Origin of the sequence: Achromobacter sp. UBA5777 (genome assembly GCF_002418565.1) — a bacterium.
GTDB classification, from domain to species: Bacteria; Pseudomonadota; Gammaproteobacteria; order Burkholderiales; family Burkholderiaceae_B; genus Achromobacter; species Achromobacter animicus.
On sequence record NZ_DIEJ01000155.1, the window covers coordinates 1 to 47,325 of the forward strand.

At 66.6% G+C, this 47,325-nt stretch carries 44 protein-coding genes and 2 pseudogenes; 29 read left to right on the plus strand and 17 right to left on the minus strand.

Going from position 1 to position 47,325, the window contains the following annotated elements:
• The first annotated feature begins 57 nt into the window (after positions 1–57).
• The gene (locus B3446_RS11925; protein WP_409515384.1) at positions 58–861 is read left to right on the plus strand and encodes a uracil-DNA glycosylase; all 804 of its coding nucleotides are present in this window, start codon (positions 58–60) and stop codon (positions 859–861) included.
• Positions 862–943: 82 nt separating this feature from the next.
• Here B3446_RS11925 and lplT read toward each other — a convergent pair whose 3' ends face one another.
• Complete coding sequence (gene lplT, locus B3446_RS11930; protein ID WP_191576782.1) at positions 944–2,257, minus strand: lysophospholipid transporter LplT; 1,314 nt, start codon at positions 2,255–2,257, stop codon at positions 944–946.
• Positions 2,258–2,521: 264 nt separating this feature from the next.
• On the opposite strand from lplT, the gene smc reads away from it, so the two are divergent.
• From smc to ligA, 3 genes are read left to right on the plus strand one after another with little or no spacing between them, the layout of a single operon-like run.
• Complete coding sequence (gene smc, locus B3446_RS11935; protein WP_291381230.1) at positions 2,522–6,055, plus strand: chromosome segregation protein SMC; 3,534 nt, start codon at positions 2,522–2,524, stop codon at positions 6,053–6,055.
• A gap of 46 nt (positions 6,056–6,101) precedes the next feature.
• On the plus strand, positions 6,102–7,175 hold the full coding sequence (locus tag B3446_RS11940) for a cell division protein ZipA C-terminal FtsZ-binding domain-containing protein (RefSeq protein ID WP_191576780.1): 1,074 nt from the start codon (positions 6,102–6,104) through the stop codon (positions 7,173–7,175).
• Positions 7,175–9,274, plus strand: coding sequence for an NAD-dependent DNA ligase LigA (gene ligA / locus B3446_RS11945; protein WP_191576779.1), 2,100 nt, complete (start codon positions 7,175–7,177; stop codon positions 9,272–9,274). Before B3446_RS11940 ends, ligA begins: the two co-directional genes overlap by 1 nt.
• A 211-nt stretch (positions 9,275–9,485) precedes the next feature.
• Here ligA and B3446_RS11950 read toward each other — a convergent pair whose 3' ends face one another.
• The 4 genes from B3446_RS11950 to msrB are packed head-to-tail and all read right to left on the minus strand — an operon-like array spanning position 9,486 to position 11,538.
• Positions 9,486–10,262, minus strand: a complete 777-nt coding sequence (locus tag B3446_RS11950) for a peptidylprolyl isomerase (protein WP_056568229.1) — start codon at positions 10,260–10,262, stop codon at positions 9,486–9,488.
• A gap of 17 nt (positions 10,263–10,279) precedes the next feature.
• Entirely contained in the window at positions 10,280–10,549 is a 270-nt protein-coding gene (locus tag B3446_RS11955) for a BolA family protein (RefSeq protein WP_175122994.1), read from the minus strand.
• 6 nt (positions 10,550–10,555) lie between these two features.
• A complete protein-coding gene (locus B3446_RS11960; protein ID WP_175122993.1) occupies positions 10,556–11,140 on the minus strand; it encodes a septation protein A in 585 nt (194 codons plus the stop codon).
• Positions 11,140–11,538, minus strand: a complete 399-nt coding sequence (gene msrB, locus B3446_RS11965; protein ID WP_056568221.1) for a peptide-methionine (R)-S-oxide reductase MsrB — start codon at positions 11,536–11,538, stop codon at positions 11,140–11,142. Before msrB ends, B3446_RS11960 begins: the two co-directional genes overlap by 1 nt.
• Before the next feature lie 52 nt (positions 11,539–11,590).
• Between msrB and B3446_RS11970 the strand changes: the two genes are divergently transcribed.
• The 7 genes from B3446_RS11970 (at position 11,591) to B3446_RS12000 (ending at position 18,706) form a co-directional block, all read left to right on the plus strand.
• The gene (locus B3446_RS11970) at positions 11,591–12,268 is read left to right on the plus strand and encodes an energy-coupling factor ABC transporter ATP-binding protein (protein ID WP_291381236.1); all 678 of its coding nucleotides are present in this window, start codon (positions 11,591–11,593) and stop codon (positions 12,266–12,268) included.
• A complete protein-coding gene (locus B3446_RS11975; protein WP_175122991.1) occupies positions 12,265–12,861 on the plus strand; it encodes an energy-coupling factor transporter transmembrane component T family protein in 597 nt (198 codons plus the stop codon). The genes B3446_RS11970 and B3446_RS11975 overlap by 4 nt, the downstream gene beginning before the upstream one ends.
• Before the next feature lie 37 nt (positions 12,862–12,898).
• On the plus strand, positions 12,899–13,456 hold the full coding sequence (locus B3446_RS11980) for a biotin transporter BioY (protein WP_291381239.1): 558 nt from the start codon (positions 12,899–12,901) through the stop codon (positions 13,454–13,456).
• A 271-nt stretch (positions 13,457–13,727) separates the two neighbouring features.
• Positions 13,728–14,891, plus strand: a complete 1,164-nt coding sequence (locus tag B3446_RS11985) for an ABC transporter substrate-binding protein (protein ID WP_175122989.1) — start codon at positions 13,728–13,730, stop codon at positions 14,889–14,891.
• A gap of 177 nt (positions 14,892–15,068) precedes the next feature.
• Positions 15,069–16,106 (plus strand): branched-chain amino acid ABC transporter permease, encoded by a 1,038-nt coding sequence (locus B3446_RS11990; protein ID WP_191576775.1) that lies wholly within the window; start codon positions 15,069–15,071, stop codon positions 16,104–16,106.
• Positions 16,107–16,109: 3 nt separating this feature from the next.
• Positions 16,110–17,945, plus strand: a complete 1,836-nt coding sequence (locus B3446_RS11995; RefSeq protein ID WP_175122988.1) for an ABC transporter permease subunit — start codon at positions 16,110–16,112, stop codon at positions 17,943–17,945.
• Positions 17,945–18,706 carry an ABC transporter ATP-binding protein gene (locus tag B3446_RS12000; protein ID WP_191576773.1) on the plus strand — a complete coding sequence of 254 codons (762 nt, stop codon included), beginning with the start codon at positions 17,945–17,947 and terminating at the stop codon, positions 18,704–18,706. The genes B3446_RS11995 and B3446_RS12000 overlap by 1 nt, the downstream gene beginning before the upstream one ends.
• Positions 18,707–18,831: 125 nt before the next feature.
• On the opposite strand, the gene B3446_RS12005 is transcribed toward B3446_RS12000, so the two are convergent.
• The 3 genes from B3446_RS12005 to B3446_RS12015 all read right to left on the minus strand — a co-directional run bounded on the left by B3446_RS12005 (position 18,832) and on the right by B3446_RS12015 (position 21,991).
• The gene (locus B3446_RS12005) at positions 18,832–19,548 is read right to left on the minus strand and encodes an IclR family transcriptional regulator (protein ID WP_291381243.1); all 717 of its coding nucleotides are present in this window, start codon (positions 19,546–19,548) and stop codon (positions 18,832–18,834) included.
• Between the two features lie 19 nt (positions 19,549–19,567).
• Positions 19,568–20,464, minus strand: a complete 897-nt coding sequence (locus B3446_RS12010) for an NAD(P)-dependent oxidoreductase (protein ID WP_291381245.1) — start codon at positions 20,462–20,464, stop codon at positions 19,568–19,570.
• A 72-nt stretch (positions 20,465–20,536) separates the two neighbouring features.
• Positions 20,537–21,991 carry an aldehyde dehydrogenase gene (locus B3446_RS12015; RefSeq protein WP_291381247.1) on the minus strand — a complete coding sequence of 485 codons (1,455 nt, stop codon included), beginning with the start codon at positions 21,989–21,991 and terminating at the stop codon, positions 20,537–20,539.
• Between the two features lie 173 nt (positions 21,992–22,164).
• On the opposite strand from B3446_RS12015, the gene B3446_RS12020 reads away from it, so the two are divergent.
• From B3446_RS12020 to B3446_RS12105, 18 genes are all read left to right on the plus strand, one after another.
• The gene (locus tag B3446_RS12020) at positions 22,165–23,133 is read left to right on the plus strand and encodes a Bug family tripartite tricarboxylate transporter substrate binding protein (protein ID WP_291381249.1); all 969 of its coding nucleotides are present in this window, start codon (positions 22,165–22,167) and stop codon (positions 23,131–23,133) included.
• A gap of 75 nt (positions 23,134–23,208) precedes the next feature.
• Positions 23,209–24,189: a Bug family tripartite tricarboxylate transporter substrate binding protein gene (locus B3446_RS12025; protein WP_291381251.1), complete on the plus strand. Its 981-nt coding sequence runs from the start codon at positions 23,209–23,211 to the stop codon at positions 24,187–24,189.
• Positions 24,190–24,294: 105 nt separating this feature from the next.
• Positions 24,295–25,782: an acyl-CoA carboxylase subunit beta gene (locus B3446_RS12030; RefSeq protein ID WP_409558279.1), complete on the plus strand. Its 1,488-nt coding sequence runs from the start codon at positions 24,295–24,297 to the stop codon at positions 25,780–25,782.
• 20 nt (positions 25,783–25,802) lie between these two features.
• Positions 25,803–27,161: an acetyl-CoA carboxylase biotin carboxylase subunit gene (locus B3446_RS12035; protein ID WP_291381255.1), complete on the plus strand. Its 1,359-nt coding sequence runs from the start codon at positions 25,803–25,805 to the stop codon at positions 27,159–27,161.
• 56 nt (positions 27,162–27,217) lie between these two features.
• Complete coding sequence (locus B3446_RS12040; RefSeq protein ID WP_105237757.1) at positions 27,218–27,430, plus strand: acetyl-CoA carboxylase biotin carboxyl carrier protein subunit; 213 nt, start codon at positions 27,218–27,220, stop codon at positions 27,428–27,430.
• A gap of 7 nt (positions 27,431–27,437) precedes the next feature.
• Positions 27,438–29,525, plus strand: a complete 2,088-nt coding sequence (locus B3446_RS12045; RefSeq protein ID WP_291381258.1) for a 3-hydroxyacyl-CoA dehydrogenase NAD-binding domain-containing protein — start codon at positions 27,438–27,440, stop codon at positions 29,523–29,525.
• 51 nt (positions 29,526–29,576) lie between these two features.
• The gene (locus tag B3446_RS12050) at positions 29,577–29,975 is read left to right on the plus strand and encodes a Zn-ribbon domain-containing OB-fold protein (protein ID WP_291381260.1); all 399 of its coding nucleotides are present in this window, start codon (positions 29,577–29,579) and stop codon (positions 29,973–29,975) included.
• Complete coding sequence (locus B3446_RS12055; protein ID WP_291381291.1) at positions 29,975–31,147, plus strand: thiolase; 1,173 nt, start codon at positions 29,975–29,977, stop codon at positions 31,145–31,147. Before B3446_RS12050 ends, B3446_RS12055 begins: the two co-directional genes overlap by 1 nt.
• Before the next feature lie 19 nt (positions 31,148–31,166).
• Positions 31,167–31,859 carry a 3-oxoacid CoA-transferase subunit A gene (locus B3446_RS12060; RefSeq protein ID WP_291381261.1) on the plus strand — a complete coding sequence of 231 codons (693 nt, stop codon included), beginning with the start codon at positions 31,167–31,169 and terminating at the stop codon, positions 31,857–31,859.
• Positions 31,849–32,520, plus strand: a complete 672-nt coding sequence (locus B3446_RS12065; RefSeq protein WP_291381263.1) for a 3-oxoacid CoA-transferase subunit B — start codon at positions 31,849–31,851, stop codon at positions 32,518–32,520. The genes B3446_RS12060 and B3446_RS12065 overlap by 11 nt, the downstream gene beginning before the upstream one ends.
• 183 nt (positions 32,521–32,703) lie before the next feature.
• Complete coding sequence (locus tag B3446_RS12070; RefSeq protein ID WP_291381265.1) at positions 32,704–33,099, plus strand: hypothetical protein; 396 nt, start codon at positions 32,704–32,706, stop codon at positions 33,097–33,099.
• Positions 33,096–33,944: an alpha/beta fold hydrolase gene (locus tag B3446_RS12075; RefSeq protein ID WP_291381267.1), complete on the plus strand. Its 849-nt coding sequence runs from the start codon at positions 33,096–33,098 to the stop codon at positions 33,942–33,944. Before B3446_RS12070 ends, B3446_RS12075 begins: the two co-directional genes overlap by 4 nt.
• A gap of 49 nt (positions 33,945–33,993) precedes the next feature.
• On the plus strand, positions 33,994–35,157 hold the full coding sequence (locus B3446_RS12080) for an ABC transporter substrate-binding protein (protein ID WP_291381269.1): 1,164 nt from the start codon (positions 33,994–33,996) through the stop codon (positions 35,155–35,157).
• A gap of 18 nt (positions 35,158–35,175) precedes the next feature.
• A complete protein-coding gene (locus B3446_RS12085; protein WP_291381271.1) occupies positions 35,176–36,045 on the plus strand; it encodes a branched-chain amino acid ABC transporter permease in 870 nt (289 codons plus the stop codon).
• A 3-nt stretch (positions 36,046–36,048) separates the two neighbouring features.
• A complete protein-coding gene (locus tag B3446_RS12090; protein ID WP_291381273.1) occupies positions 36,049–37,023 on the plus strand; it encodes a branched-chain amino acid ABC transporter permease in 975 nt (324 codons plus the stop codon).
• Positions 37,020–37,802 (plus strand): ABC transporter ATP-binding protein, encoded by a 783-nt coding sequence (locus B3446_RS12095; protein WP_291381275.1) that lies wholly within the window; start codon positions 37,020–37,022, stop codon positions 37,800–37,802. The genes B3446_RS12090 and B3446_RS12095 overlap by 4 nt, the downstream gene beginning before the upstream one ends.
• Positions 37,789–38,502, plus strand: coding sequence for an ABC transporter ATP-binding protein (locus B3446_RS12100; RefSeq protein WP_291381277.1), 714 nt, complete (start codon positions 37,789–37,791; stop codon positions 38,500–38,502). Before B3446_RS12095 ends, B3446_RS12100 begins: the two co-directional genes overlap by 14 nt.
• Before the next feature lies 1 nt (position 38,503).
• A complete protein-coding gene (locus B3446_RS12105) occupies positions 38,504–39,340 on the plus strand; it encodes an N-acyl homoserine lactonase family protein (RefSeq protein WP_291381279.1) in 837 nt (278 codons plus the stop codon).
• Between the two features lie 11 nt (positions 39,341–39,351).
• Here B3446_RS12105 and B3446_RS12110 read toward each other — a convergent pair whose 3' ends face one another.
• From B3446_RS12110 to B3446_RS12150, 9 genes and pseudogenes are all read right to left on the minus strand, one after another.
• On the minus strand, positions 39,352–40,197 hold the full coding sequence (locus tag B3446_RS12110; RefSeq protein WP_291381281.1) for a branched-chain amino acid aminotransferase: 846 nt from the start codon (positions 40,195–40,197) through the stop codon (positions 39,352–39,354).
• 88 nt (positions 40,198–40,285) lie between these two features.
• Positions 40,286–41,308 (minus strand): ABC transporter substrate-binding protein, encoded by a 1,023-nt coding sequence (locus tag B3446_RS12115; protein WP_291381283.1) that lies wholly within the window; start codon positions 41,306–41,308, stop codon positions 40,286–40,288.
• Between the two features lie 112 nt (positions 41,309–41,420).
• Positions 41,421–42,404 (minus strand): branched-chain amino acid ABC transporter permease, encoded by a 984-nt coding sequence (locus B3446_RS12120; protein WP_191576770.1) that lies wholly within the window; start codon positions 42,402–42,404, stop codon positions 41,421–41,423.
• Entirely contained in the window at positions 42,401–43,288 is an 888-nt protein-coding gene (locus B3446_RS12125; RefSeq protein WP_175122983.1) for a branched-chain amino acid ABC transporter permease, read from the minus strand. Before B3446_RS12125 ends, B3446_RS12120 begins: the two co-directional genes overlap by 4 nt.
• 99 nt (positions 43,289–43,387) lie before the next feature.
• Positions 43,388–44,602, minus strand: coding sequence for an ABC transporter substrate-binding protein (locus B3446_RS12130; protein ID WP_056568137.1), 1,215 nt, complete (start codon positions 44,600–44,602; stop codon positions 43,388–43,390).
• A 64-nt stretch (positions 44,603–44,666) separates the two neighbouring features.
• Positions 44,667–45,377 carry an ABC transporter ATP-binding protein gene (locus B3446_RS12135; protein WP_062840538.1) on the minus strand — a complete coding sequence of 237 codons (711 nt, stop codon included), beginning with the start codon at positions 45,375–45,377 and terminating at the stop codon, positions 44,667–44,669.
• On the minus strand, positions 45,374–46,147 hold the full coding sequence (locus B3446_RS12140; protein ID WP_175122982.1) for an ABC transporter ATP-binding protein: 774 nt from the start codon (positions 46,145–46,147) through the stop codon (positions 45,374–45,376). The genes B3446_RS12135 and B3446_RS12140 overlap by 4 nt, the downstream gene beginning before the upstream one ends.
• A 352-nt stretch (positions 46,148–46,499) precedes the next feature.
• Positions 46,500–47,086 (minus strand): annotated as a pseudogene (locus tag B3446_RS12145) (endonuclease III domain-containing protein).
• A pseudogene (locus B3446_RS12150) lies at positions 47,083–47,325 on the minus strand (electron transport complex subunit RsxB); the annotation flags it as partial. The pseudogenes B3446_RS12150 and B3446_RS12145, both read right to left, overlap by 4 nt.

The window sequence follows — 47,325 nt, forward strand, 5'->3', positions numbered from 1 at the left end:
GGCCAGACGCCGGCCGCCGTGTCCATTGGCGGCCCGAGCGCCGCGCCGCATGCCCCCATCGTGGCGCCGTCTCCCGTCGAAGCGCGGCGCGAGGCCCCGACGGTTGCTCCCGCGGTAGACACCGCTTCCGACGCCCCGCCCGCAGTGGCGCGCACCGCCCCGGCAGAGCCGGCATCTGGCCGCGCATCGGCTATTCCGGCTTCGATCCTGAACCGCACCGGTCCCCCGCCGCGCCCCGCGCCGAAGGTCGAGGTCCAGGAAGAGGCGCCGCCGCCCATTCCGGTTGCCGAGGCCGTCAAGGATGCCAATCTGGAGCAGTTGGCGGCGCAGGTCGTGGCGTGCGCCGCATGCGGCCTGTGCAAGGGACGCCGTCACGCGGTGGTCGGGCAGGGCGCCCAGCCCACCCGCTGGCTTGTCGTGGGCGAAGCGCCGGGCGAACAGGAAGACCGCCAAGGCCAGCCTTTCGTGGGCCGGTCCGGCCAGTTGCTGGACGCGATGCTGGCGGCGGTGGGCATGAGCCGCGAGCGCGACGTTTTCATCACCAACGTCATCAAGTGCCGTCCGCCGGGCAACCGCAATCCCAAGCCCGAGGAAATCGCGGCCTGCAGCCCGTACCTGATGCGGCAGATCGCGTTGCTGAAACCCGAGCGCATCCTGGTGCTGGGCCGGTTTGCGGCGCAGACCCTGCTGGGCACGGACGCCACCATCGGCAACCTGCGCGGCCGCGTCCATCATCTGAAGACGGATGAAGGGGCTCAGATTCCGGTCATCGTCAGCTACCACCCCGCCTACCTGCTGCGAAGCCCGTCCGAAAAGGCGCGCGCCTGGCAGGACCTGAAGCTGGCCGCCCGCGAGCTGTAGCGGGCAGCGGCAGCGGGCAAATAGAAAAACCGGGCAATTGCCCGGTTTTCTGTTGCTGCATCAAGCACTTGGCGCGATTGGCCTAGTGCGTCGAGTCCAACGCGCGGCCGTGGCCTTCCTGGCCGATCTGGTCATGCAGGTCGGGGTTGGCCTGCATGTTGCGCTTGCTCCAGCGCATGAACACCACCATCAGCACGGCCACCACGGTGCCGAAGATGACGATGATCACGTTGATCGGCAGTTCCAGCCACAGCAGCAGCGTGTACATGGCCACCATGAGCAGGATGTTGAGCTGTTCGTTGAAGTTCTGCACGGCGATCGAATGGCCGGCCGACAGCAGCACGTGGCCGCGATGCTGGAGCAGGGCATTCATGGGCACCACGAAGAAACCGGCCAGGCCGCCCGTCAGCAGCAAGAGCAGATAGACGCTCCAGGGCTGGTAGACCAGCGGCATCAGCAGCACGACGAGACCCATCATGGCGCCGACCGGCAGCACGGCGAGCGCGCGGCGCAGCGGAATGCGCCCGGCCAGGATCGACCCGACCACCGTGCCCAGCGCGGCCACGCCCATCAGCATCGACGCCTTGTCGAGCTGGTAGCCCAGATGGCTGCGGCCCCATTCGATGACGATGAGCTGCAGCGTGGCGCCGGCGCCCCAGAAGAGCGTGGTGACAGCGAGGGAAATCTGGCCCAGCTTGTCCTTCCACAGCACGCAGACGTAGCCCCAGAACGTGCGGACAAGGCGAACGGGGTTCTTCTGCTGCGGCGGATAGCGCACGTGCGTGCGGGGAATCATCAGGTTGCACAGCGCGGCCAGCAGGTACACGAAGGCGATGACCAGGATGGCCGCTTCGGCCGGCGTGTGAACCAGGCTGCCGATGAAGGAATGGCTGAGCAGGGCGGTGGACACCGACGAGGAGATCAGGAGGCCGCCCAGGACCGTGCCCAGGATGATGGAGAAGACCGTCAGGCCCTCGATCCAGCTGTTGCCCTTGACCAGCATGGTCGGCGGCAGCATTTCCGTCACGATGCCGTACTTGGCCGGGGAGTAGGCGGCGGCGCCGATGCCCACCACGCCGTAGGCGGCGCAGACCAGCCACGTCTGGTATTCAGGGGCGACGCCAATGCTGGCGTACGAGAACATCAGCAGACAGCCCGCGACCTTCAGGGCATTGGTGGAGAACATCACGCGGCCCTTGGGGTAGGAGTCCGCGATGGCGCCGACGAATGCGGCCAGCACGACATAGGCCAAGGCAAACGACCACTTCATCATGGGCGCCAGCCAGTCAGGGCCGTGCAACTCCTGAATCAAGGCGATCGCTGCGATGAACAACGCGTTGTCCGCCAATGACGAGAAGGCCTGCGCCGCCATGACCAGATAGAAACCACGTTTCAAGAATGTCCCCGTTCTTCGGCCAGAGCCTGGCCAGTCCGCGTGAAAATTATGTGTCGTGCCAAAAAGTGTCAGGGAGTATAGCCGGAGCGTTGCGGCCAGCCATTGCGCGTTTGCCCGCGGGTTGTCCGGCCCCAACGTCTGGGTAAAGACCGCCTGCGGTATCATACGACCCATATGAGAGCCGGCCCTTCTTGGGCCGGTTTGCAATCTGTGCGGCAGGTCCGTTAACGCCTTTCGTTCAACCCACCCCGTCGTCATCGTACTGTGCGCCTTACTCAGCTCAAACTCGCCGGCTTCAAGTCCTTCGTCGATCCCACCGTCATCCCCGTGCCCAGCCAGCTGGTCGGCGTGGTGGGGCCCAATGGCTGCGGCAAGTCGAACATCATCGACGCCGTGCGCTGGGTGCTGGGCGAGGCCAAGGCGTCTGAACTGCGTGGCGAGTCCATGCAGGACGTCATTTTCAACGGATCGGGCAACCGCAAGCCGGCCGCCCGGGCCTCGGTCGAAATGGTGTTCGACAACAGCGAGGGGCGGGCCGCCGGCCAGTGGAGCACCTACGCCGAAATCGCGGTGCGCCGGGTCCTGACCCGGGATGGCACCAGCAGCTATTTCGTCAACAACCAGCAGGTCCGCCGCCGCGACATCCACGACATCTTCCTGGGCACCGGCCTGGGCGCTCGTGGCTACGCCATCATCGGGCAGGGCATGATCAACCGCCTGATCGAAGCCCGCCCCGAAGAACTGCGCGTCTTCCTGGAAGAGGCGGCTGGCGTGTCGCGCTACAAGGAACGCCGCCGCGAGACCGAAAACCGCCTGTCCGACACGCGCGAGAACCTGACCCGCGTTGAAGACATCCTGCGCGAACTGAACAGCCAGCTTGAAAAGCTGGAAGCCCAGGCCGAAGTGGCCACGCGCTACCGCGAGCTTCAGGCTGACGGCGAAAAGAAGCAGCATTCGCTGTGGTTCCTGAAGGAAACCGGGGCGCGCGAAGAGCGCGCCAAGAAGACGCAGGAGATGGCGCAGGCCCAGAACGAACTGGAAGCCGCCATTGCCGGACTGCGCGCCGGCGAGGCCGCGCTGGAATCCCGGCGCCAGGCCCATTACGCCGCCAGCGATGCCGTCCACACCGCCCAGGGCGCCCTGTACGAGGCCAATGCCCAGGTCAGCCGCCTGGAAGCCGAGATCCGGCACGTGGTCGATTCCCGCAACCGGCTTCAGGCGCGCCGCGACCAGCTCCAGCAGCAGATCGCGGAATGGACCAGCCAGCGCGAGCACTGCACCGAACAGATCGCCCAGGCCGAAGACGACCTGGCCGCCGCCGCCGCCCGCACTGAAGAGGCGCGCGCCACTGCGGAAGACGCGCAGGCCGGCCTGCCCTCGGTCGAACAGGACGTGCGCGAAGCCGCCGCCGGCCGTGACGAGATGCGCGCGGCGCTCGCCCGCGTCGAGCAGAACCTGGCGCTGGTCGCGCAGACGCAGCGCGACGCCGACCGCCAGATGCAGACCCTGGACCAGCGCCGCGAGCGCCTCCAGCAGGAACTGCGCGAACTGCACAGCCCCGATCCCGAGCGCCTCGAACAGTTGGCCGGCGACCGCGCCGCGGGCGAAGACCAGCTCGAAGCCGCCCAGGAAGAACTGGCCACCCTGGAAGGCCGTGTGCCCGAAGCCGACGCCGAGCGCAGCCGCGCCCAGGGCGCCGCCCAGACCGAAGCCCAGAACCTGGCCCGCCTGGAAGCCCGCTTGTCCGCACTGGTGAAGCTGCAGGACGACGTGCAGAAGCAGGGCGCGCTGGAACCGTGGCTGGCCAAGCACGAACTGGCCGGGCTGTCGCGCCTGTGGCAAAAGCTGCACGTCGAGCCGGGCTGGGAAACCGCCCTGGAATCGGCGCTGCGCGAACGCATGGCGTCGATGGAAGTGCGCAACCTGGATTGGGCGCGCGCCTTTGCCGACGACGCACCGCCCGCGCGGCTGGCGTTCTACCAATTGCCCGTCGCGGCGCCCGCGCCGACGGCGCCTGCCGGGTTCACGCCGCTGGCCAGCCTGCTGCGCATCACCGATCCCGATCTGCGCACGCTGCTCAACGAATGGCTGGCCGGCGTCTATACGGCTAATGACCTGACCCAGGCCCTGGCCTTGCGCGCGACCCTGCCGGCTGGCGCCGCCTGCGTGGTCAAGGCAGGTCACCTGATCGACGCGCACAGCGTGCGTTTCTACGCGCCCGATTCCGAACAGGCCGGCCTGCTGGCCCGCCAGCAGGAAATCGAAAACCTGCAGCGCGAAATCAAGGCCCAGCAACTGATCGCCGACCAGGCGCGCGCCGCGGTCGCCCGCGCGGAAGCGGCGTGGCAGCAGGTGTCACAGGCCATCTCTCCGGCACGCACCCGCGTGGCCGAAGTCACGCGCCGCGTGCACGACATCCAGCTGGAACACTCGCGGCTGCAGCAGCAGGCGGAGCAGTCCGGCGAGCGCGCCTCGCGTCTGCGCCAGGACCTGGAAGAAATCAAGGCGCACGAGGAAGACCTGCGAGCCACCCGCGAAGAGGCCGAGGCCCGCTTCGAGGCGTTGGACGAAGAGCTGGCCGAGCATCAATCCAAGTTTGCCGACGCTGAAATGGATGGCGAGACGCTGGCGGCGCAAGCCGAGGCGGCCCGCACCCGCCTGCGCGAACTCGAACGCGCCGCCCAGGAAGCGGAATTCGCTGAACGCGGCATCCAGGTGCGCATCACCGACCTGCAACGCAACCAGCAACTGGCCGCCGACCAGAGCCAGCGCGGCGCGGTGGAACTTGAACAACTGATGGGCGACCTGACCGAGCTGGACGCATCCGCGTCGCAGGCCGGCCTGCAAGACGCCCTGGAAGCGCGCGCCGAACGCGAGGAAGCGCTGTCGCGCGCCCGCCAGGAACTCGAAAATCTGGCCGCGCTGCTGCGCGGCGCCGACGAAGACCGCCAGCAACAGGAGCAGACCCTGGAGCCGCGCCGCGCGCGCATCATGGAACTGCAACTGCAGGAGCAGGCCGCGCGCCTGGCCGAAGAGCAGTTCACCGAACAGCTCAATGCACGCGAAGTCGACCGCGAGGAACTCGCCCAGTTCCTGGCCAACCAGCCCGACGAATGGCGCCGCGCAAGCTGGCTGCAACAGGAAGTCGGCCGCATCTCGCGCCAGATCGAAGCGCTGGGTTCGGTCAACCTGGCGGCGCTCGACGAACTGAACACCTCGCGCGAACGCAAGGGCTTCCTCGATTCCCAGCACGCCGACCTGATGACCGCCATCGAGACGCTCGAAGACGCCATCCGCAAGATCGACCGCGAGACGCGCGAACTGCTCCAAGAGACGTTCAACATCGTCAACGGTCACTTCGGCGAGCTCTTCCCCAAGCTTTTTGGTGGGGGCGAAGCCAAGCTCAGCATGACGGGCGAGGAAATCCTCGATGCCGGCGTGCAGGTGATGGCCCAGCCGCCGGGCAAGCGCAACAGCACGATCCATCTGCTGTCGGGCGGCGAAAAGGCGCTGACCGCGACTGCGCTGGTGTTCGCGCTGTTCAAGCTGAACCCTGCGCCGTTCTGCCTGCTGGACGAGGTGGACGCGCCGCTGGACGACGCCAACACCGAACGTTACGCGAACCTGGTCGCCAACATGAGCGAGCAGACGCAGTTCCTCTTCATCTCGCACAACAAGATCGCGATGCAGATGGCAAAGCAATTGATCGGCGTAACCATGCAAGAGCAAGGGGTTTCGCGTATCGTTGCGGTAGACATAGATTCGGCCGTCCAGATGATGGCCTCCGAAGCGGCATAAACCCAATATTTAGAAAGGCGCCGCCTTCCAGGCGCGGGATTTACACATGAGTGATTTGCAGATCGGGCTGATTGCCCTGGGCGTCTTGCTGATACTGCTGGTTTTGGGATTCAACTGGTGGCAGGACCGTCGCGTCCGTCGCAAGATGCAAAGCCATTTCCCCACCTCCGAACAGGATCCGCTGCTGGGCGCGGGTGTGGGGGGCGCAAGCGCCGCCCCGGCCGGTGCTTCCCGGCGCGAACCCGGCATGGGCGGCGAACCTGCGCGCGTCCAGCCCGGCCAGCCCGCGCCGGTGGATCCCGGCAGCGATGCCGACGACGCCGAAGAACCCGATCCCGCCTGCGAAGTCGTCATCGAAGTCAACTTCGCGGAGCCCGTGCGCGGCGCGGATCTGTTGCCTTACATGCAAAGCCTGCGCAACGTGGGCCGCAAGCCCATGCGTGTGTTCGCCGAAACCGACCAGCGCCGTCACCGCGCGCGCGTCCATGCCGGCGAGTCCTATGCGTCCATGCAGCTTGCCGTGCTGCTTGCCAACCGCAGCGGCCCGCTGACCGCCATCGAATGGTCGCAGGCCTGGGCCCGCGCCCAGGACATGGCCGAACGCTTCGACGCCACCATTGAAGGTCCCGACCAGCAGGCCGTGCTGGAGCAGGGCGCCCGCCTGGACGACACCTGCGCGGCACTGGACACCCAGGTCGGCCTGACCCTGCTGCTGGGCTCGGCCCAGCCGGCGGCCGAAGTCATGGCCGTGGCGCGCGACGTCGGATTTGTCGCCGACGGCAACCGACTGGCCTGGCCCAACGAAAACGGCGTGGCGCGCTTCACGCTGGCCCGTGCGGACGGGGCTGCTTTCGACGCGGGCATGGGCGGCATCGAGCGCTTGTACCTGCTGCTGGACGTGCCTTGCAGCCCGGCCGACACCCGCGCGTTTGGCCGCATGGTCGACGTGGGCCGCGACCTGGCCTCGCGCCTGCGCGCTGAACTTGTCGACGATCAGGGCAAGCCCCTGGCCGACGGCTCCGAGACCGTCATCGACGAGCGCCTGCAGGTCCTGTTCGGCCAGCTTGAACAAGCGGGCCTGCCCGCCGGCAGCGAGCGCGCCCAGCGCGTGTTTGCCTGATGGCCCGCGGGTCCGGCGAAAATCCGGCGCAAGCCGCCGCGCGGCTGCGCGCCGAGATCGAGCAGCACAACGTTCGCTATTACGTCTACGACGAGCCCTCGGTCTCGGATGCCGAGTACGACGGGCTGATGCGGGATTTGCAGGCCCTGGAGGCCGAGCACCCGGAACTGGTGACACCGGAATCCCCCACGCAACGCGTGGGCGCGGCGCCGGTGTCAGCGTTTGGCAGCGTGCGCCACGTGGTGCCGATGCTGTCGCTGAACAACGCGTTTTCCGAAGAGGAAGTCGCCGCCTTCGACCGCCGTGTTACCGACACGCTGCGCGGGGCCGGCCTGCTGGGTCCGGCGCAGCAGCCGGACTACTTCTGTGAACTCAAACTCGACGGCCTGGCGATCAGCCTGCGCTACGAGGACGGCCGCCTGGTGCAGGCCGCCACGCGGGGCGACGGCCAGACGGGCGAGGACGTCACCTCAAACATCCGCACGATCAAGGCGATTCCGCTGCAGCTGAAGGGCGCGGCCCCGAAGGTGCTGGAAGTGCGCGGCGAGGTGCTGATGAATCGCGCCGACTTCGAAAAACTGAATGCGGCGCAGGCCAAGCGCGACGAAAAGATTTTCGTGAATCCCCGCAACGCCGCGGCGGGCAGCCTGCGCCAGCTTGATCCGCGCATTACCGCCAAGCGGCCGCTGCGTTTCTTTGCCTACGGTTGGGGCGAAGTCCAGGGCCTGCCCGGCTCGCAAAGCGGGCTGTTCGACGAAGCCTCGGCTGGCGCGGATCAGGCCTCTCAATTGCCCGAAAAATCCCACGGCGCCATGCTGGAATGGCTGGCCTCGCTAGGGCTGCCGGTCAATGTGGTGCACAACCACCGGGCAAGCGGCGCCAACGGCCTGATGGACTTCTACGCCAAGGTCGGCGCCTTGCGCGCGGACCTGCCCTACGACATCGACGGCGTGGTCTACAAGGTGGACTCGCTGCCGGCGCAGAAGGTGCTGGGCTTCGTGGCGCGCGCGCCGCGCTTTGCATTGGCGCACAAGTTTGCCGCCGAAGAGGCCACCACGACGCTGGTGGACATCGAAGTGCAGGTGGGCCGCACGGGCGCCATCACCCCGGTTGCGCGGCTCAAGCCCGTGTTCGTGGGCGGCGTCACCGTCACCAACGCCACGCTGCACAACGAAGACGAGATCCGCCGCAAGGACGTGCGCATCGGCGACACGGTCATCGTGCGGCGTGCGGGCGACGTGATTCCCGAGGTGCTTGGCCCGGTCCCGGAAAAGCGGCCCGAGGACGCGCGCGAATTCGTCATGCCGACAGAATGCCCGGTCTGCGGATCGGCCATCGAACGCCTGGAAGGCGAAACCATCGCGCGCTGCACCGGGGGCCTTTTCTGCGGCGCCCAGCGCAAGCAGACGCTGTGGCACGCTGCCAGCCGCAAGGCGCTGGATATCGAAGGCCTGGGCGAAAAGCTCGTGGACCAGTTGGTGGACAGCGGCCGCGTCAAGACGCTGGCCGACCTGTACAGCCTGCGTCCGCTTGAACTCGTGGGCCTGGACCGCATGGGCCAGAAGTCCGCCGACAATCTGGTGGCCGCCATTGAAAAGGCGCGCTCGCCGAATCTGTCCCGCCTGCTGTTCGCGCTAGGCATCCGGCACGTGGGCGAGACCACGGCGCGCGACGTCGCGCGGCATTTCGGCAGCATCGACGCCATCATGGATGCGGATGAAGACGCTTTGTCGTCGGTGCCCGACGTGGGACCTGTCGTGGCCGCATCGATCCGCCATTTCTTTGCCGAACAGCACAACCGCGACGTGATCGGGCAGCTCAAGGCGCAGGGCGTGAACCCGGTGGCCGAAGCCGCTCCGCAAGCCGACACGCTGGCCGGCAAGACCTTCGTGCTGACGGGCACGTTGCCAAACTGGACGCGCGAAGAGGCCTCGATGCACATCCAGGCGGCCGGCGGCAAGGTCAGCGGCTCGGTGTCCAAGAAGACCGCCTATCTGGTGGCAGGCGAGGATTCGGGCAGCAAGCTGACCAAGGCCCAGGAGCTGGGTGTGCCGGTGCTGGATGAAGACGGGCTGAAGGCGCTGTTGGGCGTTTCCTAGCCAGGACGCCGCCGCGGTTGGACGAAGGGCTGCACGCCATCGGCGCGCAGCCCTTTTTGTTGCTGGCTTCGGGCCGAAGTCGGACTATCGGGGAAGATCGTCTTCAGCCTGCGGCGCCGTCTCAAGGGGGGGGCTGGCATCTGAGCGCGTTGCCGAGCGCTCAAAAAAAACTGCCCGCGATTGGCGGGCAGTTTTCTGAGCGATGCGGGCCTTATTGGATCTTGGCCTTTTCGCGCAGTTGCTTCTGGTAGTCGGCCAGGGTTTGCTGGCGCAGCATTTCTTCCAGTTGCGGACGGACCTGATCCATCGGCGGGAATTCGACCGGACGGGTGTCGTCGACCATGATGATGTGCCAGCCGAATTGGGTCTGGACCGGCTTGTCGACCAGTTGGCCCTTCTTCAGTTGCGTCACGGCTTGCGCGAACGGTTGCACGTAGTTGGTCGGGGGAGCCCAACCCAGATCGCCACCCTTTTCGGCGCTGCCGGGGTCCTTGGAGTTCTTCTTGGCCAGGTCGTCGAACTTGCCCTTGTTGCTCTTCAGTTGGGCCAGCAGGTCGTTTGCCTTTTTCTCGTCTTCGACGAGGATGTGGCGGACCTTGTACTCCATCTTGCCGGCCTGTTCCTTCTTGATCTTTTCGTATTCGGCGGTGACCTGGGCGTCCGTGACCGGGTGCTTGGCCAAGTAGTCGGCCATCAGCGCACGAACCAGGATGCCTTGGCGGGCCAGTTCGATTTCGGTCTGGACGTCAGCCTGCTTGGCGATGCCGCTGGACTCGGCGGCCTGCACGAAGATCTGACGGTTGATCATTTCCTGCTTGACCTGTTCGCGCAGTTGCGGCGAATCGGTGGCGCCCTGGCCGACCAGGAGCTTGACGAATTGATCCAGACTCTTTTGCGGGATGGCCTTACCGTTGACGGTAGCCACGTTTTGCGCAAAAGCAGGCACGGCGATGACGCAGGCCGCAGCCAGCATGACGATGCGTTTCATGAATATCCTTTGACTTTCTATTTGGGAGCCTGGGCGTCAAGCGCAAGCGCATGAATCGGATAGGGGATCAAATCTTGCAAATGATGATACACCAGCCGGTGTCGCGCAACGGCGGAGAGCCCCGCAAAGCAAGGCGCTACGATGATTACGCGATAGTGGCCGGCGCCGTTTTTACTGCCTTCGTGGCCGGCATGCAAATGGGAGTCGTCCAGGATGTCCAGACTGACGGGTTCCAGGGCGGCAAGGCGTTCCCGGATCAGGGCGATGCGGTCGGTGTTTTCTGACATGAAAGTTCAGGGCTTGCCGGGCGGCGTGGCGCCCGGATTGGCCGGCGTGTTTTCTTCGGTCTGGATGTGTTTGCCCAGCCACAGCGACTGGCCAATGACGAAGACGATCATCAGTCCCATCAGGCCAAAGGCCTTGAAACTGACCCACTGCGACTCGGTGAAGTGGCCCGAGAACGCGACATACAGATTGAGCGCGCCGGCGATCAGGAAGAAGGCGGCCCAGATCAGGTTGAGCTTGTCCCACGCGGCATCCGGCAGCTGGATCTGCTTTTCCATCAGGCGGCGGATCAGGTTGCGCTTGAACAACAGGCGGGCAAAGACCAGCGCGCCGCCGAACATCCAGTACAGCACCGTGGGCTTCCATTTGATGAAGACGTCGCTGTGCAGCCAGATGGTCGCGCCGCCGAATACCAGGATGACCGTCAGGTTGATCCAGTGCATGGCTTCGGTGGGGCGGCCGGTGGCCTTGAGCCAGACGATCTGCGCGACGGCAGCCGCCATGGCGACGCCCGTGGCCGTGAAGATGTCCGTGTACCTGTAGGCGATGAAGAACAGGAGCAGCGGAAAGAGGTCGAACAGGAACTTCTTCATCAGTCTTCTAGGGGCTCAAACGTCATCGACAGGGAATTGATGCAGTAGCGCAGGCCGGTAGGCTCGGGGCCGTCGGGAAAGACGTGGCCCAGGTGCGCGTCGCAGACGTTGCACAGCACTTCGGTGCGCACCATGCCGTGCGTGGTGTCGCGTTCTTCGCGGACGAGTTCGGGGTCCAGCGCCTGGAAGTAGCTGGGCCAGCCGCAGCCGGCGTCGAATTTGGTGTCGGATGCGAACAGCGCCGTGCCACAGCCGACGCAACGGTAGATGCCAGGGGTGAACGTATCCCAGTAGCGCCCGGTGAATGCGCGTTCGGTACCTTTTTGACGGGTGACCACGTATTCTTCGGGGGAAAGCTGGGCGCGCCATTCGGCGTCGGTTTTGCGTACTTTTTCCATATGAGCTCTTGGAGTCGCGATGCCCGAAATGGTTCGGGCATAATCCCGCCCCATGTTAATCGAGTTTGACCAGGCGGTAGTGTCGACGCCCCAGGCGGAAGTGTTGCGCGGGGTGAGCGTCACCCTGGCCGAACGGCGCATCGGCATCGTGGGCCCCAATGGCGCCGGCAAGAGCACGCTGGCGCGCCTGGTCAACGGCCTGGTCATGCCGTCTTCCGGCAGCGTGCGCGTGGACGGGCTGGATACGCGCCAGGATCTGAAAGCCGTGCGCGCGCGCGTCGGCTTTGTCTTCCAGAACCCCGAAAACCAGATCGTCTTTCCCATCGTGCGCGAAGACCTGGCCTTTGGCCTGAAGCGCCTGGCGCCCGACCGTCAGCAGCGCGAGGCGCGCATCGACAGCCAACTGGCCCGCCTGGGCGTGGGCCACCTGGCCGACCGCAGCAGCCACACGCTGTCCGGCGGCGAGCGTCAGCTTGTGGCGCTGGCCGCCGTGCTGGTCATGGAGCCGGCCCTCATCGTCTTTGACGAACCCACCACTCAGCTCGACCTGCGCAACCGCAACCGGGTGCGCGCCGCCATCGATGGGCTGCCCCACGACGCCATCGTCGTCAGCCACGACCTGGAATTGCTCGAAGACTTCGACCGGGTGCTGGTCGTGCGCGACGGCACGATCGCGGCCGACGACACGCCCGCCGCGGCGTTGCGCTGGTACCGGGAACACTGCGGATGATGGAGCCCCTGTACGTTGCCGGCAACACGCCGCTGCATCGGCTGCCAGCGTGGGTGAAACTGCTGGCGCTGATGGCGGCCGGCGCTGGCCTGTTCGTGCTGCGCGATCCGCTCTGGCTGGCGTTCGCTTTTGGCTTCTCGGTGGCGTTGGTCTGGTCCACGGGCGTGGCGGCGGCGGCCGTCTGGCGTCAGGTGCGCGGACTGCTCTGGGTGCTGCTGGCCGTCGCGCTCTTTACCGGCTGGTTTCAGGGGCCGCTTGAGGCGCTGGCGGTTGTGCTGCGCGTGGCGGCGATGGTGGGTCTGGCCCTGGCCGTCACGCTGGCGACCCGCACGTCGGACCTGATTGCCGTCTGCGAGCGGACATTGCGGCCGCTGGAACGCACCGGGCTCGTCGATGCCGAAAAGGTGGCGCTGGCCCTCGCGCTGACGCTGCGCTTCGTGCCCGAGATCTGGCGCAATTTCCAGGAAATCCGCGAGGCGCAGGCTGCGCGCGGGCTGGGGGCGAATCCGGTCGCGCTGATCGTGCCGCTGATCGTGCTGACGTTGAAGCGGGCCCAGGAAGTCTCTGAAGCGATCGACGCGCGCAGCGTCTGAAGGCCGCGCGCCCTGTACTCATTCAAAAGGGGAAATCATGAAATCGAATAATACGGTGCTGGTGGCGCTGTTCGCGGCGCTGATCGTCGTGCTGAGCCTGATGCCGCCCATTCCGATGCCCGGCATTCCCGTGCCCATCACCTTGCAGACGCTCGGCGTCATGCTGGCCGGCGCCATGCTCGGCCCCGTGCGGGGTGCGCTGGCGTGCCTGCTGTATCTGGCGCTCGCGGCGATCGGCCTGCCGGTGCTGCCGAGCGGGCGCGGCGGGCTGGGAGCGTTTTTTGGCCCGACCGGCGGGTTTCTCATCGGCATGGTGGCCGGCGCATTCGTGACGGGCTGGCTGGCGCGCCGCCTGGCCGCGCGTGGAACCGCCACCTGGGTGGGGCTGGCAGGGTATGTGGCTGCCTGCGTCGCAGGCGGCATTGCGGTGGTGTATGCCTTCGGCGTGCCCTGGCTGTCGGCGGTGACGAAGATGGGCATGGCGAAGGCTGCGGGCGCGGTCGTGGTGTTCCTGCCGGGTGACCTTATCAAGGCCGCGGTGGCGGCGTGGGTTGCTTCGCGCGTCGAGCGGGTGTGGCCCATGCTTGGCCGTTGATCATGTCGGGCCGCGGAACGTACGGCGAAAGACCCCAATCGCCCCAAGGGAATCCCCCAACATGACGCCTGCGACCCTTTCAAGTACAAGTTCGCCATTAACAAATGCGTTCGCCAAATCACGATTTCCGTAGCACATCAGGGAATTACCGTAGTTGCGCTACGTCATCTGATACTGTTTTAACCATATAATATTTTTTTCTGTATAACTTTAAACAGGCTCGCTTCGCCTCGTTCGAGGCACATAAGAGCCAACCACAGGAGACAAAAACATGCGCAAGCACTTCGGCTTGTCCGCGGCCGCCGCCGCTGTAGCCCTGACTCTGCCGCTTCTGGCGAGCGCACAGGTCAAGGTTGGCGTGACGGTGTCCAGCACCGGCCCCGCCGCCTCGCTGGGCATCCCCGAGCGCAACACCGTGGCCTTGCTGCCCAAGGAAGTTGCCGGCCAGAAGATCGAATGGATCGTGCTGGACGACGCCACGGACACCACGCAGGCCGTCAAGAACTCGCGCAAGCTGGCTTCCGACGACAAGGTCGACGTCCTGATCGGCACGTCCATCACGCCGGGCTCGCTGGCAATGGTCGACGTGGCTGCCGAAGCCAAGGTGCCGATGATCAGTGTGGCCGCCAGCGCCAAGATCGTCGAACCCGTGGACGACAAGCGCCGCTGGGTTTTCAAGACCCCGCAAAACGACGCGTTGATGGCTGGCGCCCTGGCCGACGCGATGGCCAAGTCCAAGGTCAAGACGCTGGGCTTCATCGGCTTTGCTGACGCCTACGGCGACGGCTGGCTCGACGTGATGCAGAAGGCCGCCAAGGCCAAGGGCATCGAGATCGTCGCCATTGAAAAATACGGCCGCACCGACACCAGCGTGACGGGCCAGGTGCTCAAGCTGGTCGGCGCCAAGCCCGACGCCATCCTGATCGCCGGCGCCGGCACCCCGTCCGCGCTGCCGCAAAAGGAACTGAAGGCCCGCAACTACGGCGGAACCATCTATCAGACCCACGGCGCCGCCAACAACGACGTGCTGCGCGTCTGCGGCAAGGACTGCAACGGCATGTACCTGCCGGCCGGCCCGCTGCTGGTCGCTGCGCAACTGCCCGACAGCAACCCGGTCAAGAAGTCGGCGCTGGCCTACGTGGAAACCTACGAGAAGGCCAACGGCGCCGGTTCGACCAACACGTTCGGCGGCCACATGTGGGATGCCGGCCAACTGGTCGTCGCCGCGCTGCCCGTGGCGCTGAAGTCGGGCGCCAAGCCCGGCACGCCTGAGTTCCGTGCCGCGATGCGCGATGCACTGGAAGGCGTGAAGGACCTGGCCGTGTCGCAAGGCGTGTTCAACATGTCGCCCACGGACCACGCCGGCTTTGACGAGCGCTCGCGCGTCATCGTCAAGGTGGAAAACGGCAAGTGGGTCTATCAGCCCGACCTGTAATCCCCCTGGATCGCCCGAGCGCGGGCCGCCCCATCGCGGGCGCCCGATGCGCGGGGGGCGGCATACCGCCCGCCGTGCCGCGCCCGGCAGGACTTCGCACCGGCCTTTCCGGCCGGTGTGTCGTATCAGTGTTCCGGATGGGGTCGGAACACCAAGAAACCACAAGGTAGTTGTTAGATGGATTCCTCAATTGCGCTGATCCTGCTGCAAGACGGTGTCGTCAACGGCGCCATCTATGCCCTACTGGGCATGGCTCTGGTGCTGGTTTTCGCCGTCACGCGCGTCATTTTCATTCCCCAGGGCGAGTTTGTGGCGTTCGGCGCCCTGACCCTGGCCATGCTGGTGGACGGCAAAGTGCCGGGCACCGCCTATCTGCTGCCGTTGCTGGGCCTGGTGTGCCTGGCGCTTGAGCTGGTGCGCGCCGTGCGCACGCGCAGCGCCGCGGCCCTGCCCAAGACCATCGCCACCTGCGTCGTGCTGCCGCTGGCGCTGTTCTGGCTGACCCGCAGCTACACCGGTCCCGAGAACTCGCTGTGGCTGAACATGCTGCTGACGCTGTTCCTGGTGATTCCGATGGGTCCGATGGTCTATCGCATCGTCTACCAGCCGCTCGCCGAAGCCACTGTGCTGGTGCTGCTGATCGTGTCAGTCGCCGTGCACTTTGCGCTCATGGGCCTGGCGCTCGTGTTCTTTGGCGCCGAAGGCTGGCGCACGCCGGCATTCGTGAGCGGGCAGGTTGATCTGGGCTTCATGACGTGGTCCGCGCAGAGCCTGTTCGTGGTCGCCACGTGCGCGCTGCTCATCATTGCCTTGTGGGTTTTCTTCGGCAAGACGCTGTATGGCCGCGCGCTGCGCGCCACCGCCGTCAACCGCCGCGGCGCGCGTCTGGTGGGCATCAGCACCAACATGTCGGGCTCGCTGACGTTCACGCTGGCCGTGGGCATCGGCGCCATGTCCGGCATGCTTATCGCGCCCATCACCACGGTCTATTACGACACGGGCTTTTTGATCGGCCTGAAGGGCTTCGTCGGCGCCATCATCGGCGGCCTGGCCAGCTATCCCATCGCCGCAGCAGGTTCGCTGCTGGTCGGCGTACTGGAATCCTTCTCGTCGTTCTGGGCCAGCGCATACAAGGAAGTGATCGTCTTCACCCTGATCATCCCGGTTCTGGTCTGGCGTTCGTTCAGCACCCATCACGCGGACGAAGAGGAATAAGCCATGAACCGCATTCTGCTTGCCGTTTTTCTCGTCGTCCTGGCGGGCCTGCCGATGGTGTCGGCCACGCCTGAGTTCTGGGTGACGCAACTGAACTACATCGGTCTTGCCAGCCTGGTCGTGTTGGGCCTGGTGCTGCTGACCGGCGTCGGTGGCCTGACGTCCTTTGGCCAGGCCGCGTTCGTCGGCCTGGGCGCCTACACCACCGCCTACCTGACGACGCAGTACGACGTGTCGCCGTGGCTGGCGCTGCCCGCGGGCCTGATCCTGACCGCCGTCGTGGCCTATCTGCTGGGCGCGATCACGCTGCGCCTGTCGGGCCACTACCTGCCGCTGGGCACCATCGCCTGGGGCCTGTCGCTGTATTACCTGTTCGGCAATATCGACTGGCTGGGCAAGCATGACGGCATCGCCGGCATCGAGCCCATCAGCATCTTCGGTATCTCGCTGGCCAACGGCCGCCACATCTATTACCTGATCTGGGTCTGCGTCCTGCTTGCACTGTGGGCCACGCGCAACCTGCTCAACTCGCGTCCCGGCCGCGCCATCCGCGCGCTCAAGAGCGGGGCGGGCATGGCCGAGTCCATGGGCGTCAACACCGCTGCCTACAAGATCGTGATCTTCGTGTGGGCGGCCCTGCTGGCCTGCGTGTCCGGCTGGCTGTATGCGCACATGCAGCGCGCCGTCAGCCCCAGCCCGTTCGGGCTGAACTACGGCATCGAATACCTGTTCATGGCGGTGGTCGGCGGCGCGGGTTACGTGTGGGGCGCCTTGCTGGGCTCCAGCGTCATCCTGGTGCTGAAGGATCAGTTGCAGAACCTGCTGCCCAAGCTGCTGGACACCAACGCCAACTTCGAGATGATCGTCTTCGGCGTGCTGTTGATCCTGATGCTGCAATACGCGCGCAACGGCCTGTGGCCGATCCTGGCGGGCTGGTGGGGCAACATCACGGGCGCCAATGGTTCGCGCCGCAACCTGGCGCCGCCCGCCGCAGCCCCGGCCCTGCCGACGCGCGAGCGTCCGCAGCCTGGCCAGGTCGTGCTGGAAGTGGATGCCATCCGCAAGGAATTCGGCGGCCTGGTCGCCGTGAACGACATCACCTTCAAGGTCAGCTCCGGCGAAATCATGGGCCTCATCGGCCCCAACGGCGCCGGCAAGAGCACGACCTTCAACCTGATCAGCGGCGTGCTGCCGGTGACGCGCGGCCAGGTCACGTTCATGGGTCAGCGCATCGATAACCGTTCGGCGCGCGAGATTGCCAAGATGGGCGTGGGCCGCACGTTCCAGCACGTGCAACTGCTGCCGGGCATGACGGTGCTGGAAAACGTGGCGCTGGGCGCGCACCTGCGTTCGGACGTGGGCGTGCTGTCCGGCGCGCTGCACTCGGACCGCGCCCGCGAAGCGCAGCTTCTGCATGAAGCGGCCGAGCAGCTCAAGCGCGTGGGCCTTGGCGAATACCTGTACGAACAGGCGGGCAACCTGGCGCTTGGCCAGCAGCGCATTCTTGAAATCGCCCGCGCATTGGCGTGCGATCCCGTGCTGCTGTTGCTGGACGAGCCGGCCGCCGGCCTGCGCTACAAGGAAAAGCAGGACCTGGCGCGCGTGCTGGAACAGCTTCGCGCCGAAGGCATGAGCATTCTGCTCGTTGAACACGACATGGATTTTGTGATGCGCCTGACCAACCACCTCGTGGTGATGGATTTCGGCACGAAGCTGGCCGAAGGCGTGCCGGCCGACGTGCAAAAGAACCCGGCGGTGCTCGAAGCCTATCTGGGCGGCATCGACGACGACCTGCCCGAAGCGGACCAGGCCAAGCCCGTGTCGGCGGGGGGCGTGTGATGAGCGCAACCAATTCCCCCGTTCTTGAAGTCAGCAACCTGTCGGCCCGCTACGGCAAGGTCGGCGCGCTGGCGGGCGCCACACTCAGCGTGCCGGCCGGCAGCATCGTCACCGTGATCGGCGCCAACGGCGCCGGCAAGTCCACGATGCTCAACGCCATCATGGGTTCGCTGCCGCAGACCGGCCACGCCGCCGGCACCGTGCATTACGCCGGGTCGGACGTGTCGGGCTGGATGGTCGAACGCCGCGTGGCAGCCGGCATGTCGCTGGTGCCCGAGCGCCGCGAGCTGTTCGGCACCATGTCCGTGGAAGACAACCTGCTTCTGGGCGGCTTCCGGCGTTACCGGGCCCGCGAAAGCGGCTGGCGCGACACGCTGAACGAAGTGTTTGATCTGTTCCCGCGGCTGCGCGAACGCCGCGCCCAGCAGGCCGGCACGCTGTCCGGCGGTGAGCGCCAGATGCTGGCCGTGGGCCGCGCGCTGATGGCCAAGCCCACGCTGCTGATGCTGGACGAACCCAGCCTGGGCCTGGCGCCGCGCATCGTACGCGAGATCTTCCACATCATCGCGCGCCTGCGCGAGACCGGCGTGGCGATCCTGCTGGTCGAACAGAACGCCCGCGCGGCGCTGCAGGTGGCCGATTATGGGTACGTGCTGGAAACCGGCGAGGTCATCCTGCACGGCCCGGCGCGTGAATTGGCCGGCGATCCGAAGGTGATCGAAAGCTATCTGGGGTTGGGCAAGGGCGCGGAAGCGGCCTGACGCCATGCGAGATAAGGAAAACGCCGGCGCCGCGAGGCGCCGGCGTTTTTTTTACGCGCGTGTCTTCCGTGACTGGTCTGCCGTTAGGCGGTTGCCGCCATCTGGCTGTCGCTGTTTGTCCGCCGTCACTTGCCCGACGGCCATCGTCCGCCCAACGCGCGCGTGGCTTCGGCCGCGGCGTCCTGCACGAGCTTGCCCATCTTCTTGACCGCGGCGGGCGAGTAGCGCTCTTTGGGACCCGACAACGAGATCGCGCCGCAGATGTCGCCGTCCGGTCCGAAGACCGGGCTGGCGACCGCCGCGCAATTGGGGTCGCGTTCGCCCATCGAGGTGAGCATCAGCCCGGCCTGCGACGGCGGCTGTCCTTCAACCAGATAGGCGGTGAGCAGCTTGCCGGCCGCGCCCTTGTCCAGCGGCAGCAGGTCGCCGACGCGGATGCGGTCCAGCGTGGAATGATGCGAGTCGACGCGCAACAGGCACACGCGCGACTGCGCGTCGTGATAGACGTGAAAGGACGCACTTTCGGTGCCCTTGTCGACCAGGCCTTCCAGCAGCGGCAGGATGGTTTCGGTCAGGCGGTAGGTGGCCTCGTAGGCCCGTCCGAGGTGGTGGGCATACGGTCCCAGCGCATAGCGCCCGTCGGCGCGGCGCACCACGAGGGCCGCCTTTTCGAGTGAAGCGATAAGCCGCAAGAGTGTGCTCTTGTAAAACCCCGTGGCCCGGGAAAGATCGGCAAGCGTGATGGGATCGGTGCGTTGCGCGACGGCCCCGACGATGGTCAGGGCGCGTTCGACGGCGGCGACGCCGTCGGTGGAATTATCCTGAGTAGGGGTACGACTCATTGGAATGATAGGGGGGTGATTACGCGGTGGTTCCCGAGTCCGGATCGATCACCCGGCTGATGACGGGGAAATAGCGGTTGCCGTGCCCCTGGGCGAGCGCCGCGTCGAACCAGTGATCCACGTTGCGGGCTCCCAGCGCCTGTACGCCGGTCTGTTCTGCCAGCGCCAGCGCGTAGCGCAGGTCTTTGCGGGCGTAGTCCACAGGGAAGGCTTTTTCGGGAAAGTCTGCGGGCAGAATAGCCTTTAAGCCGTGGTTGCGCAACGCGAAGCTGTCCGCCGAACCGCGTGTGAAGGTCTCCAGCAGGACGCGCGGATCGACCCCCGAACGGCGTGCGATGGCGCGGGCTTCGGAGAGCGCCACCACCGTTTCGAAGAGCACCATGTTGTTCAGAATCTTGACGACCTGGCCGCTGCCCACCGGGCCGCAATGCGTGATTTCGTTGGCAAACGTGGAGACCAGCGGTTTGACGCGCGCGAACACGCCTTCATCGCCGCCGATCATGACCGACAGCGTGCCGGCTTCGGCCGCGGCGCGCGTGCGGGCGACGGGCGCATCGATGAAAACCGCGCCTTTGGCCGCAAATTCCCCGGCCAGTTCGCGCGTCACGTCGACGGGCGAGGTGCTCAGGTCCACGATCAACTGGCCGCTGCGCGCGTTCGCCAGCAGGCCATCGGCGCCGCGGGCAAGCTGCGCCACGACTTCGCCGGACGGCAGCGACAGGAACACCACGTCGCATTCGCGCATGATCTGCTGGGCGGTCGCCGCGGCGACGCTGTGTGCGGCCAGCCGTTGCAGGGGGGCGGGATCGTTGTCGCAGCCCAGCACGGGCACGCCGCCCTTGACGGCCAGATTGCGGCAGATGGGTTCGCCCATGACGCCCAGGCCGATGAAGCCGGCTCGTTGAAATTCAGGCATGAGGATAGTCTCCGATGAAGTGTTGGAGGGGCCGCGCCGGCGGCCCCGGATGATATTGGGGTAAGGGGCGGCCTACATGCCGAAATAGATTCCCTTGGATTGCTGATACAGGCGCAGTCCGCTCACGCCCTTTTCGCGCCCGATGCCGCTTTGCTTGAAGCCGCCGAAGGGCGTGGAAATGGAGAGCTGCTTGTACGTGTTGATCCAGACGCTGCCCGCCTCCAGGCGCCGGGCCACGCGCCAGGCGCGCCGGTAGTCCGCCGTCCAGACGCCGGAGGCCAGGCCATAGGCGCTGTCGTTGGCCTGATCGATCAGATCGTCTTCGTCATCGAACACCAGCGCGCACAGCACCGGTCCGAAGATCTCTTCGCGCACGACGTGCGCGTCCCGCGACAGGCCGCCGAGGATGGTGGGGCGGTAGAACGCGCCAGTCTCCAGCGCCTTGCCCTCTGGACGCGCGCCGCCCAGCAGCACTTCTGCGCCGTCGCGGCGTGCGCCATCGACCATGCCTTCGATCTTCTCGCGATGACCGAAGGACGCGATCGGGCCCATCTGCGCGCCGTCGGCGTCGGGCAGGTCGACCTTCAGGCGGCTGGCGCGCGCCACGAGCTTCTCGATGAAGGCCTGGGCGATGCTGCGCTGCACGTACAGCCGGGATCCGGCCACGCAGGACTGGCCACTGCCTTCGAAGATGCCGCCGATGACGCCGTCGATCGCGGCGTCCTGGTCGGCGTCTTCAAACACGATGTGCGGTGACTTGCCGCCCAGTTCCAGCGCCACGGGCATCAGCTTTTCCGCGGCGGCATGCGCGATGGCGCGGCCGCTGCCGGTGCCGCCCGTGAACGACACCATGCGCACGCCGGGGTGCTCGACCAGACGCCGCCCCACGGTGGCGCCCAGGCCGGTCACCACATTCAGGATGCCCGGCGGCAGGCCGGCCTCGAGGGCAATGCGGCCCAGCGCCAGCGCCGGCGACGAGGTGACCTCGGAAGGCTTGAGGATCACGGCGTTGCCCGCGGCCAGCGCGGGCGCCACCTTCTGCGCTTCCATCGTGAGCGGCGAGTTCCACGGCGTGATCGCCACGACCACGCCGTAGGGGTCGTAGTGCGTCATGGACAGATAGTTGCCGCGTGCGGGCGTGACCTCTGCGCCCAGCGTTTCGCACACGCCGGCGTAGTAGCGGAACGTGGCCGCCGCGCTGGAGACCTGCGCCTTGCACTCGGCCCACACCTTGCCGTTCTCGATCATCTGCAACTGCGCAAGCAGCGGCGCGTTCTGGTCCATGCCGTCGGCGATGCGGCGCAGGATCGCGGCGCGCTGGTGCGACAGCATGTCGCGCCATGCCGGTTGACGCTGTGCGTGCCAGGCGGCTTGAACCGCCTGGTCGACCTGCGTATCCGACGCCGCGCTGATCCGGTAGTTGCGGGCGCCGGTGGCGGGGTTGATGGATTCGAAGGCGGCGGCGTCCTGCGCGATCCATTCGCCGCCGATCAGCATGGGTTTAAGGGTTTCCGATGATTCGGACATGAAGTGTCGTTCCTCTCTTGATGGCTCTGTTTCGCGCCGGCGGCAAGCGGCCGGCGCGCATTTATTCGTTGACAGCCCGGGTTTGAAAAAATATAAAATAGAATAAGCGTTCTGCACAATGGAACGACAAGAATAAACCAAACTTTCAATCGATGACAAGAGGAGACCTACCCATGCAACGCAATTGGCTGCGTGCGCTGGCCTGTGCCGCGACGCTGTTCACGGCGGCGGCGCACGCCGATACCTACCCTTCGAAACCCGTGTCAATGGTCGTGCCGTATCCGGCCGGCGGCGCCACCGACGTGGTCGCGCGCGCCGTGGCCGAACGGCTCACGCAGTCGTGGGGACAATCGGTCATCGTTGAAAATCGCGCCGGCGCCGGCACCACGATCGGCGCAAGTTCCGTGGCCCGCGCGCGCGGCGACGGCTACACGCTGTTCATGACGACATCGGCGCATACGATCAGCGGCCACCTCTACAGCAAGCTCAGCTACGACCCCGTCAAGGACTTCGCGCCGATCACGCTGGTGACCAAGGTGCCGCTGGTGCTGGTGGTCAACCCCGCCATCCCGGCAAAGACGCTGCCGGAATTCCTGACGTACCTGAAGCAGAACGGCGGCTCGGTGAACTTTGCCTCGCCGGGCAACGGCACGGCACAGCACCTGAGCGGCGAGCTCTTCAAGATCGCCACGAAATCGACCATCACGCACGTGCCGTACCGGGGCGACGCGCCGGCCTTCACGGACCTGGCGGGCGGGCAGGTGCAGATGATGCTCGCCACCATCACATCGGCGCTGCCGCTGATCGAGTCCGGCAAGCTGCGTGCGCTGGCTGTCGCCAACGGCAAGCGGGTGCAGGCGTTGCGCGACGTGCCGACGTTCGCCGAGGCGGGCATGCCCGGCTTCGAGGCCGCGACCTGGTTCGGCATCCTGGCGCCCGCCTCCATGCCGCAGGAACAGGCGCAGCGCATCTATGAAGACGTGTCGAAGATCGTCGCGACGCCCGAAATGCAGACCCGCATCGAAGGGCTGGGCGGCGAAGTCGTCAACAGCACGCCCAAGGCGTTCGCCGCCTTCATGCAGCAGGAAGAGGAGAAGTGGGGCCAGGCCGTCAAGGCTTCCGGCGCCGTCGCAGCGCAGTAGACACCAACGCAGTCCGCAGCCGCGCGCCAACGCAGCGCCCGGCGCGGATCCATGCAATCACGGAGGAGACACATCATGACAGTTGCAAAATGGCTGGCAGCAGGCGCGTTCGCCTGGTGCGCCGCAGTGCCGGCAGTGGCAAGCGCGGTCGACTATCCCAACGCCCCGGTCAAGTTCGTCGTGGGCTTCAGCCCCGGCAGCACGATCGACATCGTGGCGCGCATCGTCGGCGACGCGCTCGCCACCCGTATGGGCCAGACGTTCGTGGTCGAAAACCGGACGGGCGCGAACGGCATGATCGCCGCCCGCATGGTGGCGCAGTCCAAGCCCGACGGCTACACGATCCTGGTCAGCAATTCCAGCTCGATCACCGTCAATCCCTTGCTCTACAAGGATCTGCAGTACCACCCGCTGAAGGACTTCGAGCCGGTGACGACCGTGGTGTCCGTGCCTTTCATCCTGACCATCAACGCCGAGAATCCGCGCGTGGCCGGCGTGAAGGACGTCAAGTCGCTGGTCGACCTGGCGCGCCGCAATCCCAACACGGTCAGCTACGGGTCGGCCGGCAACGGCAACCTGATGCACCTGGCCGGCGCGCAGCTGGCCACGATGTCGGACGTGCAGATGCTGCACGTGCCGTACCGCGGGGCCGCGCCGATGGAGGCGGGGCTGCTCTCCAAGGAAGTCGATTTCGGCTTTGACACGCTGTCCGGCGTGCCGCTCATCAAGGCGGGCAAGCTGAAGGCGTTGGCCGTATCCACCGCGCAGCGCTGGCACGACCTGCCGGATGTGCCCGCCGTGGCCGAGCTGGGCTACCCGGACTTCGACATCTCGTTCTGGGTGGGCGTGTTTGCGCCGGCGGGCACGCCGCCCGCCATCGTGGACCGCCTTAACCGCGAGATCGCCGCAGCGGCCAAGGATCCCGCGGTGCGCGCGCGGCTTGCGGCGCAAGGCAATCCCTCGACGCAATCGCCCAAGGAGTTCCGGCAAAAGATCGCCGACGAACTCAAGCAGAACGAGACGCTCATCAAGCGCGCAAACATCAAGATCGACTGAACCGCGGCGGCGGTGGCCGTGCGGGCAACTGGCAGGAAGGAGCACAAGGTGTCCTGGGAAAAAGAACTGCAGGAATTGGCGCTGCGCAAGGAACTGGCGGCGCGCATGGGGGGCGAGGCGAAGGTGCGCCGGCACCGCGAGAACGGCAAACTGCCGGTGCGCGAGCGGATCGACAAAATGGTCGACCCGGCGTCATTCCGGGAAGTGGGGGCGCTGGCGGGCAGCGGCGACTATGACGCGCAGGGGCGCCTGACGGACTTCACGCCATCGAACCTGCTGATCGGGCGCGCCAAGGTGCAGGGCAGGCCTGTCGTTGTCGCGGCCGACGACTTCACCGTGCGCGGTGGCGCCAACGACGGGGCGGTCGGCGACAAGCTGGTGGAATCCGAGCGCATGGCGCAGGACCTGCGCGTGCCGCTCATCCGGCTGGTTGACGGCACGGGCGGCGGCGGCTCGGTGCGAAACATCGAGATCAAGGGCCACACGCTGCTGCCCAAACTGCGCATGTGGCCGCTGATGGCGCAGAACCTAGCGACAGTGCCCGTCGCGTCGCTGGCGCTGGGATCGGTGGCCGGCCTGGGCGCGGCGCGCGTGGCGGCCAGCCACTACTCGGTCATGGTGCGCGACACATCGCAGCTCTTCATCGCGGGTCCGCCCGTGGTCGCCCGCATCGGCCAGAACCTGGACAAGAACGAGCTGGGCGGCAGCGACATCCATACCCGCAACGGCGTGGTGGACGACGAGGCGGAATCCGAAGAAGACGCCTTCGCACGGGTGCGCCGCTTTCTTTCGTACCTGCCGCGTTCGGTGCACGAGCTGCCGCCGCGCGCGGCCGAGCCTGGCCGTGCGGGCGCTCAGGACTGGCTGCGGGACGCCATTCCGGCCGACACGCGAGCCGTGTACAAGATGCGGCCGATCCTTGAGGCGCTGGTCGACGAGGGGTCGTTCATGGAGATCGGCAAACGCTGGGGCCGCGCCGTCATCACCGGACTGGGCCGCATCGATGGCTGGCCGGTGGCGGTGTTTGGCAGTGACCCCTATCACTACGGTGGCGGATGGGACGGCCCGGCCGCCGAAAAATTCACCCGCTTGCTGGACCTGGCCGAAACGTTCCATCTGCCCGTCGTCAACCTGGTCGACGTGCCCGGGTTCCAGATCGGGCTGAACGCCGAGAAGGCCGGCGCCATGCGCTACGGCGTGCGTGCGCTGACGGCCGTCGCGCAATCCACGGTGCCGTGGTGCTCAATCATCGTGCGCAAGGCGTTTGGCGTGGCGGCGGGCGGGCACCAGAGCGCGGGCCGCTTCAACTTCCGCTACGCATGGCCGTCGGCGCAGTGGGGTTCCCTGCCGGTGGAAGGCGGACTGGAGGTTGCCTACAAGGCCGAGATCGAGGCCGCCGAGGACCCGCAGGCCAAGATGCGCGAGATCGAAGCGCGCGTCCGCAGCCTGACCTCGCCCTTCCGCAGCGCCGAAGCCTTCGTCGTGGAAGACATCATCGATCCCGCCGCCACCCGTCAGGCGCTGGAGGAATTTGTGGAGCTGGTGGCGCCGCTGCGCGAACCCGGCCCGCGCGCCTTCGGTTACCGACCGTGACGCCGCGCCAGGAGCCCAACATGAAACGAGTCATCGTGGCCAATCGGGGCGCCGTCGCCCGGCGCGTCATCCGCGCCTTGCGCGCCCTGGGCATCGAATCGGTCGCCGTCTATTCCGAGGCCGACCGTGATTTGCCTTATCTGTCCGAAGCGGACCTGACCGTCCCGATCGGCGCATCGCCCGCCACGCAGAGCTACCTGAACCAGGAAACGCTGCTGCGCGTGGCGCGTGAATGCGGTGCGGATGCGCTGCACCCCGGTTATGGCTTCCTGTCCGAGAACGCGGCGTTTGCCGACGCCGTGGAGCAGGCTGGCCTGATCTTCGTCGGCCCGTCGCCGCGCTGGATCCGGATGCTGGGACACAAGACCCAGGCGCGCGACGCCATGCGGGCGCTGGGCATGCCGATGGCGCCGAGCAGCGCCGTGCTGGGCGACGACCTTGCGGCGCTGCGCCGCGCCGCCGAGGACCTCGGGTACCCGGTGCTGATCAAGCCGGCGTCGGGCGGTGGCGGCATCGGGATGCTGGCGCTGGAGGGGCCGCAAGATGCCGAAGCGCAATGGACGCGCGCGCGGCAGATCGCCGAACGCAGTTTCGGCGGCTCTGAGCTGTACCTGGAAAAGCTGCTGCGCGACCCGCGCCACGTCGAGTTCCAGTTCCTGGCCGACCGCCACGGGCAGGTGCGCTGCCTGTACGAACGCGACTGCTCCACGCAGCGCCGCCACCAGAAGGTGCTGGAGGAAGCGCCGGCGCCTGCGCTGCCGCGTGCGGCGGTCGAGGCGATGGGCGCGCGGCTGGAGACCATGCTGGCGGGGATGGGCTACGACGTGATCGGCACGGTGGAGATGCTGTACACGCCAGATTCCGGCTTTTCGTTTCTTGAAATAAACACCCGCCTGCAGGTCGAGCACGCCGTGACCGAAGCGGTGACCGGCGTGGATCTGGTGGCGGCGCAACTCAGGCTGGCGGGCGGCGAGCGCATGCAGGACGTGCTGCCGGTGGTGCCGCCGCTCAGTGGCCACGCCATCGAGGCGCGCGTGTATGCCGAAGACCCGGTGCGTTTTCTGCCATCGCCCGGCCCGCTGCGCGTGTTCCTGCCGCCCGAGATGCGCGGCGTGCGCATCGAGACCGGCTACGCGGAGGGCTGCCGCGTATCGAGCCACTATGACCCGATGCTGGCGAAGGTGATCGCGCATGCCGCGACGCGCGAAGCAGCGCTGGATCTGCTGGCGGCCGCGCTGGCGCAGTTCCGCGTCGAAGGCGTCAAGACCAACATTCCTTTTGTGCGCCGGGTGCTGGAAGACCCGGCTTTCCGCGCGGGGCAGGTCAGCACCGGGCTGGTGGCACGCATGCTTGAAGAGGCCCAGTCGCAGGCCGCGTAGATCCCTCGCAGTTGTCATACCGAAACATTCATACCGATCACGATCAGGAGCAGGCAATGTTCAAAGTGGAAACCCCCGTGGTGGGCCGTGTGGTCGCCGTCACCGTCAGCCCCGGCCAGCGCGTCGAGGCGGGCGATAGCGTCGCCAAGGTCGAATCGATGAAGATGGAAATCCCCGTGGAAGCGGAGCGCGCGGGCGTGGTGGCGCGCGTGCTTGTCAACGAGGGCGACGAGGTGGACGAAGGCCAGGCCGTGGTCGAACTGGAGTGACACGGTCATGCTGATCCATACGGAACGCAGGGAAGCGGGGCGCGTCGCGTTGCTGACGTTGCGCAATCCGCCGGTCAACAGCCTGAGCGCGGCGCTGCGCACCGAGTTGCACGCAGCCATCGACGCCGCGCTGGCCGACGAGGCGGTGCGCGCGCTGGTGCTGGCGGGCGATGGCGATTTCTTCTGCTGCGGCGCGGAGATCCGCGAGTTCAACACGCCGCTGCCGGCGCGTGAGCCGACGCTGCGGTCGCTCATTGCGCAGATTGAGGGCGCGGCCAAGCCCGTGGTGGCGGCGATTCATGGCGCGGCGCTCGGCGGGGGGCTGGAGCTGGCACTGGGCTGCCACTACCGCGTGGCGCAGGCTGGCGCGTCGTTGGGGCTGCCCGAAGTGAAGCTGGGCGTGCTGCCGGGCGGGGGCGGCACGCAGCGCCTGCCGCGACTCGTGGGCGTTGAACGGGCGCTGTCCATGATCGGCGGCGGGGATCCGGTCGACGCCCAGCTGGCGGCGGCGTGGGGACTGGTCGACCGGGTGTTCGCGGGGGATCTGATCGAACAGGTGTCGGCCTACGCGTTGGCTGTCGCGGACGCACCGCTGGCCACGCGCATCGTGGGTGCACGGCCGGTGGCAACACCCGCCGATCCCGGCGTCTACGAACGCGCCCGCCAGGAAGCGGCGCGGCGCTTCCGAGGCTGCGTGGCGCCGCTCGCCTGCGTGGATTGCGTGGAATACGCCGCGCGTTCAACGCTGAATGAAGGGCTGGCGTACGAGCGTGAACGCTTTCTGGAACTGGTGAATGGACCGCAGTCCAAGGCGCAGCGGCATCTGTTCTTTGCCGAGCGCGCCGCGGTGAAGTTGCCGCCCGAATGGCGCGCCCAGGCGCCGATCGATACGGTGGGCGTAGTGGGCGCGGGCACGATGGGCGGCGGCATCGCCATGAGTCTTGCCAACGCGGGACTGGACGTGGTGCTGGTCGAACGCGACTCGCAGGCGCTGGCGCGCGGGTGGGATGTGATCACGAAGAACTATGCCGCTTCTGCTGCCAAGGGCAAGCTGAGCGCCGCGCAGGTCGAGGAGCGCCAGGCGCGCATCCGCACCAGCCTGCACCTGGACGATCTGCGCGATGCAGATCTGGTCATCGAGGCCGCCTTCGAGGACATGGCCGTCAAGCGCGAGATCTTTCAGGCGCTGGACCGCGTCTGCAAATCCTCCGCGATCCTGGCGTCGAACACGTCGCGGCTGGATATCGACGAGATCGCCGCATTCACGGGACGTTCCGCGCAGGTGCTGGGCATGCACTTCTTCAGTCCCGCGAACGTCATGCGGCTGCTCGAGGTGGTGAAGGGCCGCGAAACCGATGGCAACGTCGTCGCCGCCGTGTTCCGGCTGGCGCGCAAGATGGGCAAGCTGCCGGTGCTGGTCGGCGTGTGCGACGGGTTCGTCGGCAATCGCATGGTCAGCCCGTACACGCGCGAGGCTCACTTCCTGCTCGAAGAGGGCGCGACGCCGGCGCAAGTGGACGGCGCGCTGCAGCGTTTCGGGCTGGCGATGGGACCGCTGCGCATGGCCGACATGGCGGGGCTGGACATCAGTTGGGCATTCCGCAAGCGCATGGCCCCCACGCGGCAGGCGCACCTGCGCTATTCGCGCGTGGCCGACCACCTGTGCGAGCAAGGCCGCTTCGGACAGAAGACGGGCAGTGGCTTTTACCGCTACGAGGCCGGCAGCCGCACGCCGCTGGAAGACCCCGATGTGCTGGCGCTGATCGAGACCTGCGCTCGCGAAGACGGCATTGCGCGACGTGTTGTTTCGGACGAAGAGATCGTGCAGCGCACGATGTATGCGCTGGTCAACGAAGGCGCGCGCATCCTGGAAGGGGGCATTGCGCGCCGTGCATCGGACATCGATGTCATCTACGTGAACGGTTACGGATTTCCGGTGCACCGGGGCGGTCCCTTGTTCTATGCCGAGCAGCAGGGGCTGGCGCAGGTGCTGGCGACGATCCGGCAGTTTCACGCGGCGCACGGCGAACTCTGGCGTCCCGCGCCTTTGCTGGAACGGCTGGTCGCACAGGGTCAAACCTTCGCGGACTTGTAATGAACAGGGGCGCCGTGGATGCGTCCCGCAGAAGAATCAGGAGACAGGGCAATGCAGAGGGAAATGGAGGGCGCCGCGCCAAGCGGGCCGCAGGAACAGTATTTTTCGAATCTCTCCGAGGGCCGCTTCCGGATCCAGCGTTGCGGGGCCTGCGGCGCGCATCAGTTCTTTCCGCGGGTGCTGTGCATGCACTGCGGCGCGCAGGATCTGGCATGGATCGAGCCGTCGGGCGCCGGCACGGTCTATTCGTTCAGCATCGTGCGGCGCAAGCCCGATGCGGGCGGCGACTACAACGTGGCGCTGGTCGATCTGCAGGAGGGTGTGCGGATGATGAGCCGCATCGACGGCGTTGCGCCGGAGGGCCTGCGCATCGGCATGCCGGTCCGGGCGCGCGTGCTGCGCGGCGAGGGGCAGCCGCTGATGGTGTTCGTTCCGGCGGAGGTCGCATGATGTCGTTGGAATCGTTGCGCGGACAGGTCGCCATCGCGGGGGTGGGACATGCTTGCCTGGGCGAAGCCCACGGGTTTACTGAAATGGAAGTGCTGGCGCAGGCCGCTGCACGCGCGGTCGCGGATGCGGGCCTGACCATGCGCGACATCGACGGCCTGGCGACGTGCAGCTCGTCGGCCACGATGTGGAGCATGCCGGTCGCCGAGTATCTGGGCCTCAAGCCGCGCTACATCGAGGCCACGATGCTGGGCGGCTCCAGCTTCGTCTCGCACCTGCTGCCGTCGGTGATGGCGCTGGTGTCGGGGCAGTGCAATGCGGTCCTGGTCTGCTACGGCAGCACGCAGAAGACGGCGGTGTTCGGCCGCAAGGAGGGCGTCAAGGCGCGCACGCTGTTGGACCCGCAGCCGTTCGAGTACCCGTACTCGCCCCTGTCGCCTATGACCTCCTACGCGCTGGCGGCCGCCCGGCACATGCACCAGTACGGCACGACGCGCGAGCAGCTTGCCGAAGTGGCGGTGGCGGCACGAGCCTGGGCACGGCTCAACCCGGAGGCGGCGATGCGAGACCCCCTGTCGATCGCGGACGTGCTGGCGTCCCGTCCGGTGTCCGATCCCCTGACCGTGCGCGACTGCTGCCTGGTCAGCGACGGCGGCGGCGCCTACGTGATGGTCCGCGCGGACCGCGCGCGCCAGTTGAAGCAGCCCCCCGTTTATGTGCTGGGCAGCGCGACTGCGGTGTGGAACCGGCAGATTTCGTCCATGGAGGACCTGACCGTCACCGCGGCTGCTGAGTCGGGCAAGCGCGCGCTGGCGATGGCGGGCCTGACGGTGGCCGACGTGGACGTGGCCGAGCTGTATGACGCCTTCACGATCAACACGCTGCTGTTCCTGGAAGACCTGGGCTTCTGCAAGAAGGGCGAGGGCGGAGCGTTCGTGCAGGGCGGGGCGATTGCGCCCGGCGGCCGGTTGCCGGTCAACACCAATGGCGGCGGACTGTCGTGCGTGCATCCCGGCATGTACGGCATCTTCCTGGTGATAGAGGCCGTGCGCCAGCTTCGGGCGCAGGCGGGCGAGCGGCAGGTGCAAGGCGCCGACATCGCGCTGGTGCACGGGAACGGCGGCACGCTGTCCAGCCAGTCCACCGCCGTTCTCGGCGGCCCGGCCACGCACTGAGATTGCAGGAGAAAGATCCATGCTGGACAAGACAGTTGATTCCCTGGCGGCCGCGGTGGCGGGCGTGCAGGACGGGGCGGTGATCCTGATCGGCGGCTTCGGCGCCTCTGGCGTGCCGACCGAACTAGTCTGCGCGCTGCTGGACCAGGGCGCGCGCGAGCTGACCATCGTCAACAACAACGCGGGCAACGGCGAGCGCGGGCTCAGCGAGCTGGTGCAGGCGGGCCGGGTGCGCAAGATGATCTGCTCGTTCGCGCGCTCGTCCGACCGCAAGAACCCGAACGCCGCGGCCTTCGCGGATGCATACCGGGCCGGCAAGGTCGAGCTTGAATGCGTGCCGCAGGGCACGATGGCCGAACGCATGCGCGCGGCGGGCGCTGGGCTGGGCCCATTCTTCACGCCCACGGCCTTCGGCACTCCGCTCGCGCGGGGCAAGGAAACGCGCGTCATCGACGGCGTGGGCTACGTGCTGGAGTCGCCGCTCAAGGGCGACTATGCATTCGTCAAGGCGCGCACGGCGGATCGTTGGGGCAACCTGGTGTACCGCTACGCGGGCCGCAATTTCGCGCCGGTCATGTGCATGGCCGCCGCCACGACGGTGGCGCAGGTGGACGAGATCGTGGACCTGGGCGGCATCCCGCCGGAACACGTGATGACGCCGGGCATCTTCGTCAAACGGGTGGTGCAAGTGGGAGCGGGTCATGGGCTATGAAAAACTCAGCCGGCGCGATATTGCGCGCCTGGTGGCGTCGGACATCGAGGACGGCGCCTACGTCAATCTGGGCATCGGCATTCCGACGCAGGTCTCGGCCTTTCTGCCGCCGGGCCGGGACGTAATCCTGCACACCGAGAACGGGATCGTCGGGATGGGACCAGGCGATCCCGGCGAGCCGCTGGACCTGGACCTCATCAACGCCAGCAAGGAGGCAGTGACCCTGTTGCCGGGCGCGTCCATCACGGACCACGTGGTGTCGTTCGCCATGATGCGCGGCGGCCATCTGGACCTTACGGTGCTGGGCGCGTTCCAGGTGTCGGAAAAAGGCGACCTCGCCAACTGGGACACGGGCGCGGCCGACACCATACCGGCGGTTGGCGGGGCCATGGATCTCGTGGCCGGGGCGCGCCAGGTCTACATCGCGATGGAGCACATCACCAAGGATGGGCAGCCCAAGATCGTGCGCGAATGCACCTTCCCGCTGACCGGCGCCGGGGTCGTGGACCGCATCTATACGGACCTGGCCATCCTGGACGTGACGCCAGCAGGCATGCAGGTCAGGGCGATGGTGGCGGGGTTGACGTTCGGCGAACTGCAGGCCCTCACCGGCTGCCCGCTCGCGCTGGATCCCGGCTGGCAGACGCTCTCGGTGCGATAGCGGACCGTCCGCCGCGTCGGCAGGCAGCGCCGGCAGACAACGGCGCCGGCGGTCAGCAGCGCCGCCAATATAGCAATTCCCCTGATTTTCCCGTGTTGACACGGCCAGTTTTCAATCCTTAGAATGTTCTTACAGAAAGAATAAGCGTTCTGCATATAAGAACGCGTCAAAAGGGAAGAGACAATGCAAACCCAAGCCATGCCCGCGCGCAACGCGGGCGGCGCGCAGCTTGCGCAGCGTTTTCGTGACAGCGCGCTGTCGTTTTCGCGGCCGCGCCAGGTCGACATGGATCTGCTGGTCCGGTTCGGCGCCCATCCGGTCCTCGTGCGCATCCGAGACGGACGCGTCACGGCTGCCGAAGTCCCCGCGGCCCCGCTGCCTTCGTGCGACGTCGCCATGCAGGCCTCGGAAGCCGCCTGGTCGCGTTTCTGGCAGGCCGTGCCGGACGCCGGCTGGCACGACATCTTTGCGCTCGCCAAGCGCGGCGAATTGCGCATCGACGGCAATCTCCAGCCGTTGATGGCGCATCTGCAGTTCGTCAAGGACCTGCTGGCCTCGGCGCGGGAGGAGCAGGCATGAGCGCGGCACTGGAACCCATCGTCGGCCGCTATGTGTCGTTCGACATCGCCGGCCGGCGCTGCCGCGTCTATTTCGAGGAAGCGGGCGAAGGCATACCGCTGGTGTGCCTGCACACCGCCGGCGCCGATGGCCGTCAGTACCGGCACATCATGTGCGACCCGGACATCACCTCGCGCTATCGCGTCATTGCGCTCGACCTGCCGTGGCACGGCAAGTCGTATCCGCCCGAAGGCTGGCAGGACGAGGAATACCGGCTTTCCACGGACCTGTACGTCGAGACCGTGATGGCCTTCTGCCGCGCGCTGGCGCTGGACCGGCCGGCGCTCATCGGCTGCTCGATCGGCGGGCGCATCGTGCTGCAGCTCGCGCATCTGCATTCCCGTGATTTCCGTGCGCTGATCGGCGTCGAAGCCGCCGATCACCAGGCGCCCTGGTACGACACGTCATGGCTGCATCGCGGCGACGTGCATGGCGGCGAGGTGTGCGCGGCGCTGGTGTCCGGGCTGGTCGCGCCCCAGTCGCCCGCCGTGCATCGCCACGAAACGCTGTGGCAATACATGCAGGGCGGTCCCGGCGTGTTTCGCGGCGACCTGCACTTCTACCGCGTGGACAGCGACCTGCGCGGGCGCCTGGATGGCATCCGCACCGACCTGTGTCCGCTCTACCTGCTGACAGGCGAATACGACTTCTCCTGCACGCCGGAAGACACCCTGCGCACCGCCGCCAGCATCCCCGGCGCGCAGCTGACCATCATGCGCGAATTGGGACATTTCCCGATGAGCGAAAACCCCGAGCAGTTCCGCGGCTACGTGCTGCCGGTGCTGGACGCCATCGCCCGCCAATAGAGCAGGCATTACCGACGGGCCGCTGGGGCCCGCATCCTCAGGAGACAACATGCGTTATCCGATCATCCTGGCCGGCGCTTTCGCGCTGGCCGCCGCAATACCGGCCCACGCGCAGGAAACGCTGAAGCTCGGCGCGCTGGTCACCCTGTCCGGCGCGGGCGCCGCCTGGGGGCAGGGCATGAAGAACGCCGCGGAGGTCGCGGCCGATCAGGTGAACGAGGCGGGCGGTCTGGAAGTGGGCGGCAAGAAGTACCGCGTGCAGGTCGTGGCCTATGACGACAAGTACCAGGCGAACGAGGCCGTCACGGTGGCGAACCGCCTGGTGTTCGAGGACAAGGTGCGCTACGTGATCGGTCCGGTGGGCTCCGCGCCGGTGCTGGCGATCCAGCCGATGACCGAGAAGAACAAGGTCATCCTGTTGACGCTCGGCTTCACCTCCAAGGCGCTGGCCGCCGACAAGCCCTACACCTTCCGCCCCAACGTCACGACCGCCGAAGTCTCGCAGCCGCAGATCGACTGGCTGGTCAAGGCGCAAGGCCTGCGCAAGGTTGGCGCGCTGTTTCCCAACGACGAGACCGGCCAGCAGATCGCGCTGGACCTGGAGGCCGCCTACAAGAAGGCGGGCGCGGCGCTGGCCACCAAGGAGTTCTTCGAGCGCGACCGCGTCGACTTCGTGCCCCTGCTGACCCGCATGATGGCGCGCGGCATCGACGCCATCGAGCTGGACGGCAATTCCCCCACCACGGCGGGCCTCATCGTCAAGCAGGCGCGCGAACTGGGCTTCGAGGGCAAGATCGTGCGCACGGGCGGTCCGGCCACGCAGGAGATCGTCAACGTGGCGGGCAAGCAGGCGACCGAAGGCATTCTGGTCCACACGCCGATCGATCCGGACCTGCCCGCCACGCAGGCCTACGCCAAGCGCTACGCGGCCAAGTACAAGCACGCGATGAACGGCTTCAGCCCGGCGTTCTATGACGGCACCAACATGCTGTTCGAGGCCATGCGCCGCGCGGGCACGGTGGAAAACACCGAGCGGGTGCGCATCGAACTCGAGAAGCTGGACGGCTTTGAAGGCTCGCTGGGCAAGCTGAGCTGGACCGGCCAGGCCATGTACGGCATCAATCACCAACTCAATGCGCCGTTCTACGTGGCCGAGGTGAAGGATGGCCGCGAGGTCATCCGCGCCCGCTGCACGGTCGAGGGTTGCCGCTAGCGCGGCGGGGGACACGACGTGGATTGGAGCATTCTGCTGGCGCAGGCCACGATCAACGGCTTGATCGTGGGACTGCTGTACCTGCTGATGGCGGTGGGCTTCACGCTGGTGTTCGGCGTGATGCGCATGGTGAATTTCGCGCACGGCGAGTTCTACATGCTGGGCGCGTTCGGCGCGTACTACCTGACCACCCAGGCGGGGCTGACCTTTCTGCCGGCCGTGGCGCTCACCTTCGCGCTGGCGGTCGCCGGGGGCGCGGTGCTGGAATGGGGTGTGCTCAAGCCGTTCCGGCGCGACGAATTGAACGGCATGATCGCCACCATCGGCCTGGCGATGATCCTGCAGAACCTCGCGCTGATGTTCTTCGGACCGGACCCGCTGTCCATGCCGGCCGTCGCCCAGGGCACGGCGCGCATGGGCAAGCTGGTCGTGCCGCTGTCGCGCGTGTACGTGGTGCTGTTCGCGCTGCTGGCGCTGGCATTGCTGTACGGCTTTCTGAAGCATTCGCGGCCCGGGCGCGCGCTGCGCGCGGTGGTCGAGGACTTCGAGATCGCCGCGATCCAGGGCATTCGCTCGCGCATCTACTACCCGCTTGGCTTCGGCCTGGGCGTGGGGCTGGCGGCCGTGGCAGGCGCATTGATGGCGCCGCTATTCTCGGTGTCGCCCTTCGTGGGCGCCACGCCGCTGCTCAAGGCGTTCATCGTGGTGATCCTGGGCGGACTGGGCAGCATTCCGGGCGCCGCGGTAGCGGGGCTGGCGCTGGGGCTGGCGGAAAGCTACGGCAGCCTGCTGTTCGAAAGCAGCACCGCCGACATGCTCATCTTCGCCATCGTGATCGTCATGCTGGTCGTGCGGCCCAAGGGGCTGCTGGGCCGGGGGGAGGCATAAGCCATGACCGTACTTTCGCTTGAAGCCGGCATGGCGCGCCCCGCGCCCGTGCAATGGCTGTTGTGGCTGGCCCTGGCGGCCGCCGCCGTGACGCCGTGGTTTGCCGGGCCATTCGTGCAGCACCTGGCCGTACTGACCTGCCTGAACGTGCTCATCGTCAACGGCCTGGCGCTGATCGCGCGCTGCGGCCAGCTGTCGCTGGGCCACGCCGCGTTCGTCGCGGTGGGCGCCTACGGCTCGGTGCTGGCGGCGCGTCATCTGGGCTGGGGCTTTCTGCCGGCCACGCTGGCGGGCGTTGCCATCACCGCCGCCGTCGCGCTGGCGCTGGGCGCAATCATCCTGCGCCTGAAGGGCGTGTACTTCGTGCTGGTGACGTTTGCCTTCGGCGAGCTGGTTCGCCTGGCGCTGCTGGACGGCGCGTCCTGGTCGGGCGGCGCCAACGGGATCGCGGGCATCCTGCCGGCCGAACTGGCGGGCTGGGTGTTCGACAGCCGTGCCAGCTTCTACGGTCTGGCGCTCGCCGTGGCGCTGGGGTCCGTGGCGCTGCTGGCCGCCGTAGCCAGGCGTCCATTCGGCCATGCCATCGACGCGGTGGCCGAGAACCCCGCGCTGGCTGAGTCCACGGGCCTGTCCGTGCAGCGCATCCAGCTCTGCGCCTTCGTAGGCGGCTGCGCGCTGGCGGCGGCCGGCGGCGCCTTGCAGGCGCGCTACGTGGGCTATGTCTCGCCGGAATCGTTCAACGCCAGCATCTCGATCAGCTTCATCATCATGCTGGTCATCGGCGGCCGGCGTTCGGTTTGGGGCGGGCTGATCGGCGCCATGGTGCTGACGCCGCTGCCGGAACTGTTCCGCGGAGCGGTCCAGACGCAGCACATCTTTTACGGCGCGGCGCTGATCCTGATCCTGCGCTTTCTACCCGCGGGCCTGGCGGGCCTGCCCGGACCCTGGCAAGCGCGCCGCCGCAAGGAGTCACAATGAACCAGCCTTTATTGCAGGTGACGGGCCTGTCCCGCAGCTTCGGGGGGCTGGCGGCCTTGCGCGGGCTGACGTTCTCCATCGCCAGCGGCGAGATCGTGGGCCTGATAGGTCCGAACGGCGCCGGCAAGACCACAGCCTTCAACGTCATCAGCGGCGCCATGCCGCCCAGCGCCGGCACGGTGCAATTCGACGGCCGCGACATCTCGGGCGCGCCGCCCAGCCGTGTCGTCGTGCATGGGCTGGCCCGCACGTTCCAGTCCACGTCCACCTATCCCGGCGTGACGGTGGCCGAGAACATCCATCGCGGCATGCTGTCGCGGGTCAGGCATTCGTGGCTGCGGCGGCTGGCCGGCCGCAGCGAAGACCTGCTGTCGGCCGACGAAGTCGCCCGCGAGGTCGATCGCCTGCTCACGCTGCTGGATCTGCAGGCCTGGCGCGACGCGCCGGCCGGATCGCTGGCCTACGGCCTGCAGAAGAAACTGGGCATCGCCGTCGCGCTGGCCTGCCGGCCGCGCATGCTGCTGCTGGACGAGCCGGCCGCCGGACTGAACCATGAAGAATGCAACGAGCTTGACCGTCTGCTGCGGCGGCTGCGGGACGAGGAGGGGCTGACGATGCTGCTGGTCGAACACCACATGGCGTTGGTCATGGAGCTGTGCCATCGCATCGTCGTGCTGGTCCAGGGCGAGAAGATCGCCGAGGGCACTCCGCAGGCCATCCGCGACAACCCCGCCGTGATCGAAGCCTATCTGGGAGCGCCCGACTATGCCCATGCTTGAAGTCCAGGATCTGAATGTGCGGTACGGGCAGTTGGAGGCGGTGCGCGGCGTCAGCTTCAACGTCGAACAGGGCGAGATCGTCGCGCTGGTCGGCTCGAACGGCGCCGGCAAGAGTTCCACGCTCAAGGCGTTGATCGGCCTGGCGCCGGTGGCAGGCGGCCGCGTGCGCTTCGAAGGGCGCGACATTTCCCGGCTGGGGTCGGCCGCGCGCGTGTCGGCGGGCCTGGCTCTGTCGCCGGAAGGGCGGCGCCTGTTCGGCCGGATGACCGTGCTGGACAATCTGCTGGCGGGCGCGCATGCGGTGGGTTCGCGTGCCGGCGTGCGGGCGCAGTTGGACGAGATCTACGCGCTCTTTCCGCGGGTGCAGGAGCGGCGCGCGCAGCTTGCGGGCTCGCTATCGGGTGGCGAACAGCAGATGGTGGCCATCGGTCGTGCGATGATGGCGCAACCCCGTCTGCTGATGCTGGACGAGCCGTCGCTGGGCATTGCGCCCAAGATCGTGGCCGAGATCGCGGGCGCCATCCAGCGCATCAATCGCGACAGCGGCATCGCCATCGTGCTGGTGGAACAGAACGCGCGGCTGGCGCTGCGCCTGGCGCATCAGGCCTACGCGTTCGAGCATGGGGAGGTGGTGCGCAGCGGCAAAGGGGCCGAGTTGCTGGCGGATCCCTTCGTGCAGAAGGCCTACCTTGGAGTCTGAAATGAGTGCGGCGATGAATGGGGCAAGCGCTGTGGCGGCGCCAGGCGCGCTACCCGAGTACGAGATCTACGCCGTCCGCTACGCAAGCATGGCGCGCCAGCGCCGCGACAACTTCCTGGGCGGTGATCCCCACGACGGCGATATGCCCATGGATTTCTTCGTGTGGCTGGTGCGCGGCGCGGGCCGCGTGGTGCTGGTCGACACGGGCTTCAACGCCGGCATGGCGCGCCGGCGCCAGCGCGAGCTCATCCACTGTCCGATCGGCGCGCTGGCGGCGCTGGGCGTTCAGCCCGGGGATGTGCAGCACGTGGTGCTGACGCATCTGCACTACGACCACGCCGGCAACCTGGACCTGCTGCCCGAGGCGACCTTCCACGTGCAGGACGACGAGATGGACTACGCCACGGGCCGCTGCATGTGCTTCGAGCCGCTGCGTCACGCGTACGCGGTGGAGGATGTGGTGTCGCTGGTCCGGCGCGTGTACGAGGACCGGGTGGTGTTCCATGACGGCGATGAGGCGCTGCTGCCGGGTATCGAACTGCTGAAGATCGGCGGCCACACAAAAGGGCTGCAATCGGTGCGGGTGCACACCGCGCGCGGCTGGGTGGTGCTGGCGTCAGATGCCAGCCACTACTACGAGAACATGGAGCGGGGGCGGCCGTTTCCCATCGTCTACAACACCGTGCAGATGCTGTCGGGTTACGCCAAACTGCATGCGGCCGCGCAATCGGACCAGCATGTGGTGCCGGGCCACGACCCGGCGGTGCTGCAGCGCTATCCCCGCTTTGAAGATTCCCGCCACGTGGCGATGTTGCATCTGCCGCCGCGGCGGCATTGAGCCGGCGGCGATCAGCCGCGGCGCGTGCTTTCCGCGTATTCCATGTAAAGCTGATGCGCGCGGCGCGCGATCGGGCCGTACTCCAGCGGACGATCCTCGACGCGGTTCACGTGCACCACCTTGCCGTAGTTGCCCGACGAGAACACTTCATCGGCCGCTTCGACGTCGGCGCGGGTCAGGCTGCGTTCCTGCACCTCGATGCCGTCGGCCTTCAGCAGCGCCAGCACGCGGCGACGCGTGATGCCGTTCAGGAAAGTGCCGTTGTCCACGGGCGTGGAGACGACGCCGTCCTTGGCCAGCCACAGGTTGCTGGTGGCGAACTCGGCCAGATTGCCCGCGCCGTCCAGCATGATGGCGTTGTCAAAGCCCCTTTCGGCGGCTTCGCGGATGGCGCGTTGGCCGTTGGGGTACAGGCACGAGGCCTTGGCGTCGGTGGGCGCCATGTTCGGCCACGAGCGCGCAAAGCTGGAGAAGCAGGCGGAAAAGCCCTGGTCGCCCGGCATCGGCACCTTGAATACGTGCAGCACGAATTGCGTTTTATCGGCGTCAGGCAGCAGGAAGCCGTCGGCGCAAAAGAACATCGGCTTGATGTAGAGCTCGGACCCTTCCGGGAAGCGCGCCACGGCCTGCAGGCACAGGTCCTGGATTTCTTCCCAGGCCAATTGCGGCTTCATCAGCATCTTTTCCGCCGAGCGCACGACGCGCTGGCAATGCAGGTCCAGGTCGGGCGTCAGGCCGCGGAAGGCGCGTGCGCCGTCGAAGACCATGCTGGCCATCCAGAAGGCGTGGTCGGCCGGGCCGAGCAGTTTGGGGTTTTCAGTGGTCCAGTGACCGTTGTGCCAGAACAAGGCATCCATGATTGTTTTCCTTGGCTTGAATCGGGTTGGCGATCGGGCGCGGAGCGGGTCCGGAACGCCGAATCGCCAGAATACATGAGCGGGACTTTTATTCCTTGGCCAGCGCTGCCTGCACGCGGTCGGCGACATCCGCAGGCACCCACTGCCGCCACACAGGCGCGTACTGCTTGAGGAAGTAACGCGCCGCGTCCTCGGGTTCCTTGCCCTCGTTTTCCAGCCAGCCCAGGGTGGCATCGATGGCGTCGTCCGGCACCGTCAGCTTGGTCAGGAACTCGGTCACGCGCGGCGCCTGTTTGGCGAATTCAGCATTCATGCCGGTGACGACCGGGTTGGGCTTGAACTGCGTGGCGACGGGATTGGCGCACTTGGGGTCGGTCATGCACGTGTAGGCGGCCTGATCGAACGCGGGCAGTTCCAGCTTGACCAGATCCAGCGCGCCAACCAGCGACGTGGGCGTCCAGTAGTAGAAGACGATATCGCGCTTGCGCTTGTAGGCCGACACGATCGCCGCCTTTTGCGCGGCGCCCGAGCCGGGCGCGAACAGGGAGTAATCCTTGTCCAGCTTCAGGGCGCGCAGCAGGTTGTCGTTCAGCGTGCCGCAGGCCCAGCCCGCCGGGCAGCCATAGATGCGGCCGCGGCCCGGGTCTTCGGGGTCGGCAAACACTTCCTTGAAGCGCGCCAGATCGGCGGCGGACTTGAGCTCGGGATGCCGCTCCACGGTGTAGCGGGGCACATACCAGCCTTCGCCTGCGTCATAGACGTGGCCCACGCCCAGCACCTTGCCGCTGGCCAGCGCCTTCTTCCAGGCGCCTTCGATCTGGCCGGGCCAGACCTCGGGCGTGACGTCGACGTCGCCGCGTTGCAGCGCGGCCAGCATGGGCAGGGTCTCGCCAATTTCGACAGATGTCTTGCAGCCGTAGCCATGTTCGAGCACATAGCGCTCGATGCCGGCAAGCACCAGGTTGGATTCCCAGTTCAGGCCACTGAAACGGATGGGCCGGTCGACTTCGCAAGCCGGGGCGGCGGGGGCGGCCTGGGCCGCGGCGGGGGACAGCAGGGCGGCGGCCAGCGCGAGCGCGCCGAGGCCGGGAACGAGATGCGTGATGCGCATGGTCGGCACCTGTGTAGTGGGGTGCCTGCCATTGTACGGGGCGCTGCCGCGCGTCCCAATGCAACGGGGCCGCTGTGCGCGGCCCCGAGGGTCAATCCACCGAAGCGTCAGATCAGGCGCGGGCGGTGCGGCGGCGGTTGAAGAGGGCGCCCAGCTCGCCGACGATGCCGCGCCGGAAGGCCAGCACGCAGATCACGAAGATCAGGCCGCTGACGATCGTGACCGATTCGCCCAGACGCAGGAACCATTCGACGCCGGTCAGGTTGGCCATCATCTGGCCGAAGTCGCCCACCTTGTTCTCCAGCAGCACCACGATGAACGCGCCCAGCACGGGGCCGGTCAGCGTGCCCAGGCCGCCGATCAGCGTCATCAGGATCACCAGCCCGGACATCTGCCAGGTGGCGTCCGACAGCGTGGCCGAGACGAACACCAGCGTCTTGGTGGCGCCCGCCAAGCCGGCCAGCGCGGCCGACAGCACGAAGGCCACCAGCTTGAAGCGGTCCACGTCGTAACCCAGCGAGATCGCGCGCGGCTCGTTCTCGCGCAGCGCCTGCAGCACCTGGCCGAAGGGCGAGTTCACCGTGCGCCAGATGATGAAGTAGCCAATGATGAAGATGGCCATCACCAGGTAGTACAGGTTGATGTCCTTGGACAGGTCGATCATTCCCAGCAGGGTGCCGCGCGGCACGCTCTGCAGGCCGTCCTCGCCGCCCGTGAACTTGGCCTGCAGGAAGAAGAAGAACACCATCTGCGACAGCGCCAGCGTGATCATCGAAAAATAGATGCCGCTGCGGCGGATGGCTAGCGCGCCCATGGCCAGCCCCAGCAGCGCCGCCACGGCCACGCCGAACAGCAGCCCCAGTTCGGTTGGCAGGCCCCAGACCTTCATGCTGTGCCCGGCCGCGTAGGCCGCGCTGCCCAGGAACGCGGCGTGGCCGAAGGACAGCAGCCCCGTGAAGCCCAGCAGCAGGTTGAACGCGCACGCGAAGAGGGCGTAGCACATGACCTTCATGGCGAAGATCGGATACACGCCGGCGAAGGGAAGCAAGGCCACCACGATGGCCAGGACCGCATAGCCCAGGAATTGACGATTCATTTTTCTTTTCCGAACAGCCCGGCCGGGCGGATCAACAGAACAATGGCCATGATGATGAAGACGACCGTGCTGGACGCTTCGGGCCAGAACACCTTGGTCAGGCCCTCGATCACGCCCAGGCCCAGTCCGGTGACGATGGCGCCAAAAATGGACCCCATGCCGCCGATCACGACCACCGCGAACACGACGATGATGAGGTTCGAGCCCATCAGCGGCGAAATCTGCAGCACCGGCGCGGCCAGCACGCCGGCAAAGCCCGCCAGCGCGACGCCGAAGCCGTAGGTCAGTGTGATCATGCGCGGCACGTTCACGCCGAAGGACTCCACGAGGCGCGGATTCTCGGTGCCGGCGCGCAGCAGGGCGCCCAGGCGGGTGCGTTCAATGACGTACCACGTGGCGAAGCAGACGATGATCGACGCCGCCACGACCCAGCCGCGATAGTTCGGCAGGATCATGAAGCCCAGGTTGGTTGCGCCGCGCAGGGCCTCGGGCGTGGGATAGGGCTGGCCCGACACGCCGTAGAAGCTGCGGAACAGCCCCTCGATCAGCAGCGTCAGACCGAAGGTGAGCAGCAGCCCGTACAGGTGGTCGAGCTTGTAGAGATGCTTGAGCAGCAGTTTTTCAATGATGATGCCGAACAGCCCCACGATCAGCGGCGCCAGGATCAGCATGATCCAGTAGTTCAAGCCAAAGTACGAAAGCCCCATCCATGCGACGAAGGCGCCCAGCATGTAGAGGGCGCCGTGGGCGAAGTTGATGACGTTCAGCAGCCCGAAGATGACGGCAAGTCCGAGCGACAGCATTGCATAGAAGGAACCGTTGACCAGGCCCAGTAACAGCTGGCCGAACAAGGCCTGTATGGGGATGCCGAAAATGTCAGTCATCTTGTGAAAGTCCTGCGCGGTACGGAAGGAAGCGAGCTAGTCAGGAGGAATGCGGCCGGGCCATCGGCCCGGACCGCATCCGGGATCACAGGGGCCGGTTTATTTCTTGACCAGCTTGCACGTGGACTCGGACAACTTGGTGTAGACCTCGTCGCCAGGCAGCGTCGCCACCACCTTGTAGTAGTCCCACGGGCCCTTGGATTCGGCCGGGGTCTTCACTTGCATCAGGTACATGTCGTGGACCATGCGGCCGTCTTCGCGCACGACGCCGCCTTGGGCAAAGAAGTCGTTCACCTTGTTCGACTTCATCCACTTCATCACGTCGTCGCCGTTATCCGAGCCGGTGGCCTTGACGGCGTTCAGGTAGAACATCGCCGACGAGTAGTCGCCCGCCTGCAGCATCGACGGCTTGCGGCCGACCTTGGACTCGAACTTCTTGGACCAGGCGCGCGAGGCGTCGGATTGATCCCAGTACCAGCCGTCGGTCAGGTACATGCCCTTGGTGGCATCCAGACCGAGCGAGTGCACGTCGTTGATGAACACCAGCAGGCCGGCCAGCTTCATGGTCTGCGTGACGCCGAATTCGTTGGCGGCCTTGACCGTGTTGATGGTGTCGCCGCCGGCATTGGCCATGCCCAGGATCTGCGCCTTGGACGATTGCGCCTGCAGCAGGAACGACGAGAAGTCCGAGGCGCCCAGCGGTGCGCGCACCTGGCCCTTCACTTCGCCGCCCGCGGCCTTGACGACCGCCATCGTGTCGCGCTCGAGCGCGTGGCCGAACGCGTAGTCGGCAGTCAGGAAGAACCAGCTCTTGCCGCCGTCCTTCACCACTGCCGAACCCGTGCCGCGCGCCAGCGCCACGGTGTCGTAGGCGTAGTGCACGGTGTAGGGCGAACATTGCGCGTTGGTCAGGTCGGACGAGCCGGCGCCCACCGCGATGAAGGGCTTCTTCTTTTCAGCGGCGACCGCTGCCATGGCCAGGCTGGTGGCCGAGTTGGTGCCGGCGATGATGACGTCGACCTTCTGCTGATCGAACCATTCGCGGGCGCGTGCCGAGGCGACGTCGGCCTTGTTCTGGTGGTCCGCGGAGACGATTTCGATCTTCTTGCCGTTGACCGTGCCGCCGAAGTCTTCGACAGCCATGCGCACGGCTTCCAGGCCTGCCTTGCCGTCGATGTCGGAGTACACGCCCGACATGTCGGTGATGAAGCCGATGCGGATGACATCGTCGGAGATACCTTGAGCGTGGGCGGTTGCCCCCGCGAATCCCAGGCCCGCCATGGCCAGTGCAGCAGTGATGGTGTGCAGCTTCATGGGATGACTCCTCTTCCCTACAGTGTGGTGTTTGCCGGGGTTCCGGCGGATGACACAGGTTGCTTTAGACGCCCAGCAGTTCGTTGAGCGTGTCCTGTTTTTCTGAAAGTTCGGCAGCTTCGAAGTGCTCGACGATCTGGCCGTGCTCCATGACGTAGAAGCGGTCGGCCAGCGGCGCGGCGAAGCGGAAATTCTGTTCCACCATGACGATGGTGTAGCCCCGCTGCTTGAGCGCGGTGATCATGCGGGCCAGCGCCTGCACGATGACGGGCGCGAGGCCTTCGGAGATTTCGTCCAGCAGCAGCAGGTTGGCGCCGGTGCGCAGGATGCGCGCGACGGCGAGCATCTGCTGTTCGCCGCCCGACAGGCGCGTGCCGGGGGAATTGCGGCGTTCCTGCAGATTGGGGAACATGTCGTAGATCTCGGCCAGCGACATGCCGCCGCCCAGCGAGCCGACCACCGGCGGAAGCAGCAGGTTTTCTTCGCACGACAGGCTGGCGAAGATGCCGCGTTCCTCGGGGCAATAGCCGACGCCCAGATGGGCGATCTTGTAGGTGGGCAGGTCAATGGCTTCGGTGCCATGGATGCGCACCGAACCCTTGCGCGAGCCGGTCAGGCCCAGGATGGCGCGCAGCGTCGTGGTGCGGCCGGCGCCGTTGCGGCCCAGCAGCGTAACGACTTCGCCCTGTCCCACGCGCATGTCCACGCCGTGCAGGATATGCGATTCCCCGTACCAGGCGTTGAGGCCCGAAATTTCGAGTGCGGGGGTGCTCATGCGTGCGCTCCTTGAAGTTCGCCGTCGGTCGTGCCCATGTAAGCCTGCATCACGGCCGGATGGCGGGAGACTTCGGCGTAGGAACCTTCGGCCAGCACCGAACCGCGCGCCAGCACGGTAATGGTGTTGGCGATGGAGGACACGACATTCATGTTGTGTTCCACCATGAGGATGGTGCGCCCGGCGCTCACGCGCTTGATCAGTTGCGTGACGCGGTCCACGTCTTCGTGGCCCATGCCCTGGGTGGGTTCGTCCAGCAGCATCAGCTCGGGCTCCATCGCCAGCGTGGTGGCGATCTCGAGCGCGCGCTTGCGGCCGTACGGCAGGTTGACCGTGGTTTCGTCGGCAAAGCCGCCCAGGTCCACCTGTTCAAGCAGCGCACGCGCGGGCTCGTTCAGGGCGGCCAGGCGCTTGTCGCTTTGCCAGAAGTGATAGGACAGGCCGGTCTTGCGCTGCAGGCCGATCCGCACGTTCTCGAGCACGGTCAGGTGCGGGAACACCGCCGAGATCTGGAACGACCGGATGATGCCGCGCCGTGCAATCTGCGCGGGGCGCTCGCCGGTGATGTCGATGCCATTGAACTTGATGCTGCCCGACGTGGGCGCCAGGAATTTGGTCAGCAGGTTGAAGCATGTGGTCTTGCCCGCGCCGTTCGGCCCGATCAAGGCATGAATCTCGCCCCGCTTGATACGCAAATCGACCCCGTTGACCGCGACGAAGCCGCGGAACTCCTTGGTGAGGCCTTTTGTCTCCAGGATTGTGTCATCCATGTTCGCTGCACCAGCGTTGTATTTATATGGTCTCTGCCTGACGTCATTGCGTCAGGCCCCCGCAGGGTTCGAAAACTGTTTTCGTGCGTAGTTTTCTTATGAGTTGCCGGCGAGTATGCGGACGTCGCAATCAAAATTCCATGAGGGTTTGTCATAGGTTTTGCACTGCGGAAAGGGCAATTGTCGGCATGCCGACAATGCTTGGCTCGCAAGGGGAGAAAGCCTTTCCAATAAGGAAATGCGTTGCAGCAATTACGCGTTGATCGTCATCAAGATGTCACGCGGGATTAAGCGAGGGAAAACCCGGTTTTCCGCCCGCATAATCCGCCGCCGCGTGCAGACGCCGAATGCTTTATGCAGGGGTTTTCTGCTTGAATTCGCAGAGATCGGAAATGCCGCATTGGGGGCATTTCGGTTTGCGCGCCACACAGACGTAGCGGCCGTGCAGAATCAGCCAGTGATGCGCGTCCAGCAGATATTCCTGCGGCACGAACTTCATCAGTTTCAGCTCGACTTCCAGCACGTTTTTTCCGGGCGCAATGCCGGTGCGATTCGAGACGCGGAATATGTGCGTGTCCACCGCCATCGCCGCTTGCCCGAACGCGGTATTGAGCACCACGTTGGCCGTCTTGCGNNGCCATGCTGCTCGATCAGGATCTTGCAGGTGGCGATCGCGTTTTTTGCCTTCGTGCGAAAAAGGCCAATGGTCTTGATGTAGTCGGCCAGCCCTTCCTCGCCCAGCGCCGCCAGCGCCTCCGGCGTGCCGTACTGCGGAAAGAACTTGCGCGTGGCGATGTTGACCGACTTGTCCGTGGCCTGCGCCGACAGCAGCACGGCAATCAGCAACTGGAACGGCGTGTCGTATTCCAGTTCGGTGGTGGGGGTGGGGTTGGCCGCATGCAGGCGGGCGAATATCTCTCGGCGTTTGGCGGCGTTCATGACTGCGTGGGATTGCGGCGGGCCCGGGCGCGGGCCAGTGCGGATTCGATGGCGGAGCGCTTGCGGTCTTCCTTTTGCGCGTCTTCGGAAGCGGCCGCGGCGGGGGCGGGCGCTTCCGGGATGTCGGGCGCCATCAGGCGCGCATTGTCGGCGGCCAGGCGCTCGGCGCGCGCCAGGTGGTTGCGATGGCGCTGGCGGCTGATCGCGGCGTCTTCGCTGGTCCACGCGCGGCCGGCCGG

Bases quoted from the DNA above. Each gene is read 5' to 3' on its own strand.
- B3446_RS12035 (WP_291381255.1), top strand. From the start codon at position 25,803: ATGAAACGAGTCATCGTGGCCAATCGGGGCGCCGTCGCCCGGCGCGTC.
- B3446_RS12060 (WP_291381261.1), top strand. From the start codon at position 31,167: ATGCTGGACAAGACAGTTGATTCCCTGGCGGCCGCGGTGGCGGGCGTG.
- B3446_RS12095 (WP_291381275.1), top strand. From the start codon at position 37,020: ATGAACCAGCCTTTATTGCAGGTGACGGGCCTGTCCCGCAGCTTCGGG.
- B3446_RS11995 (WP_175122988.1), top strand. From the start codon at position 16,110: ATGAACCGCATTCTGCTTGCCGTTTTTCTCGTCGTCCTGGCGGGCCTG.
- B3446_RS12055 (WP_291381291.1), top strand. From the start codon at position 29,975: ATGTCGTTGGAATCGTTGCGCGGACAGGTCGCCATCGCGGGGGTGGGA.
- B3446_RS12045 (WP_291381258.1), top strand. From the start codon at position 27,438: ATGCTGATCCATACGGAACGCAGGGAAGCGGGGCGCGTCGCGTTGCTG.
- B3446_RS12090 (WP_291381273.1), top strand. From the start codon at position 36,049: ATGACCGTACTTTCGCTTGAAGCCGGCATGGCGCGCCCCGCGCCCGTG.
- ligA (WP_191576779.1), top strand. From the start codon at position 7,175: ATGGCCCGCGGGTCCGGCGAAAATCCGGCGCAAGCCGCCGCGCGGCTG.
- B3446_RS12105 (WP_291381279.1), top strand. From the start codon at position 38,504: ATGAGTGCGGCGATGAATGGGGCAAGCGCTGTGGCGGCGCCAGGCGCG.
- B3446_RS12020 (WP_291381249.1), top strand. From the start codon at position 22,165: ATGCAACGCAATTGGCTGCGTGCGCTGGCCTGTGCCGCGACGCTGTTC.
- B3446_RS12050 (WP_291381260.1), top strand. From the start codon at position 29,577: ATGCAGAGGGAAATGGAGGGCGCCGCGCCAAGCGGGCCGCAGGAACAG.
- B3446_RS11960 (WP_175122993.1), bottom strand. From the start codon at position 11,140: ATGAAGAAGTTCCTGTTCGACCTCTTTCCGCTGCTCCTGTTCTTCATC.
- B3446_RS12030 (WP_409558279.1), top strand. From the start codon at position 24,295: ATGGGGGGCGAGGCGAAGGTGCGCCGGCACCGCGAGAACGGCAAACTG.
- B3446_RS11975 (WP_175122991.1), top strand. From the start codon at position 12,265: ATGATGGAGCCCCTGTACGTTGCCGGCAACACGCCGCTGCATCGGCTG.
- B3446_RS12125 (WP_175122983.1), bottom strand. From the start codon at position 43,288: ATGACTGACATTTTCGGCATCCCCATACAGGCCTTGTTCGGCCAGCTG.
- B3446_RS11940 (WP_191576780.1), top strand. From the start codon at position 6,102: ATGAGTGATTTGCAGATCGGGCTGATTGCCCTGGGCGTCTTGCTGATA.
- B3446_RS12140 (WP_175122982.1), bottom strand. From the start codon at position 46,147: ATGGATGACACAATCCTGGAGACAAAAGGCCTCACCAAGGAGTTCCGC.
- B3446_RS11990 (WP_191576775.1), top strand. From the start codon at position 15,069: ATGGATTCCTCAATTGCGCTGATCCTGCTGCAAGACGGTGTCGTCAAC.
- B3446_RS12115 (WP_291381283.1), bottom strand. From the start codon at position 41,308: ATGCGCATCACGCATCTCGTTCCCGGCCTCGGCGCGCTCGCGCTGGCC.
- msrB (WP_056568221.1), bottom strand. From the start codon at position 11,538: ATGGAAAAAGTACGCAAAACCGACGCCGAATGGCGCGCCCAGCTTTCC.
- B3446_RS12040 (WP_105237757.1), top strand. From the start codon at position 27,218: ATGTTCAAAGTGGAAACCCCCGTGGTGGGCCGTGTGGTCGCCGTCACC.
- B3446_RS12005 (WP_291381243.1), bottom strand. From the start codon at position 19,548: ATGAGTCGTACCCCTACTCAGGATAATTCCACCGACGGCGTCGCCGCC.
- B3446_RS12010 (WP_291381245.1), bottom strand. From the start codon at position 20,464: ATGCCTGAATTTCAACGAGCCGGCTTCATCGGCCTGGGCGTCATGGGC.
- B3446_RS11970 (WP_291381236.1), top strand. From the start codon at position 11,591: ATGTTAATCGAGTTTGACCAGGCGGTAGTGTCGACGCCCCAGGCGGAA.
- B3446_RS12000 (WP_191576773.1), top strand. From the start codon at position 17,945: ATGAGCGCAACCAATTCCCCCGTTCTTGAAGTCAGCAACCTGTCGGCC.
- B3446_RS12025 (WP_291381251.1), top strand. From the start codon at position 23,209: ATGACAGTTGCAAAATGGCTGGCAGCAGGCGCGTTCGCCTGGTGCGCC.
- B3446_RS12130 (WP_056568137.1), bottom strand. From the start codon at position 44,602: ATGAAGCTGCACACCATCACTGCTGCACTGGCCATGGCGGGCCTGGGA.
- B3446_RS12120 (WP_191576770.1), bottom strand. From the start codon at position 42,404: ATGAATCGTCAATTCCTGGGCTATGCGGTCCTGGCCATCGTGGTGGCC.
- B3446_RS11950 (WP_056568229.1), bottom strand. From the start codon at position 10,262: ATGAAACGCATCGTCATGCTGGCTGCGGCCTGCGTCATCGCCGTGCCT.
- B3446_RS11985 (WP_175122989.1), top strand. From the start codon at position 13,728: ATGCGCAAGCACTTCGGCTTGTCCGCGGCCGCCGCCGCTGTAGCCCTG.
- B3446_RS12075 (WP_291381267.1), top strand. From the start codon at position 33,096: ATGAGCGCGGCACTGGAACCCATCGTCGGCCGCTATGTGTCGTTCGAC.
- B3446_RS12070 (WP_291381265.1), top strand. From the start codon at position 32,704: ATGCAAACCCAAGCCATGCCCGCGCGCAACGCGGGCGGCGCGCAGCTT.
- B3446_RS12110 (WP_291381281.1), bottom strand. From the start codon at position 40,197: ATGGATGCCTTGTTCTGGCACAACGGTCACTGGACCACTGAAAACCCC.
- B3446_RS12015 (WP_291381247.1), bottom strand. From the start codon at position 21,991: ATGTCCGAATCATCGGAAACCCTTAAACCCATGCTGATCGGCGGCGAA.
- B3446_RS11980 (WP_291381239.1), top strand. From the start codon at position 12,899: ATGAAATCGAATAATACGGTGCTGGTGGCGCTGTTCGCGGCGCTGATC.
- B3446_RS11955 (WP_175122994.1), bottom strand. From the start codon at position 10,549: ATGTCAGAAAACACCGACCGCATCGCCCTGATCCGGGAACGCCTTGCC.
- B3446_RS12080 (WP_291381269.1), top strand. From the start codon at position 33,994: ATGCGTTATCCGATCATCCTGGCCGGCGCTTTCGCGCTGGCCGCCGCA.
- B3446_RS12135 (WP_062840538.1), bottom strand. From the start codon at position 45,377: ATGAGCACCCCCGCACTCGAAATTTCGGGCCTCAACGCCTGGTACGGG.
- B3446_RS12065 (WP_291381263.1), top strand. From the start codon at position 31,849: ATGGGCTATGAAAAACTCAGCCGGCGCGATATTGCGCGCCTGGTGGCG.
- B3446_RS12100 (WP_291381277.1), top strand. From the start codon at position 37,789: ATGCCCATGCTTGAAGTCCAGGATCTGAATGTGCGGTACGGGCAGTTG.